This window comes from Motilimonas sp. E26, from assembly GCF_021278025.1.
Taxonomy (GTDB): Bacteria; Pseudomonadota; Gammaproteobacteria; order Enterobacterales; family CBDFNC01; genus Motilimonas.
On the sequence record NZ_JAIBHJ010000017.1, the window covers coordinates 1 to 57,671 of the forward strand.

At 43.6% G+C, this 57,671-nt stretch carries 59 protein-coding genes (1 of these 59 running past the window's edge); 15 read left to right on the forward strand and 44 right to left on the reverse strand.

The features are described from left to right. Nucleotides 1–141 precede the first annotated feature (141 nt). Both gmhB and K1M91_RS14170 read right to left on the reverse strand, forming a co-directional pair. Nucleotides 142–699, reverse strand: coding sequence for a D-glycero-beta-D-manno-heptose 1,7-bisphosphate 7-phosphatase (gene gmhB, locus K1M91_RS14165; RefSeq protein ID WP_232802696.1), 558 nt, complete (start codon nt 697–699; stop codon nt 142–144). A 42-nt stretch (nt 700–741) separates the two neighbouring features. Further along, nucleotides 742–1,749 (reverse strand): NAD-dependent epimerase, encoded by a 1,008-nt coding sequence (locus K1M91_RS14170; RefSeq protein ID WP_232802697.1) that lies wholly within the window; start codon nt 1,747–1,749, stop codon nt 742–744. Between the two features lie 155 nt (nt 1,750–1,904). On the opposite strand from K1M91_RS14170, the gene K1M91_RS14175 reads away from it, so the two are divergent. From K1M91_RS14175 to K1M91_RS14200, 6 genes are all read left to right on the forward strand, one after another. Beyond that, the gene (locus K1M91_RS14175) at nt 1,905–2,135 is read left to right on the forward strand and encodes a hypothetical protein (protein WP_232802698.1); all 231 of its coding nucleotides are present in this window, start codon (nt 1,905–1,907) and stop codon (nt 2,133–2,135) included. A gap of 49 nt (nt 2,136–2,184) precedes the next feature. After that, nucleotides 2,185–3,225, forward strand: a complete 1,041-nt coding sequence (locus K1M91_RS14180; RefSeq protein WP_232802699.1) for an NADP(H)-dependent aldo-keto reductase — start codon at nt 2,185–2,187, stop codon at nt 3,223–3,225. A gap of 123 nt (nt 3,226–3,348) precedes the next feature. Further along, the gene (gene rcsF / locus K1M91_RS14185) at nt 3,349–3,720 is read left to right on the forward strand and encodes an Rcs stress response system protein RcsF (RefSeq protein ID WP_232802700.1); all 372 of its coding nucleotides are present in this window, start codon (nt 3,349–3,351) and stop codon (nt 3,718–3,720) included. Continuing rightward, nucleotides 3,713–4,429, forward strand: coding sequence for a tRNA (N6-threonylcarbamoyladenosine(37)-N6)-methyltransferase TrmO (gene tsaA / locus K1M91_RS14190; RefSeq protein ID WP_232802701.1), 717 nt, complete (start codon nt 3,713–3,715; stop codon nt 4,427–4,429). Before rcsF ends, tsaA begins: the two co-directional genes overlap by 8 nt. Nucleotides 4,430–4,510: 81 nt before the next feature. Further along, entirely contained in the window at nt 4,511–6,226 is a 1,716-nt protein-coding gene (locus K1M91_RS14195) for a proline--tRNA ligase (protein WP_232802702.1), read from the forward strand. 177 nt (nt 6,227–6,403) lie between these two features. Then, the gene (locus tag K1M91_RS14200; RefSeq protein ID WP_232802703.1) at nt 6,404–7,525 is read left to right on the forward strand and encodes a patatin-like phospholipase family protein; all 1,122 of its coding nucleotides are present in this window, start codon (nt 6,404–6,406) and stop codon (nt 7,523–7,525) included. Nucleotides 7,526–7,558: 33 nt separating this feature from the next. Here the strand turns inward: K1M91_RS14200 and K1M91_RS14205 are convergent, their stop codons facing one another. Next, nucleotides 7,559–9,508: a cation:proton antiporter gene (locus K1M91_RS14205; protein ID WP_232802704.1), complete on the reverse strand. Its 1,950-nt coding sequence runs from the start codon at nt 9,506–9,508 to the stop codon at nt 7,559–7,561. A 141-nt stretch (nt 9,509–9,649) separates the two neighbouring features. Here K1M91_RS14205 and K1M91_RS14210 point away from each other — a divergent pair, with 141 nt between their 5' ends. After that, nucleotides 9,650–10,522: a GGDEF domain-containing protein gene (locus K1M91_RS14210; RefSeq protein ID WP_232802705.1), complete on the forward strand. Its 873-nt coding sequence runs from the start codon at nt 9,650–9,652 to the stop codon at nt 10,520–10,522. 98 nt (nt 10,523–10,620) lie between these two features. Here K1M91_RS14210 and pepB read toward each other — a convergent pair whose 3' ends face one another. From pepB to trmJ, 9 genes are all read right to left on the reverse strand, one after another. Further along, nucleotides 10,621–11,910, reverse strand: coding sequence for an aminopeptidase PepB (gene pepB / locus K1M91_RS14215; RefSeq protein WP_232802706.1), 1,290 nt, complete (start codon nt 11,908–11,910; stop codon nt 10,621–10,623). 146 nt (nt 11,911–12,056) lie between these two features. After that, entirely contained in the window at nt 12,057–12,395 is a 339-nt protein-coding gene (gene fdx, locus K1M91_RS14220; RefSeq protein ID WP_232802707.1) for an ISC system 2Fe-2S type ferredoxin, read from the reverse strand. Between the two features lies 1 nt (nt 12,396). Beyond that, nucleotides 12,397–14,244 (reverse strand): Fe-S protein assembly chaperone HscA, encoded by a 1,848-nt coding sequence (hscA, locus tag K1M91_RS14225; RefSeq protein ID WP_232802708.1) that lies wholly within the window; start codon nt 14,242–14,244, stop codon nt 12,397–12,399. 8 nt (nt 14,245–14,252) lie between these two features. Further along, nucleotides 14,253–14,768 carry a co-chaperone HscB gene (gene hscB, locus K1M91_RS14230; RefSeq protein WP_232802709.1) on the reverse strand — a complete coding sequence of 172 codons (516 nt, stop codon included), beginning with the start codon at nt 14,766–14,768 and terminating at the stop codon, nt 14,253–14,255. 9 nt (nt 14,769–14,777) lie between these two features. Next, nucleotides 14,778–15,101, reverse strand: coding sequence for an iron-sulfur cluster assembly protein IscA (gene iscA / locus K1M91_RS14235; RefSeq protein WP_232802710.1), 324 nt, complete (start codon nt 15,099–15,101; stop codon nt 14,778–14,780). An 18-nt stretch (nt 15,102–15,119) separates the two neighbouring features. After that, entirely contained in the window at nt 15,120–15,500 is a 381-nt protein-coding gene (iscU, locus tag K1M91_RS14240) for a Fe-S cluster assembly scaffold IscU (protein WP_232802711.1), read from the reverse strand. Between the two features lie 39 nt (nt 15,501–15,539). Continuing rightward, nucleotides 15,540–16,754, reverse strand: coding sequence for an IscS subfamily cysteine desulfurase (locus tag K1M91_RS14245; protein WP_232802712.1), 1,215 nt, complete (start codon nt 16,752–16,754; stop codon nt 15,540–15,542). Between the two features lie 45 nt (nt 16,755–16,799). Beyond that, complete coding sequence (iscR, locus tag K1M91_RS14250) at nt 16,800–17,306, reverse strand: Fe-S cluster assembly transcriptional regulator IscR (protein WP_232802713.1); 507 nt, start codon at nt 17,304–17,306, stop codon at nt 16,800–16,802. 79 nt (nt 17,307–17,385) lie between these two features. Next, nucleotides 17,386–18,147 carry a tRNA (cytosine(32)/uridine(32)-2'-O)-methyltransferase TrmJ gene (gene trmJ, locus K1M91_RS14255; RefSeq protein ID WP_232802714.1) on the reverse strand — a complete coding sequence of 254 codons (762 nt, stop codon included), beginning with the start codon at nt 18,145–18,147 and terminating at the stop codon, nt 17,386–17,388. Nucleotides 18,148–18,300: 153 nt separating this feature from the next. On the opposite strand from trmJ, the gene suhB reads away from it, so the two are divergent. After that, entirely contained in the window at nt 18,301–19,104 is an 804-nt protein-coding gene (gene suhB / locus K1M91_RS14260; RefSeq protein ID WP_232802715.1) for an inositol-1-monophosphatase, read from the forward strand. A gap of 68 nt (nt 19,105–19,172) precedes the next feature. Here the strand turns inward: suhB and K1M91_RS14265 are convergent, their stop codons facing one another. From K1M91_RS14265 to K1M91_RS14295, 7 genes are all read right to left on the reverse strand, one after another. Next, complete coding sequence (locus tag K1M91_RS14265; RefSeq protein WP_232802716.1) at nt 19,173–19,541, reverse strand: rhodanese-like domain-containing protein; 369 nt, start codon at nt 19,539–19,541, stop codon at nt 19,173–19,175. 182 nt (nt 19,542–19,723) lie between these two features. Continuing rightward, nucleotides 19,724–20,671: a protein translocase subunit SecF gene (gene secF / locus K1M91_RS14270; protein ID WP_232802717.1), complete on the reverse strand. Its 948-nt coding sequence runs from the start codon at nt 20,669–20,671 to the stop codon at nt 19,724–19,726. Between the two features lie 15 nt (nt 20,672–20,686). Next, nucleotides 20,687–22,546, reverse strand: coding sequence for a protein translocase subunit SecD (gene secD / locus K1M91_RS14275; protein WP_232802718.1), 1,860 nt, complete (start codon nt 22,544–22,546; stop codon nt 20,687–20,689). 19 nt (nt 22,547–22,565) lie between these two features. Beyond that, the gene (gene yajC, locus K1M91_RS14280) at nt 22,566–22,901 is read right to left on the reverse strand and encodes a preprotein translocase subunit YajC (protein WP_232802719.1); all 336 of its coding nucleotides are present in this window, start codon (nt 22,899–22,901) and stop codon (nt 22,566–22,568) included. Between the two features lie 26 nt (nt 22,902–22,927). Then, complete coding sequence (tgt, locus tag K1M91_RS14285; protein WP_232802720.1) at nt 22,928–24,055, reverse strand: tRNA guanosine(34) transglycosylase Tgt; 1,128 nt, start codon at nt 24,053–24,055, stop codon at nt 22,928–22,930. Nucleotides 24,056–24,124: 69 nt separating this feature from the next. Continuing rightward, entirely contained in the window at nt 24,125–25,174 is a 1,050-nt protein-coding gene (gene queA / locus K1M91_RS14290) for a tRNA preQ1(34) S-adenosylmethionine ribosyltransferase-isomerase QueA (protein ID WP_232802721.1), read from the reverse strand. 70 nt (nt 25,175–25,244) lie between these two features. After that, nucleotides 25,245–26,471: a serine protease gene (locus tag K1M91_RS14295; RefSeq protein ID WP_232802722.1), complete on the reverse strand. Its 1,227-nt coding sequence runs from the start codon at nt 26,469–26,471 to the stop codon at nt 25,245–25,247. Between the two features lie 229 nt (nt 26,472–26,700). Between K1M91_RS14295 and K1M91_RS14300 the strand changes: the two genes are divergently transcribed. Then, nucleotides 26,701–27,138, forward strand: a complete 438-nt coding sequence (locus K1M91_RS14300) for a CBS domain-containing protein (protein WP_232802723.1) — start codon at nt 26,701–26,703, stop codon at nt 27,136–27,138. A gap of 406 nt (nt 27,139–27,544) precedes the next feature. Here K1M91_RS14300 and K1M91_RS14305 read toward each other — a convergent pair whose 3' ends face one another. Beyond that, the gene (locus tag K1M91_RS14305; RefSeq protein ID WP_232802724.1) at nt 27,545–27,982 is read right to left on the reverse strand and encodes a DUF4124 domain-containing protein; all 438 of its coding nucleotides are present in this window, start codon (nt 27,980–27,982) and stop codon (nt 27,545–27,547) included. A 129-nt stretch (nt 27,983–28,111) separates the two neighbouring features. Between K1M91_RS14305 and ppk2 the strand changes: the two genes are divergently transcribed. Further along, entirely contained in the window at nt 28,112–28,897 is a 786-nt protein-coding gene (ppk2, locus tag K1M91_RS14310) for a polyphosphate kinase 2 (RefSeq protein ID WP_232802725.1), read from the forward strand. Between the two features lie 14 nt (nt 28,898–28,911). On the opposite strand, the gene cysQ is transcribed toward ppk2, so the two are convergent. From cysQ to cysG, 6 genes are read right to left on the reverse strand one after another with little or no spacing between them, the layout of a single operon-like run. Continuing rightward, nucleotides 28,912–29,673, reverse strand: a complete 762-nt coding sequence (gene cysQ / locus K1M91_RS14315; RefSeq protein ID WP_232802726.1) for a 3'(2'),5'-bisphosphate nucleotidase CysQ — start codon at nt 29,671–29,673, stop codon at nt 28,912–28,914. After that, entirely contained in the window at nt 29,654–30,256 is a 603-nt protein-coding gene (gene cysC / locus K1M91_RS14320; RefSeq protein WP_232802727.1) for an adenylyl-sulfate kinase, read from the reverse strand. Before cysC ends, cysQ begins: the two co-directional genes overlap by 20 nt. Before the next feature lie 27 nt (nt 30,257–30,283). After that, nucleotides 30,284–32,008, reverse strand: a complete 1,725-nt coding sequence (locus K1M91_RS14325) for an SLC13 family permease (protein ID WP_232802728.1) — start codon at nt 32,006–32,008, stop codon at nt 30,284–30,286. Nucleotides 32,009–32,014: 6 nt separating this feature from the next. Next, nucleotides 32,015–33,436, reverse strand: coding sequence for a sulfate adenylyltransferase subunit CysN (gene cysN / locus K1M91_RS14330; RefSeq protein WP_232802729.1), 1,422 nt, complete (start codon nt 33,434–33,436; stop codon nt 32,015–32,017). Nucleotides 33,437–33,447: 11 nt separating this feature from the next. After that, on the reverse strand, nt 33,448–34,356 hold the full coding sequence (gene cysD, locus K1M91_RS14335; RefSeq protein ID WP_232802730.1) for a sulfate adenylyltransferase subunit CysD: 909 nt from the start codon (nt 34,354–34,356) through the stop codon (nt 33,448–33,450). 11 nt (nt 34,357–34,367) lie between these two features. Next, complete coding sequence (gene cysG, locus K1M91_RS14340) at nt 34,368–35,777, reverse strand: siroheme synthase CysG (RefSeq protein WP_232802731.1); 1,410 nt, start codon at nt 35,775–35,777, stop codon at nt 34,368–34,370. 147 nt (nt 35,778–35,924) lie between these two features. Between cysG and K1M91_RS14345 the strand changes: the two genes are divergently transcribed. Beyond that, entirely contained in the window at nt 35,925–36,167 is a 243-nt protein-coding gene (locus tag K1M91_RS14345; protein ID WP_232802732.1) for a hypothetical protein, read from the forward strand. 63 nt (nt 36,168–36,230) lie between these two features. Here the strand turns inward: K1M91_RS14345 and K1M91_RS14350 are convergent, their stop codons facing one another. From K1M91_RS14350 to K1M91_RS14410, 13 genes are all read right to left on the reverse strand, one after another. Next, on the reverse strand, nt 36,231–36,992 hold the full coding sequence (locus K1M91_RS14350) for a phosphoadenylyl-sulfate reductase (protein WP_232802733.1): 762 nt from the start codon (nt 36,990–36,992) through the stop codon (nt 36,231–36,233). Continuing rightward, nucleotides 36,985–38,715 (reverse strand): assimilatory sulfite reductase (NADPH) hemoprotein subunit, encoded by a 1,731-nt coding sequence (gene cysI / locus K1M91_RS14355; protein WP_232802734.1) that lies wholly within the window; start codon nt 38,713–38,715, stop codon nt 36,985–36,987. Before cysI ends, K1M91_RS14350 begins: the two co-directional genes overlap by 8 nt. Continuing rightward, a complete protein-coding gene (locus K1M91_RS14360; RefSeq protein ID WP_232802735.1) occupies nt 38,715–40,535 on the reverse strand; it encodes an assimilatory sulfite reductase (NADPH) flavoprotein subunit in 1,821 nt (606 codons plus the stop codon). Before K1M91_RS14360 ends, cysI begins: the two co-directional genes overlap by 1 nt. A 174-nt stretch (nt 40,536–40,709) precedes the next feature. After that, nucleotides 40,710–41,372, reverse strand: a complete 663-nt coding sequence (locus tag K1M91_RS14365) for a TIGR04219 family outer membrane beta-barrel protein (RefSeq protein ID WP_232802736.1) — start codon at nt 41,370–41,372, stop codon at nt 40,710–40,712. A gap of 135 nt (nt 41,373–41,507) precedes the next feature. Then, complete coding sequence (locus K1M91_RS14370; RefSeq protein ID WP_232802737.1) at nt 41,508–42,506, reverse strand: DUF2333 family protein; 999 nt, start codon at nt 42,504–42,506, stop codon at nt 41,508–41,510. A 9-nt stretch (nt 42,507–42,515) separates the two neighbouring features. Next, entirely contained in the window at nt 42,516–42,971 is a 456-nt protein-coding gene (locus K1M91_RS14375; protein ID WP_232802738.1) for a copper chaperone PCu(A)C, read from the reverse strand. 68 nt (nt 42,972–43,039) lie between these two features. Beyond that, complete coding sequence (locus tag K1M91_RS14380; protein WP_232802739.1) at nt 43,040–43,249, reverse strand: envelope stress response protein PspG; 210 nt, start codon at nt 43,247–43,249, stop codon at nt 43,040–43,042. Nucleotides 43,250–43,470: 221 nt separating this feature from the next. Continuing rightward, nucleotides 43,471–43,965 carry an acetolactate synthase small subunit gene (ilvN, locus tag K1M91_RS14385; RefSeq protein WP_232802740.1) on the reverse strand — a complete coding sequence of 165 codons (495 nt, stop codon included), beginning with the start codon at nt 43,963–43,965 and terminating at the stop codon, nt 43,471–43,473. After that, nucleotides 43,965–45,683, reverse strand: a complete 1,719-nt coding sequence (locus tag K1M91_RS14390) for an acetolactate synthase 3 large subunit (protein ID WP_232802741.1) — start codon at nt 45,681–45,683, stop codon at nt 43,965–43,967. The genes ilvN and K1M91_RS14390 overlap by 1 nt, the downstream gene beginning before the upstream one ends. 286 nt (nt 45,684–45,969) lie before the next feature. Beyond that, nucleotides 45,970–46,125: a hypothetical protein gene (locus tag K1M91_RS14395; RefSeq protein ID WP_232802742.1), complete on the reverse strand. Its 156-nt coding sequence runs from the start codon at nt 46,123–46,125 to the stop codon at nt 45,970–45,972. Nucleotides 46,126–46,779: 654 nt separating this feature from the next. Continuing rightward, nucleotides 46,780–47,883, reverse strand: a complete 1,104-nt coding sequence (locus K1M91_RS14400) for an MJ1255/VC2487 family glycosyltransferase (protein ID WP_232802743.1) — start codon at nt 47,881–47,883, stop codon at nt 46,780–46,782. A gap of 82 nt (nt 47,884–47,965) precedes the next feature. After that, the gene (locus K1M91_RS14405) at nt 47,966–48,481 is read right to left on the reverse strand and encodes a phosphatase PAP2 family protein (protein WP_232802744.1); all 516 of its coding nucleotides are present in this window, start codon (nt 48,479–48,481) and stop codon (nt 47,966–47,968) included. 97 nt (nt 48,482–48,578) lie between these two features. Further along, nucleotides 48,579–49,208 (reverse strand): TetR/AcrR family transcriptional regulator, encoded by a 630-nt coding sequence (locus K1M91_RS14410; protein ID WP_232802745.1) that lies wholly within the window; start codon nt 49,206–49,208, stop codon nt 48,579–48,581. A 397-nt stretch (nt 49,209–49,605) separates the two neighbouring features. Between K1M91_RS14410 and leuA the strand changes: the two genes are divergently transcribed. Next, the gene (leuA, locus tag K1M91_RS14415) at nt 49,606–51,168 is read left to right on the forward strand and encodes a 2-isopropylmalate synthase (protein ID WP_232802746.1); all 1,563 of its coding nucleotides are present in this window, start codon (nt 49,606–49,608) and stop codon (nt 51,166–51,168) included. A 91-nt stretch (nt 51,169–51,259) separates the two neighbouring features. After that, a complete protein-coding gene (locus K1M91_RS14420) occupies nt 51,260–52,234 on the forward strand; it encodes a hypothetical protein (RefSeq protein ID WP_232802747.1) in 975 nt (324 codons plus the stop codon). 12 nt (nt 52,235–52,246) lie between these two features. On the opposite strand, the gene K1M91_RS14425 is transcribed toward K1M91_RS14420, so the two are convergent. Beyond that, on the reverse strand, nt 52,247–52,537 hold the full coding sequence (locus K1M91_RS14425) for a PilZ domain-containing protein (RefSeq protein ID WP_232802748.1): 291 nt from the start codon (nt 52,535–52,537) through the stop codon (nt 52,247–52,249). A 185-nt stretch (nt 52,538–52,722) separates the two neighbouring features. Next, nucleotides 52,723–54,105: a PhoH family protein gene (locus K1M91_RS14430; protein WP_232802749.1), complete on the reverse strand. Its 1,383-nt coding sequence runs from the start codon at nt 54,103–54,105 to the stop codon at nt 52,723–52,725. 240 nt (nt 54,106–54,345) lie between these two features. On the opposite strand from K1M91_RS14430, the gene K1M91_RS14435 reads away from it, so the two are divergent. Further along, entirely contained in the window at nt 54,346–54,975 is a 630-nt protein-coding gene (locus K1M91_RS14435) for an MBL fold metallo-hydrolase (protein ID WP_232802750.1), read from the forward strand. Between the two features lie 49 nt (nt 54,976–55,024). On the opposite strand, the gene K1M91_RS14440 is transcribed toward K1M91_RS14435, so the two are convergent. After that, nucleotides 55,025–55,687 (reverse strand): glutathione S-transferase N-terminal domain-containing protein, encoded by a 663-nt coding sequence (locus K1M91_RS14440; protein WP_232802751.1) that lies wholly within the window; start codon nt 55,685–55,687, stop codon nt 55,025–55,027. A gap of 207 nt (nt 55,688–55,894) precedes the next feature. On the opposite strand from K1M91_RS14440, the gene K1M91_RS14445 reads away from it, so the two are divergent. Further along, nucleotides 55,895–56,140, forward strand: coding sequence for a YecH family metal-binding protein (locus K1M91_RS14445; RefSeq protein WP_232802752.1), 246 nt, complete (start codon nt 55,895–55,897; stop codon nt 56,138–56,140). A gap of 71 nt (nt 56,141–56,211) precedes the next feature. On the opposite strand, the gene K1M91_RS14450 is transcribed toward K1M91_RS14445, so the two are convergent. Then, nucleotides 56,212–56,925, reverse strand: coding sequence for a sulfite exporter TauE/SafE family protein (locus K1M91_RS14450; RefSeq protein ID WP_232802753.1), 714 nt, complete (start codon nt 56,923–56,925; stop codon nt 56,212–56,214). Nucleotides 56,926–57,068: 143 nt separating this feature from the next. Next, nucleotides 57,069–57,671, reverse strand: the 3' end of a protein-coding gene (lysS, locus tag K1M91_RS14455) for a lysine--tRNA ligase (protein WP_232802754.1). It continues 933 nt past the right edge of the window; 603 of the gene's 1,536 nt are visible here — the last part of the coding sequence; the start codon falls outside the window, past its right edge; the stop codon is at nt 57,069–57,071.

The following is a 57,671-nucleotide window of genomic DNA, read 5'->3' on the forward strand; positions in this document are numbered from 1 at the left end:
TTAACCACCTGATGTTGCGTTGCGCCTTGCGCTGTGCCGTCTCAGTGGTTGCGCATTATAGGGAGATTCGATTCTGGTGCAAGACTTTATTTGAAGTTTTTCACACTTTTCTATTAATCACTCAAAAAACAAACAATGCGTTTACTTTATCTTCACTAAGGTGCTGGCAAATGCTGCTAAATCAGCATATTTGCCATTAGCGAGTGCTAAACCTTCTTCAGTTAACGCTTTACCCGTTTCAACCAATACATTAGTACCAACGCCAGCCGCAATGCCAGCCTGTATGTCTGCCGTTTTATCACCAACAAAATATGAATTGGCTAAATCGATACCTAGCTCTTTGGTTGCAGTGAGCAGCATCCCCGGAGCAGGTTTACGACATTCACACACTTGTTTGTATTCTTCAACTGTTGCTTCTGGATGATGTGGACAGTAATAGATGCCATCGAGATCTACGTCTCTGTCAGCAAGAGACCAATCCATCCACTCAGTCAAATTCATAAAGTCGTCTTCGCTATAATAGCCACGACCGATCCCTGACTGATTGGTTACCAAAACTAATAAGTAGCCTTTTTGTTTTATCTCTTGGCAAGCTTCTATTGCCCCTTCAACAAACTCAAAATCATCCACTTCATAGACATAACCGTGATCAACATTAAGCACACCATCACGATCTATAAATACAGCAGGTTTAGACACACATATTTCCTTCATTACTAAAACAGGACAGAAACCAATAATCTATTGTTGATAATAATCACGATACCAATCAACAAACTGACTGATCCCAAGTTCAATTGAAGTCGTCGGCTTATAACCTACATCTTCAATCAAGGCATCGATATCAGCAAATGTTGCTGGCACATCACCAGGTTGAATTGGCATCATATTCTTTTTCGCCTCCATATCGAGGCTTTTTTCAATTTGTTCAATAAAATAGCCTAATTGCACTGGCTGATTATTGCCGATATTGTAAACACGATATGGTGCAGAGCTTTGCGCGGGGCTGGAGTGTTCCGGTGTCCAAGCCGCATTCGCTTGTGGCACTTTATACAGTGAGCGAACCACGCCTTCAACAATATCGTCGATGTAAGTAAAATCACGCTGCATTTTGCCATAGTTAAATACATTAATGGGCTTACCTTCCATAATCGCTTTAGTGAACAAAAACAGCGCCATGTCTGGTCGTCCCCATGGACCATAAACGGTAAAAAAACGTAATCCCGTGGTCGGCAATGCAAATAAGTGACTGTAAGTATGCGCCATTAGCTCATTTGATTTTTTCGTTGCTGCATATAAAGAAACCGGATGGTCGACACTGTGCTCGACTGAAAATGGCATTTGGGTATTAAGGCCATAGACCGAACTTGATGACGCATAAACCAGATGCTTAACTTGGTGATGACGACAGCCTTCTAGAATATTAACAAAGCCAACTATATTTGAGTCTACATAAGAGTGTGGGTTTTCTAATGAATATCGAACGCCGGCTTGAGCGGCTAAATTGATAACACCGTCAAATTGCTCTTGCGCAAACAACTCCGCCATGGCTTCTCTATCTTGTAAATCAAGTTTCACAAATCTAAAGCCGTCTTTACCTTCTAGCCTTGCTAGACGGTCGTACTTTAATTGTGGGTCATAATAATCATTGAGATTATCCAACCCAACCACTTGGTGGCCATCTGCTAGCAAGCGTAAGCTCGTATAGCTACCAATAAATCCTGCTGCGCCTGTTACTAATACTTTCATTCGATCGTCCCTTGAACCCGTAATTGGGCATGAGCCTATTTCATTATTATTGAGTATGGCTCTCATTCTAGCGATAAGTTGAGTTTTTGCCTATTCCCTTACTTTCTTTGTTTCTGCTATAAATGAATGTGTGTTAATCATTAAAGGGAAATTTTATGGACATGTCTGGATTAAAACAGCTATATCAAAACAATGAACTAATTGAAGCCAATGTGATCCCTGCTACTCAAGGCAATGGCTGGATAGTCGATTGCAGAAATGCAGCGGGAGAAGGTCTGATCCTCACCAATGCCGTTGGGCGGGAGTCCTGCTTTAATAGCCAAGAAATGGCAACTTCCCAAGCAAATGCTATTGGCTTTATTGACGTCAACTGCATTGATATATAGTCAATCCACACATGTAACGAATTCATCTCACTTAAATTAGCGGTAGCCAATGAAATATCACAAAATTCCACACAGCTCCTTAGAAGTAAGTAAGATTTGTTTGGGTACCATGACTTGGGGCGAACAAAATACCGAGCAACAAGCCCATCAGCAACTTGATTACGCTCTCACCCAAGGAATCAACTTTATTGATACTGCCGAAATGTATCCCGTGCCACCAAGCGGCGAAACGCAAGGCTTAACGGAGCAATATATAGGCAACTGGCTCAATAAGACCCAGCAACGAGATCAAATAATACTCGCCACTAAGGTTGCTGCGCCATCTACTGGGCGCGGCATTTCTATCCGTAGCAACATGGCTCTTGATAGACGCAATATTCATCAAGCCTTAAATGATAGCCTAACCCGATTAAAAACAGACTACATCGATTTATACCAAATTCACTGGCCAGAACGGCGAACCAATTTTTTTGGTCAACTTAACTATCAGTATTCCGAACAAGAAACTTATACCCCCATCATCGAAACACTGGAAGCACTGCAAGAGCTAGTACAGGCAGGAAAAATTCGCTATATCGGGGTATCTAACGAAACGCCTTGGGGCGTAGCCCAATATTTACGGTTGGCAGAAAAACACAACCTACCGAAGATTGTCACCATTCAAAACCCTTATAATTTGCTCAACCGCACTTTTGAGCAAGGCTTGGCAGAGTTTTCTCAACGTGAAGGCGTAGAGTTATTAGCCTATTCTCCCCTTGCTTTCGGGGTGCTCTCTGGAAAATATCTCAACGGACAACGACCGACAGGTGCTCGGCTGTCATTATTTGAACGCTTCCAGCGTTACAGCAACCCGCAAGCGGAACAAGCAACGCAAGCGTATGTGTCATTAGCTCAAAACTTGGAAATGGACCCCAGTGTGATGGCCCTTGCCTTTGTTAACCAACAGCCGTTTGTGGCGGCGAATATCATCGGCGCAACCACTTTGGCGCAACTTGAAACCAACATTAGTAGCATAGATGTCACTTTGAGTGATGAAGTGATTAATGAAATAAACCAGATCTTCCAGCGCCAGCCAAACCCTTGTCCGTAAATAGAACGCCTTAGTTGATATATCGACTAAGGCTATTTTTTCAAATCTGTCACTATCTTACTTCCCGGCATTGAATTATCTTTGGTACACTAAATGCTACATATTTCATTGCAGTAGGCTTCCATGCGCGCTTATATTTTACTGACCCCATTACTTCTCGTAGGTTGTAGTCAATACAGCTTTAACAGTAACGTTGACAAAGAAAATTTTGACCAATACTTTAAACCTTCACAAGTAACTGTCTATGACAAAGCACAGTTAGAAACTCTCAACTATATCCACCTAACAACTGTTGAGGGGTCGGTTTGCCAACAGCAAGCTAATGAGCCCAAGCCAACCCTTGCTGATGCTCGTACTCAAGCACGCCTTGCGGCCGCTGATGCAGGAGCTAATGGTATTATTTTTACGCGGTGTATCGAAACATCCGATGATATCTGTCTTGCTGCAAGCTTATGTTATGGCCAAGCAATCAAAGTAGCCGAGCCAGATGAGTGAGTTTGTCTTCAATCAAATAGGCATTATCGAGTCGCCATACCAGCAAAAGTTCGCCATCCCTCGCCAGCCAGGCTTAGTGCCTGCAGCAAAAGGCCGTATCAAATTAAGTTCACACTGTAATAACCTTGACACTTTAAAGGGATTAGAGCGTTCATCCCACCTTTGGCTGATCTTTGTATTCCACGAGACAATGGAGCAAGGTTGGAAGCCTATGGTCCGCCCGCCTCGTCTTGGCGGCAATGAGAAAATGGGGGTATTTGCTACTCGCTCAACGTTTCGCCCCAACCCTATTGGTATGTCAGTTGTGCGAAATGAGGGGGTTTATCGGGAAGGCAAGCAAGTCTACTTACAGATTAGCGCGCTGGATTTACTCAACGGCACACCAATCCTAGATATCAAGCCATATTTACCCTACTCCGATTCATTAACAGGGGTACAAACAGGCTTTAGCCAACCAAATGAAAGCGACATGATGGCGGTTGAGTTTGCGCCCTTAGCGCAGCAGCAATTGAAGCAGCTCTCAAATCAATACCCTGAATTACCATTATTCATTGAGCAAGTTCTGCAACAAGATCCAAGGCCGGCTTACAAAAAAAATAAACCCGATGAAAAAACCTACGCCATGAGCTTATATGATCTAAATATCAGCTGGCGCGTAATAGCAAACACGAATCAAGTATTAGAAATCGCGACCACGACCTCGCCCTAAGTAGATACCCCTTTGCTGGCTCCCCTAGCACTGGTAAACTCTGGCAATATTTTTAAAACAACAAGAATCAACAGGATTAACATGCGTACCAGTAATTACTTACTTTCAACAGTGAAAGAAACCCCAAGCGATGCTGAAGTCATCAGTCATCAACTTATGCTCCGCGCCGGCATGGTTCGTAAACTGGCCTCTGGTTTATACACTTGGTTGCCCACTGGTTTACGCGTATTACGCAAAGTAGAAACAATTGTTCGTGAAGAAATGAACCGAGCTGGCGCTATCGAAATATTAATGCCAGTGGTTCAACCCGCTGATCTTTGGCACGAAACAGGCCGCTGGGAGAAGTTTGGTCCTGAATTACTGCGCATTAAAGACCGTCATCAGCGCGACTTTGTCCTCGGTCCAACCCACGAAGAAGTGATCACAGAACTGGTCCGTAAAGAAGTTTCTAGCTACAAGCAGTTACCGTTGAACTTGTACCAAGTACAAACCAAATTTCGTGACGAAGTTCGCCCACGTTTTGGTGTAATGCGTGCACGCGAATTCACCATGAAAGATGCTTACTCATTCCACACCTCACAGGAATGTTTAGAAAAAACCTATCAAGTCATGTTTGATGCTTACTGCCGCATCTTTGACCGCCTTGGTCTCGAATACCGCCCTGTTATTGCCGACACGGGCAGTATTGGCGGCAGTGCGTCACATGAATTTCACGTATTAGCTCAAAGCGGTGAAGATGACATTGTTTTCTCTGATGCCAGTGACTACGCGGCGAACATCGAAAAAGCTGAAGCGCTAGCACCAACAGAGCCTCGCGCAGCAGCCACTAAAACAATGGAATTAGTGGATACGCCAAATGCGAAAACCATTGAAGAATTAGTTACTCAATTTGAGCTGCCGATTGAAAAAACAGTTAAGACCTTAATCGTAAAAGCGGATGAAGAGTCTGAGCATAACTTAATTGCACTACTTGTGCGCGGCGATCATGAGCTCAACGAAATCAAAGCTGAAAAACTAGAGCATGTCGCATCACCATTAACGTTTGCGTCTGAAGAAGAAATTCGCGCCGCCGTGGGCGCAGGCCCAGGCTCACTCGGCCCTGTTAAATTATCTATTCCTGTTGTAGTCGATCGCAGTGTTGCCGCAATGAGTGACTTCGGTGCTGGGGCCAATGAAGACGGTAAACATTACTTTGGTATCAACTGGGGCCGCGATGCCGCTGAGCCAGAAGTGGCTGATTTACGTAATGTGGTGGTTGGCGATCCAAGCCCATGTGGCCAAGGTGTGCTATCTATCGCTCGTGGTATTGAAGTAGGTCATATCTTCCAACTTGGAGACAACTACTCTAAATCAATGAACGCCGCGGTGTTAAACGAGCAAGGTAAAAATCAAGTGATGACCATGGGTTGTTACGGTATTGGCGTTTCTCGTATTGTTGCGGCAGCGATTGAACAAAATAACGATGACGCCGGTATCATCTGGCCTGAGTCTATCGCGCCGTTTACTGTTGCGATTATTCCAATGAATATGCATAAATCTCATCGCGTAGCCGAAGTAGCAGAACAATTCTACCAAGCGCTCACTGAAGCTGGCGTTGATGTATTGTTTGATGATCGTAAAGAGCGCCCGGGCGTTATGTTTAAAGACATGGAGCTATGTGGCATTCCTCACGCGATTGTCATCGGCGACCGTAGCTTAGACAATCAACTGGTTGAATACAAAAACCGTCGCAGCGGCGAGAAAGAAGAAGTGGCGGTTGACGCTGTCGTCGATAAAATTCTTGCTGCGCTCAAATAAGCTCACTATTAAACTTTCTAAGGGTGCCTAGTGCGCCCTTTTTTAATGCCTGTTGAATAACATATTATGGCAACCTACTACTCCCCCCCATATGCCCTGCCAGCTTCAAGACACTTATCTATAAATATTAGTCGTAAAACTTTCATATACTTAGGTAAATAAAGCTAAGCTAAAGACATGAAAACAAAATCTTGCGCGTTATTATTAACCGGTGGCGGCGCGCGCGCGGCCTATCAAGTAGGGGTTTTAAAAGCCATAGCCGAGCTTTACCCAAGAAACCACCATAGCCCTTTTAATATTCTGTGTGGCACTTCCGCAGGTGGCATCAATATTGCCGCACTTGCCTGCTACGCCAGTTGTTTTAGGCTTGGAGTGAAAAAACTCGACTTCATGTGGCGAAATTTTCGCACCAATCAAGTTTACCAAACAGACATGCTACAACTCAGCGCGAAAATGCTGCGTAACTTTTGTGCCAGCTTCCAAGCCGATTATGCATACAAACCGGGCTTTTCATTACTCGACAATACACCACTGCGAGAGCTACTTAATCAATATATGGAATTTGAGAGAATTGACCGCAATATTCTTTCTGGCGCGCTTAACGCTGCCGCAATAACTGCTTCAGATTATACGACAGGGGATTCCATTAGCTTTTTTCAATCTAATGGTAATCATCAACCATGGCAGCGTGCCAAACGAAAAGGCGTCAATGCCATTTTAAATGCAGAGCACCTACTGGCAACATCCGCCATTCCGCTGCTCTTTCCGCCGTGCCAAATAGGACAGGATTATTATGGTGATGGCTCAGTACATCAACTTTCTCCACTGAGTCCTGCTATTCATCTCGGCGCTGAAAAAATTCTGGTGATCAGTTTAGAGCAACCGAGGATAAAACCTAATGCTCCCCGCCATGTGCCGAATATTTCAGAAATTTCAGGGCACTTATTAGATACTATTTTTACCGATACACTCAACTCCGATTTAGAGCGCCTTAATCGCGTTAACAGCACCTTAGCTCTGCTTGAGCAAGCACAACAACATCCAATGCAACTACAAACCATTGAAAGCTTTGTCATCAAGCCCAGTCAGGGCTTTAATCATATCGCCGATAAACATTATGATGCCTTACCATTAAGTGTGAAATTATTATTACGCAGTCTCGGCATTAAAAAAGGTAGCCAATCAACTTTGACGTCATATTTAATGTTTGAGCAAAACTATACTAGAGAGCTGATCCAACTCGGCTATCAGGACTGCCATAACCAAATGGCATCATTACAATCGTTCTTATTCGAGTAACTGTCGATCTTTAATCAATAGTAGCAGAGCCGCTTAACGCCCATTTAACAAATGATTTTCGGCAATTTCGATGTCCTTACTCTCACCTGACAATAACAAAATATCGCCTTGCTCAATCATCTCAAATGGGTCGGCCGTTTCGAAGATGTTTTTGCCATCGCGGCGCCATTCCATAATTTCAACATTAGCTAACTCCAACTGAACTAAAGCACGACCAATCGCCAATGAACCAGGTAACATTGTAACCGCATGTAAGCGTTCGCTCTGATGTTCAGCTTTATTTTCACTGGTTTCGCCATGAAAAAAACTATGTAAATGCTTATATTGATTTTCCCGCTCTTGCTGCATTTTTTTGATAATTTTGGAAATTGGCACCCCAGACATGAGCAGGACATGAGAAACTAACATTAAGCTACCTTCCAACACTTCTGGAACCACTTCAGCCGCACCATTAGCTTTTAACTCTACAATATCTTTATCGTCTTTGGTGCGTACCAAAACTTTAGCATCAGGATTTAATAACGAAATCGTATTCAACATACTCAAGGTTTTTTTATGGTTATGAAATGTGATAATCACCAGTTTTGCTTTGCAGACCCCTAGCATCAGTAAAATTTCACGGCGACAAGCATCGCCAAATGCCACTGATTCGCCACCACTGACAGATTCTTTGATCCGCATAGGATCACGATCAAGGGCCACATAGCTAATGTTTTCTGTTTTTAGAAAGCGCGCAATAGTTTGGCCAACACGACCATAACCACAAATAATCACATGATCGGTGAATTCTCCAGGCAAAGGTTTGCGCTTTTTCAGTAACGCTTCAGAGCTATGCAAAAGATCAACACTGAGCTTATGGCTATATTTAACCAAGGGCGGTGTTAAAGCCATTGATATCACCCCTACGGCAACAATAATCGAAGACTGCGTAGCACTCAGTAGATCATATTTGTTGGCGAGGGCAACCAGCACAAAACCAAACTCGCCCACTTGGCACAGCATCATGCCCGCTGCAATAGCATCTGTATTACGCTGCTTTAAAAGCTTTGCTAATAACGCCACAATGAGCATTTTCGTTACCATCAAGACTGCGACAATGCCAATCAACTCTAGCCAGAATTCGGCCAACACGGCTAAATCAATCAACATACCAATAGTGACAAAAAACAAGCCCATTAAGACATCACGAAAAGGCCGAATATCCGCTTCCAACTGGTGCTTATAATGACTCTCGCTAAGCATCATCCCCGCTAAAAATGCCCCCAAAGCCATTGATAAACCAAGCATATGGGTAAGGCCTCCAGCTAATAACGCCACAAGTAAGGTCATTAAAACAAATAGCTCATCTGACTGGTCACTGGCTATCTCTTGAAACAAGCGTGGTAAACACCATTTCCCGATAGCTAATATCGATAGCACCGCCACTAGCCCTTTCCCCATCGCGATGACGAGTGACAACGCAATTTCACCAGAACTCATCACTGGAACCGCCAAAATAGGCACCACAATAAGTAAAGGCATCACGGCAAGATCTTGAAATAACAGCACACTCACCGCCAACTGGCCTCGACGAGTATGAGTTTTTTGTTGTTCAACCAGCTGCTTAATTATAATTGCCGTTGAGGACATGGATAATGCACCAGCAATCACAACCCCTTGCTGCCAAGAAACCCCAGCGAGTAGAACCACAATAAAAAACAATATAGAGGATAAAAAAACCTGAGCGCCACCCAACCCAAACACCAAACCTCGCATGGTAATAAGCTTAGCTAAAGAGAATTCTAGGCCCAAAGAGAACATTAAGAAAGCAATGCCTAGTTCCGCAATCAGGTCCATACCGTGAAAATCAACAAAGAAAGACAGCCCGGATGGACCAATGAGCAAGCCAGTAAACAGGTAGGCAAGGATAGCAGGCAAGGCCAAACGGCGGAAAATTGCCACATTGATAACAGCGAGTAATAACAACAGAACGAACTCTAACAAGCAGGTTTTCCTCTTAACTAGTTGTTTTAATGTTAGTCAATTTCTCCTTATTTACCTTTCCGAACACAAAATAATAACTGGCACGTTTTCTGCTTATTTAAAACCAGTATTTTGCATAGTAATTTCGGCAATGAGGAAAATATGGATAATTTAAATAGAGTAGCAAGCTTGAATGAAGCAACAAGTCTATCCATAGCGTATAACAGTGACATTATTTTAAGCAGCGAGGATAAACTTGAAGTTCTTGAAGCGCTGCAACAGAGCCTAGAGCTGAAAGAGCTAATGCGCAATTTTGCTGCTCAAGCATCAAGGTTTGTTAAATTCATTGGCATTCGCTTCCAATCCGAACAGGGTTTTTTCACTGCTGACTTTCGTAAAAGCAGTGACTATATTGAAAACTTTGCAATCCACGACCGCAAACATGAACAGCTCGGTCATATGAGCTATCGCTGTGAAAAACCATTAGATGACAGGGCACTGTCGTTATTAGAAGAATTACATCGATTATTGTTATTACCCTTGCAGCACTGCCTAAGAATGTCTGAGCTTAAAGCTATTTCATTAAAAGACCATTTAACCGGTATTGGTAATCGTGCCTATTATGAAGAAAGTATTACACGATTAATTGAGCACAGTAGCCGTGCTAATCAAGGGCTAGCATTAATGCTACTCGATCTTAATGACTTTAAACTGGTGAATGATAATTTAGGCCATCAAGTAGGTGACAGTGCATTAACGGCTTTTGCTCGTGTATTGACTAAAGCCGTACGTCATTCCGATATGGCTTTTCGCTTAGGTGGCGATGAGTTTGCCATTATATTGACGCCAACAACTCAAGATTCCACCAAGCTAGTTGAACAACGTTTACGTAAAATGATAGTGGCAGATAAAATTTTAACCGAGTTAAAGCTGAGTGCCAGCATCGGTCATGTAAATTGGCATCGAACTATGTCTGCCACTGAGCTATTTAGAAAAGCCGACATTGCCTTGTATAAAGATAAAAAAAGAAAATAGAGTGACATCTAGACAGCCCTCACCTTGTTGGGTAAGGGCTTTTTCGTATTTGTGTTTCGTGCTAACAGTGCTGATTAATGATATACCTTCGCTAGCATCTATAACTCAAGAAGTAATTTGGCAATCGTGCGAACGCCATGACCTTTACCACCTGCGGCCCACAAATCATTTGGCGATTTTTGGTAAGCGCCAGATAAATCAAAATGCAGCCAATTCTTCTCTGGGTGCGTGACAAACTTAGATAAAAATGCAGCTGCTGTGCTTGCACCAGCTGTCCCCTCTGCACTTCCCGAATTAGCAATATCCGCAAAGGCTGAGCCTATTTGCTCTGTATGCCAAGGAGCCAAAGGCAATGGCCAAGCTTGTTCATTTTCTTCACGCGCACAGGTTAGAGCTTTATGTACTAAGTCATCATCCATACTTAGAATACTATTATAGTCACGTCCAACTGCCATTTTCGCCGCCCCCGTTAACGTAGCAGCATCAATGATCACCTTAGCGTTTAACTCACAAGCCACAATTAGGCCATCGGCTAACACTAAACGGCCTTCAGCATCGGTGTTCAAAATCTCAACTGAAACACCATTTTTATATTGAATAATATCGCCTAACTTAAAAGCATGGCCACTGACTAAGTTTTCAGCGCAGCACAATAATAGTTTAACGCGCTTTTTTAACCCTTGAGTGATCGCTAATGCTAAGGCGCCGGTTACGGTTGCCGCGCCGCCCATGTCACTTTTCATCACCGACATACCGTCGTTACCTTTCAAGCTGTAGCCACCAGAATCAAAGGTGATCCCTTTCCCTACAAGTGCCACGTCATAAGGTGCATCCGGATTGCCCGTTGGGTTGTAGTCAAGTTGCAGCATTGCTCCTTGACGTACACTGCCACGGCCTACGTTGTAGATACCAACATAACCTTGCTTTAACAGCTCTTCACCGTTAACAAAACGGTAAGTAATATGCTTACTGTCTAGTTCAGACAAAAACTCCGCCGCTTGTAACGCTAATTGACTCGGCCCAAGATCCTCTGGGGTCTTATTAATCATTTCACGCACCCACTCAGTGGCAAGTTTACGTGTATCTAACAGTGAAGCTTCTTGCTCTGAGACATCACCCCAGTTCACATTAGCACCGGTTTTGGGGTTATAAAAACCTTGATTGGCTGCCCAGCGCCACTCACTTTGCCACAGATCACCGGTTAAGGTTATCTCAGGGATCCCCATTGTTGCGAGCTTGCGAGCGGCTTTTTGAATTTGTCTAATAATGTCTTGCTCTTCATTTATGTGAATAGTGGCATGATCAGACTGAAAACTTAGCAGGGCAGATTCACCCCATTGCTCTGGAGCAGCGGACATTGAAATTTCAATAGCTAAAGGCACAGACATAACTTCCTCTTTAAGAATCGCATAAAGAGGCAGCATAGCAGAAGGATTAGAGTCACGAGAAGGAATAAACGAAATGTACTAAATTTAAGGCAATAAAAAAGGCGCGAAGCGCCCTTTTCGTAACTAAAAACAAAACCTAAGCTGTATTAGTGCCCTTCAGACACAATATTGACGGTATATTTAGGAATATCAACCACTAGGTCTTCATCCGCAACCTCAATCTGGCAGCTTAAACGTGACTCAGGCTCAAGACCCCAAGCTTTGTCTAGCATATCGTCTTCAAGTTCATCACTTTCTTCAAGTGAGTCAAACCCTTCACGAACAATGACATGACAAGTGGTACAAGCACACGACTTTTCACAGGCATGCTCAATGTGAATACCATTTCGCAGCGCAATTTCCAGTATATTGTCGCCCTGTTTGGCTTCAACGGCCAAGCCTTCTGGGCATAACTCTTGATGGGGTAAAAAAATAACCTTTGGCATACTAAACCTTATCGACAGATTGTCCTTTAAGCGCTTGGCGTATCGATCTATCCATACGACGAGCAGCAAACTCAGAGGTGGCTTGATCGACATGGTCGATCGCCAATTTAATTTGTTTTTCATCATCACCAGCGGCCGCTTCTTTAAGACTCGCGATCGCTTGGTTGATATCTTGTAATTCCGATTCTGAAAGCAATGTCTGAGCATCTTTCCCTAGAGCCGCATTAAGCGTTTCGATAACTCGCTCAGCATCTACTTTTTGTTCAATCAACATTCTCGCGCGAATATCTTCCTTAGCATGAGCCATTGAATCTTTGAGCATATCGGCAATTTGCGTGTCCGCCAAGCCATAAGAAGGTTTCACTTCAATATGGGCTTGGACGCCGGATGATTTTTCCATCGCGGTTACACTGAGTAAACCGTCTGCATCGACTTGAAAAGTAATGCGAATATGGGCAGCGCCTGCAGCCATCGGTGGAATATCAGTCAGTTCAAAACGAGCAAGTGAACGGCAATCAGCCACCATTTCACGCTCTCCTTGAGTAACGTGAACGGCCATTGCCGTTTGACCATCTTTAAAAGTGGTAAACTCTTGCGCCTTAGCGACTGGAATGGTGGTATTACGCGGAATGATTTTTTCCACTAATCCCCCCATGGTCTCAATACCAAGTGAAAGAGGAATAACATCTAACAGCAACATTTCTGAATCGGGCTTATTCCCCACTAGAATGTCCGCTTGGATAGCCGCACCAATCGCAACCACTTTGTCAGGATCGATACTGGTTAATGGCTCTGCTGCGAAAAATTCACCGACCTTTTCACGTACATAAGGCACGCGCGTTGAGCCACCAACCATCACCACTTGCTGTACATCTGCAATACTTTGCTCGGCATCTTTTAATGCACGCCGACAAGCCAGCAGGGTTTTCTTTACCAAGGCTGCAATTAAAGACTCAAACGTGTCACGAGTTAATGTCACTTTTAGTTCAAGAGAATCGACTGCTACGATCACTTCATCTGAGTCTGAAAGCGCCTGCTTCGCATCACAAGCGGCTTGTTTTAATTCACGCTGTAAAGAGTGTGAGAATGGCCCCTGAATTCCTGCTTGCTCGGCCAACCAATCAACAATTTGATGGTCAAAATCATCGCCACCCAAAGCAGAATCACCGCCGGTAGCAAGTACTTCAAACACACCTTTATGCAGGCGTAATATAGAAATATCAAAGGTACCGCCACCTAGGTCATAGACAGCAATGACACCCTCTTGACCCGAATCAAGCCCATAAGCAATAGCTGCCGCTGTTGGCTCATTTAACAAACGCAGTACATTTAAATTAGCGAGAATAGCAGCATCTTTAGTCGCTTGACGCTGGGCATCATCAAAATAGGCAGGCACGGTAATAACCACACCGCTAAGTTCATCTCCTAGGGTCTTAACTGCCGTGCTCGATAGACTTTTTAGAATTTCACTGCTGACCTGAACGGCGTTCACTTCCCCTTGACGTGTTTTGATTGAGATGCTGTCAAGCTCACCAAAATGATAAGGCAGTTGGCTTTGTTCTATATCGGCCAGAGATTTACCCATTAAGCGTTTCACTGAAACTAAGGTATTGGCTGCATCTTTAACTGCAAATCCCATCGCATCTCGGCCAACTAAGATACCCGATTCTGCATAATGCACCACTGAAGGAATGATATCCTGCCCTGATTCATCAACTAAGGTTTCAGCCACACCACTACGCACACTCGCAACTAATGAGTTTGTCGTACCTAAATCAATGCCTATCGCAAGCTTTCGCTGATGAGGGGCAGCGCTTTGGCCTGGCTCAGCTATTTGAAGTAACGCCATAATCTAATTTATTCCAGGAGGGATTCTTCTAAACGTTCAAGTTCATCTTGTAACTTGAACATGAATTTTAATTTTCGTACTGAGACAGCTGCGGCTTCATAGGTCTGTGCGGTGAGTTGCGCTTCAAGCTCGGTTTGTAACTGCTGTTGACTGCACTTCAAAGCCTGTTCAAATTCAGCGATATCCGCTTCTGTTTGATTACTTTGCGCAATGTCTTCAAGCTGCTCTCGCCATTCCATTTGCTGCATTAAAAAGCCAGGGTCGCGTAGCGTTTGCTGCTCCGCTTTTAATTCGATCCCGGCAAGACTTAATAAATACTCAGCACGACGCAGAGGGGATTTTAATGTTTGATAAGCATCATTGATTTCAGACGCTTTTTGCAGCGCAACTAAGCGCTCTCCTTTAGCCGCAGTTGCAAACCTATCGGGATGGAATTGCTTCTGCAATTCCCGATAAGTTACTGCGAGGGAGTGAGTATCAACAGCATAGTCTGGGGCTAAACCAAATAACTCAAAATAATTCACATGCAGCCCTTATACACTGAAACTCTCGCCACAACCACACTCACCGTCTACATTAGGGTTGTTAAATTCAAAGCCTTCATTTAAGCCTTCTTTAACAAAATCCAATTGAGTGCCGTCTAAAAAAGCCAAGCTTTTAGCATCAACGATGACATTCACCCCATTTTGCTCAAAAACTTCATCATCGGGATTAAGTTCATCAACAAACTCCAATACATAGGCAAGTCCAGAACATCCAGAGGTTTTCACCCCTAGGCGAAGTCCTAATCCTTTACCTCGATTGGCCAAAAAGTCACGAACGCGTGCTTCTGCCGGTGGTGTCATCGTTACTGCCATGTTACTGCCTCGCTTTAATTACGCTTTTTTGCTTTTATAATCTTCAATTGCTGCTTTAATTGCATCTTCTGCAAGAATTGAGCAGTGGATTTTAACAGGTGGCAGCGCAAGTTCAGCTGAAATATCGGTATTTTTTATTGCTGCAGCTTCTTCAAGTGATTTACCTTTCACCCACTCTGTAATCAGTGAGCTTGAGGCAATCGCGCTACCACAGCCATACGTTTTAAATTTTGCATCTTCAATAATACCGGTATCACTAATTTTCAACTGTAGCTTCATTACATCGCCACACGCTGGCGCGCCAACTAAACCAGTTGCAACCGTTGGGTCGTCTTTTGCAAAAGAACCAACGTTACGTGGGTTCTCGTAGTGATCAATTACTTTTTCGCTGTAAGCCATAATATATTACTCCAGTGCTTTAATGGTGTTAACGTGAAATTAATGATGAGCCCATTCAACTTTGCTCAAATCAATACCTTCTTTGAACATGTCCCAAAGTGGTGACATTTCACGTAGACGGCCTATATTTTTATTTATAATTTCAATTGCGTAGTCAATTTCTTCAGCAGTTGTGAAACGGCCTAAACTGAAGCGGATTGAGCTATGGGCTAATTCATCATCACGACCAAGGGCGCGCAGCACATAAGAAGGCTCAAGGCTTGCAGAAGTACAAGCACTGCCTGATGAAACGGCCAAATCTTTCAATGCCATTACCAGTGATTCGCCTTCAACGTAGTTAAAGCTCACATTTAGGTTACCGGCAATACGATGCTCCATAGACCCGTTAAGATACACTTCTTCCATATCTTTAACGCCGTTCCATAGCCGTTCTCGCAAAGCCAGAATACGAGCAGACTCTTCAGCCATTTCTAATTTTGCGATACGAAAAGCTTCACCCATACCCACAATCTGGTGAGTAGGCAATGTACCACTGCGCATACCACGCTCATGACCACCACCGTGCATTTGTGCTTCTAAGCGTATACGTGGTTTACGACGTACATACAAAGCACCAATGCCTTTAGGGCCATAAATTTTATGTGCAGAAAATGACATTAAATCGACTTTTAATTCTTGTAAATCAATCGGTAACTTTCCAACACTTTGCACGGCATCAACGTGGAAATAAATTTTGTTGGCACGACATAACTCACCGATTGCAGCAATATCTTGGATCACGCCAATTTCGTTATTAACATGCATGATGCTCACTAAAATCGTGTCATCTCGCAGCGCTGCTTTCACTTGTTCAACGCTAATAATACCGTCGCTATCTGGCTCTAAATAAGTCACTTCAAAACCGTCACGTTCTAACTGACGACAAGGGTCTAACACCGCTTTATGCTCAGTTTTGGAGGTGATGATATGCTTGCCTTTTTTGCCGTAGAATTCAGCAATACCTTTAATAGCAAGGTTGTTTGCTTCGGTTGCGCCAGAGGTAAACACTATTTCACGAGGATCAGCATTCACAAGATCGGCAATATCATTACGGGCGATATCTACCGCTTCTTCAGCCTGCCAACCAAAACGGTGAGAGCGCGAGGCAGGATTACCAAAATTGCCATCTAAGGTTAGGTATTGCATCATCTTTTCAGCGACCCGAGGATCTACTGGGGTTGTCGCAGAATAATCAAGATAAATTGGCAACTTCATTTTGTTCTCCATATAAGCACGTCTGTCATTTAGTGCTGCACATTGCTATAAGCGAAAATTCACTTCCAACTGTTCTAATTTGTTAACCAGCTTACTTTCAGTGCTGGCTGATTTCATTTTATTGTCTTGCGCAACGGCAATCTGTCTTACTTCTGCATTATTGACAAGTTCAGCCAAACTAATGCCGTTAAGAAAATCACTGATCCGATTACTGAGCTGATTCCAAAGGGAATGGGTAAGACACTGAACACCATCTTGGCAAGTTCCTGTGCCCATGCATTTTCTGGCATCAACTGACTCATTTACGGCATCGATAATCATACCGATAGAAATTTTGTCACCCTCTTTGCCGAGCAAATAACCGCCACCTGGGCCTCTCACACTCGAAACAAGGCCTTCTTTTCTTAACTTAGAAAACAACTGCTCTAAATAAGACAAAGAGATACCTTGTCGCTCAGAAATTTCAGCTAATGGCACTGGGCCTTTTCCTGTGTGTAGCGCTACATCTAGCATTGCGGTTACGGCGTAGCGGCCTTTAGAAGTCAGTCTCATTGCGCATCTCTGTTGTAAACTTAAGATGCATTATCAAATAACCGACTAAATTAGTCAAGTATAAAACCGACTAAAATACTCAGGTATTCTTTGGTTCGCCTTTTACCCGTTTTTCTGGTCTTCTGATGCCCTGGACTGCTTTATCAATCGAGGTCAACATACCGCGTAAAATATTCAACTCTTGTACTTCTGGGCGAGCACGATTAAAGAAACGTCGTAACTTGTTCATCACTTGACCGGGATGCGATGGCACAATAAATTCAACCTTGGCTAAGGTGCTTTCTAAGTGCTGATAAAACCGTTCAAGATCCGCGCTAAGGGGGTACTCTTGCTCTTGCTTTGGCCAGCTTTCTTGGGCTAAAAATGTCATACGCACTTCATAACATAAGGTTTGCACTGCCATCGCTAAATTTAGGGATGAATAGTCAGGATTAGCGGGGATATTTACGTGAAAATGACAACGTTGCAGTTCATCATTGGTTAAGCCCGTGCGCTCACGGCCAAACACCATCGCTACTTTTTTGTCCTTGCCTTCTTGTACCACTTTTTCAGCCATCTCACGTGGCCCAAACATCGGCCAATTTAACGTGCGAGACCGAGCGCTCGCGCCAACCACAAGTTGACAGTCAGCGATTGCCTCTTCTAAATTACCATAGGTCGTAATATTTTTGACCACATCTGATGCACCAGCAGAAAGTGCGATAGCATGGCTATCTACTTCACAATCCGGCGTCACTAATACTAAGTCGTGGATCCCCATGGTTTTCATTGCACGCGCCGCACTGCCAATATTACCAGGGTGAGATGTGCCTATCAGCACGATCCGTACATTTTCCAACATGAGACCACTCTACTACTATTTAAAAATGCGGATTCTACCACAGCAAAGCGCGTAAAAAACGCCTTTTATTACTTTACTATCCACGATGGTATTGATAAGATCCGCCGCCGTAATTTTATACAACGTTCTTTAACATCTAGTGGTGAATCCGATATGCATCCTATGCTAAATATCGCGGTACGTGCAGCACGTAACGCAGGTAATGTAATTGCTAAAGCTTATGAACAACTTGAAAAAGTTGAAGTAGAACAAAAAGGTTCAAACGATTTTGTAACCAATGTTGATAAAGAGGCTGAGTTAGCAATTATCAATACCATTCGCAAATCGTATCCTGACCACTGCATTGTGGCAGAAGAAAGCGGCGAGCTAGCTGGTAGCGAAACTGACTACCAATGGGTTATCGATCCACTAGATGGCACTTCTAATTTTGTTCGTGGTATCCCACACTTTGCCGTGTCTATTGCCCTTCGTGTAAAAGGTAAAACTGAGCAAGGTGTTGTTTTCGACCCTATCAATAACGAGTTATTCGCAGCCACTCGAGGCTCAGGCGCACAATTAAATGGTTATCGTATCCGTACGACTAACGCAAAAGACCTTAAGGGCACTTTGCTCGCGACAGGCTTCCCATTTAAGCAAAAACATCACAGTGAGTCGTACATGGCTATTTTTGCTGATTTATTCACTGAAGTCGCGGATATGCGTCGTGCTGGCTCTGCAGCGCTAGATCTCGCTTATGTGGCCGCTGGCCGTTATGACGGTTTCTGGGAGCTTGGCCTTAAGCCTTGGGATTTCGCAGCAGGTGAACTGATTGCTAAAGAGGCTGGTGCGATTGTGACTGACTTTGCTGGTAACCATGAATATCTTAAATCAGGTAACCTAGTAGCAGGTAGCCCTAAGGTAGTAAAACAAATGTTAGGTAAAATTCGCCCACATTTGACAGAATCAATCAGCCGTTAATTATTTATATTGCAGATGATAACAAAAAGGCGCAATAGCGCCTTTTTTTATGCCTGTCGCTATTACACTTACTCAGCTATCTCATGGCCCGCTTCTTTCCAACCACGAAAACCACCATCCATACTAATCACCTTGGTATAGCCCATTTTCTGCAAGTTTTCGACCGACAAAGCAGAACGATAGCCGCCGCCGCAATAAACAACTATCTCTGTTGCTAAATCAGGACAACGTTGCTCAATATCGCGCTCTAATATCCCGCGTCCTAAATAAATTGCGCCGGGAATATGCCCTTTGGCCCATTCACTTTCTTCTCGATTATCAATCAGCACAAATTCCTTACCGGCATCTAGCCAAGCCTTAACGGTCGGGATGTCTGTTTCTTGAATTTGCGCGCGAGCTTGATCCACTAACGTTAAAAATCGTGTGCTGTGCTGCATAAAAGTCCTTATTAAAATGTTCCAAACAACGGTAATGTGTTGCGTATGGGTGGCTAACTTAAGTTAGCAGTTAAGCAAAATAACGATAATGAGCATCGTATGTCTATCCAAATATTACCCCGAATAGTCATAATAAAAAAACCCGCCGCAGCGGGTTTTGTCAGAAACTGATACTTATTGACCTAAACCACTGGCTCTTGATCAGCACCTTCTTTTTCAATTTCAACGGGGATCATATGCTCACGGGAAATCCCCAAAGCAATGGCTAGAGCACTAGCAACGTAAACCGATGAATAAGTACCGACAAAGATACCCACTAGTAATGCCGTAGCAAAACCATGGATCATCGCGCCACCTTTTAAGAACAAGGCAATCAATACGAATAATGTAGTGCCCGATGTAATTAAGGTACGACTAAGGGTTTGTGTCAGCGAAATATCCACAATCTCTTTTGGCCCACCCTTACGCACACGGCGAAAGTTCTCACGAATACGGTCAAATACAACAATGGTATCGTTGAGTGAGTAACCCACTACCGCTAACACCGCAGCTAACACTGTTAAATCAAACTCTAATTGAAACAGTGAAAAAACACCAAGTGTTAAAATAACGTCATGGCCTAGAGCTGCTACCGAGCCCAGTGCTAAACGCCACTCAAAGCGCATGCTCACATAAAGCAAGATACACGCTAACGCGACAATAATCGCAAGACCACCATTTTCCGCTAGCTCAGCTCCGACATTTGGGCCAACAAACTCAATACGACGCATTTCTACGCCTTGATCTATGTTGGTCTTCAGTGCAGCCAGAATTTGCTGACCGATTACTTCACCTTTTACACCTTCAAGTGGAGCAACCCTCGCCATCACCTCTTTGGTACTACCAAAATGCTGCACAATGGCGCCTGGGAAGCCATTATCAGTTAGCACATCACGTACTTGATCTAAATCCGCGGGCTGTTCAAAACCCACTTCAATCAACGTACCGCCAGTAAAGTCCAAGCCCCAGTTAAATCCTTTAACTGAGATAATGCCGATTGCAAGCATGACTAAAAACAACGACAGAAATGACGCTGGTTTAGCATATCGCATGAAGCGGATCGTATCGCCTGGTTTTAATATTTGAAACATAATTGATACTTCCTGTTAAATCGATAGCTTCTTCAGACGTTTACCGCCCCAAAGCAGGTTAACGATAGCGCGAGTACCGACAATAGAGGTAAACATTGAAGTCGCAATACCGATCATCAAGGTAACAGCAAAGCCTTTAACTGGACCGGTACCAACCGCAAATAAGATAAATGCTGTAATCAAGGTCGTAATATTGGCATCTGCAATGGTTGAAAACGCATTACCATAACCTTCGTTAATGGCTTTCTGCACACTCTTACCATCCAGCAATTCTTCCCGAATACGCTCGAATATCAGTACGTTCGCGTCCACTGCCATACCAACAGTCAATACAATACCTGCAATACCTGGTAAGGTTAATGTTGCGCCCGGCACCATCGACATGATGCCGACAATCATCACTATGTTGACCAACAGCGCCACATTCGCCACTAAGCCAAATGCGCGGTAGTAAATTGCCATAAAAATAACCACAGCAGCCATACCGTACATCATCGCCGCCATACCGTTATCGATATTTTGCTGACCCATACTTGGCCCAATAGTACGCTCTTCAACAATTTGAATTGGCGCAATCAAGGCACCCGCACGCAATAGTAATGCTAAGTTATGTGCTTCAGCAGGGTTATCAATACCAGTAATACGAAAGCTTCGGCCTAGTTGCGCTTGAATGGTTGCGACGTTGATAATCTCTTCGTGTTTAACCAGCTTACGCTTGCCGTTTTCGTCCTCTTTACCCGTTGGTAACCATTCAATAAACAAAGTTGCCATTGGCTTGTTGATATTATTTTTGGTCACACGCGACATTTTTGAGCCGCCTTGTGAGTCCAAATCAATATTAACTTGAGGACGGCTGTATTCATCCATGCTCGAGCGAGCACCAACAATATGATCACCGGTCAGCATAATTTGCTTTTGTAATACATAAGGTTGACCATCACGGTTCTTATAAACCTGAGATGTTGATGGTAAACGACCCGCAACGGCATCACGAACATCGGTTTTATCATCAACTAAACGAAACTCGAGCATCGCAGTTGCGCCAAGAATTTCTTTCGCTTGTGCCGTGTCTTGCACCCCTGGTAACTCAACAACGATACGATCAGAGCCTTGACGCTGTACTTGCGGCTCAGCAACGCCCAGTTGGTTGACACGGTTACGTATGATGGTAATGTTTTGCTCAAGGGCGTAATTCTTGGTTTCTTTAAGCTTATCTTCACTCATTGAAACTTTTAATAAGTAAACGCCTTCACTTTCATCATCTTCAAACACAAAACCTGGGTATTTAGGCTTTAAGAAAGTCTCCGCCTCACCACGTGTTGCTTCATCGGCAAAACGCAAGATCACCCCATTATTTTGTGCATCTTCACGCACACCGCGATAGCGGATTTTCTCTTCACGTAACTCAGAGCGAAAATCACTGACCATTTGTTCTTTAGCTTTAGCAATAGCGGCATCCATGTCCACTTCCATTAAGAAGTGAACGCCACCACGTAAATCTAAACCTAATTTAAGCGGGCCAGCGCCAAGCGCTTCTAGCCAAGCTGGCGTGGCTGGCGCTAAGTTTAATGCAGTAGTGAATTGAGCACCTAATAGCTCAGAGATAAGCTCTTTTGCTTTTAACTGGTCATCACGATTGACTAAGCGAACTAAAAATTTGCCTTCTTCAAGAGCAGCGCTTTTTACCGCGATATTAGCTTGAGAGAGTGCATCGTTAATTTGGCCCACGGTGCTCAGTTCAACTTCTGCGCCACGTTTGCCCGATACTTGTACGGCAGGATCCTCACCGTAAAGGTTGGGAGTTGCATAAAGTAAACCTATGGTGATCACACAGATCACCATAATGTACTTCCACAACGGATATTTGTTTAACACTATAAACGTCCTTGTAGACTTATAGAGATTTCAGCGTACCTTTAGGCAAGATAGCACTAACAAAGTCTCTTTTAATAACAACTTGATTGTTCTCGTTTAACTCAATTGTGATGTAATCATTTTCATCTGATACTTTCACAATACGACCAACCAAACCACCTTGCGTCAACACTTCATCTCCTTTTGACAGTGACGACATCAAGTTTTTATGCTCTTTTACACGTTTGTTTTGCGGGCGAAAGATCATGAAGTAGAAAATGGCAGCAAATACCACCAACATAAAAATCATCGACATGCCACCACCCTCGGCACCGGCGGCTGGAGCTGCATAGGCATTTGAAATCAAAAAGCTCATTTTTATTCCTCGTTCTTATTTAAAAATTATTTTTCTTCTAAAGGGGGGACCGGCTTACCAATCTTCCCGTAAAATTCAATCACAAACTCGTCTAATTTACCTTGCTCAATGGCGTTGCGCAAACCTTCCATTAAACGTTGGTAATAACGCAGGTTATGAATAGTATTTAACCGTGCACCAAGGATCTCATTACACTTATCTAAATGATATAAATATGCACGAGAATAGTTTTTACAAGTGTAACAGTCACATTCTTTATCTAATGTGTTGATATCTTCGCGATGCTTAGCGTTGCGGATTTTTACCACACCCTCACTGGTAAACAAATGTCCGTTACGCGCATTTCTCGTTGGCATCACGCAATCAAACATATCAACGCCGCGGCGAACCCCTTCTACCAAGTCTTCAGGTTTGCCTACACCCATTAAGTAACGTGGTTTGTCAGCAGGAATCTTCGGCGCAATGTGCTCAAGAATGCGGTGCATGTCTTCTTTTGGCTCACCTACCGCAAGACCACCAATCGCATAGCCATCAAAGCCAATGTTAGTTAGGCCATCTAGAGAAACGTCACGTAAATGCTCATACACGCCACCTTGAATAATGCCAAATAACGCATTGGGGTTTTGTTTCACGTCAAATTGCTCGCGGCTACGTTTAGCCCAGCGCAATGACAGCTGCATCGACTTTTCCGCTTCTGCTTCCGTGGCCGGATACGGCGTGCATTCATCAAATATCATCACGATGTCTGAGCCGAGATCGTATTGAATATCCATTGAGCCTTCAGGGCTTAGGAAGATTTTTTCACCATTAACTGGATTGCGAAAATGCACCCCCTCTTCAGTGATTTTACGAATGTCGCCTAAGCTAAATACTTGGAAACCGCCTGAATCCGTCAATATAGGCCCCTGCCAATTCATAAAGTCGTGCAGATCGCCATGTTTACGCATTACCGCTTGGCCTGGACGTAACCATAAATGAAAGGTGTTACCTAATAAAATTTGTGCGCCTGTTGCCGCCACTTCTTCTGGGGTCATCCCTTTTACAGTGCCATAAGTACCAACAGGCATAAATGCGGGGGTTTCTACCGTGCCTCGTTCAAAAACCAGACGACCTCGACGAGCGCGGCCGTCAGTGTTTAATAGTTCGTATTTCATTATTACCTCTTCAAATCAGAAAAACAGTCCGATTGAAATTTGGTTAGTTAAGAGAGAGTGAGCTCTCGATTATTTTAGGGTTTTACGGGTTAAAAACATGGCATCACCATAGCTAAAGAAGCGATACTTCTGTTCAATTGCCGTGGCGTAAGCAGGCATGATGTTATCAAACCCAGCAAATGCAGACACCAACATGATCAAAGTAGACTCAGGTAGATGAAAATTAGTGATCATGGCGTCCACTAATTGAAATTCATAACCGGGGTAAATAAAAATTTGCGTGTCGTCGAAAAATGGCGCAAGAGGTTTCCCTTGAGCAAGAGTGGCTTGTGCAGCACTTTCAAGAGAGCGAACCGATGTAGTGCCCACAGCAATCACACGGCCACCACGTGCTTTAGTGGCGATGATTTTTTCCACCACTTCGGCTGGCACTTCCGCATATTCCGAATGCATTTTGTGCTCAAGCACATTGTCAACCTTCACTGGCTGAAACGTACCTGCGCCAACATGTAAGGTAACAAAAGCTTGATCAACACCTTTGTCTTTCAAGGTTTGCAGTAACTTATCATCAAAGTGCAAACCTGCAGTGGGCGCGGCGACAGCGCCTGGTTTTTTGTTATAAACCGTTTGGTAACGCTCTTTATCGGAGTCTTCGTCAGGACGGTCGATATAGGGTGGTAGCGGCATATGGCCGATACTTTCCAATACTTCCAGTACATTACGCTCGTCATTAATTTCAATCTCAAACAGCGCATCATGACGTTGCAGCATCGTTGCATTGACGGTGCCTTCAAGCAGTAGTTTGTTACCGGGCTTTGGCGACTTTGAACAGCGAACATGGGCAAGAAAGCGTTTGTCGTCAAGCACACGTTCAACCAATACTTCCAATTTTCCACCAGACTCTTTTTGGCCAAACATCCGCGCGGGGATCACGCGGGTATCGTTAAACACTAATAGATCGCCAGCAGACAGTAAATCCACAATATCGGTGAAGTTTTTATGCGCTACGACACCTGTATTCCCGTCTAAAGCTAATAATCTGCTAGAACTGCGCTCTGGATTAGGATATCGCGCTATTAACTCAGGAGGGAGTTCAAAAGAAAAATCGGCTACTTTCATTACTGCATACCATCACAAAAGAAGGCCGCTAGTCTAGGCTGCAGCCCGCTTAATATCAAGTATTCTCAGCTCAGTTAAGCCGAGTTGATAGCACAGTTCGACGATAAAGAGTCAGTAAAGCAAGCCAACTAAGCCATAAAAAGCCTATAGAGCCCCCGCCGCCCGACAGCCCTTGCTGTTCAGCGATAGTGTTATCCGCATTAACTGCAATGCTAAAAGCTAATCGCGCCAGCGAACCGTCTGAAGCGTATGCGGAAATACTAACCAAATAAATATCATCTGGGCTACCAGCTAGGGTTAGTAGCAAGTCACAACTTTGCGCCGGTGCCAACACTTGACCGAGACAAGCTTCGTTATTCAATGCCAACGCGGTCGAGCCTTCTTGCACGATTTGAGTAACAGTGAGCGCCTCATTTGTCGGGTTAAATATTGATACCTTATGCACTAACTGTTCGTCAGTAAAAATAGGGGCATTACTGAATAACAGACCTTGACGCTGAGCATTAATCCACTCCAAATAATCTGGTACAAAAGTAAACGCCGCTGGCAGCCCGGCTAGCCCACACGCGTCGGCTGCGCCAAAACTAACAATGCCAAATTGTTGTCGTCCTGTATCAGTTTCTGCTAATACAGGACCTCCTGAATCACCAAAGCAAGTATCTTGTAATACCTCACCGCCCGCACAGAATACAGAATCCGAAACATAGCCATAAGGACAAGGTTGATAGGGTAAAAAAACCGATTTGAGCTGATTCGGATAATGATTTCCCGCTTGGTTATCGGCTCCCCAACCTTGCGCTTCAAACAAGGTATTACCAATACTAAACTGGGACAAATTACCTGTTCCAAGGGCAGTAATAAAGCTATTGATAGGCTCAGCCACATAAAGTAAGGCAATATCATCATTCAAGCGGCTGGCATTAAAGTTCGGGTGAATCAGTACCCGATCAATGTTAGCGCGTCGACTGTAATCACCTGAGTCACTTAACTTAACACCGCTGTAAAATATTTCGAGGGGATAGTCTTCAATGCCATCACGATTAGCATCCTGAGATTCTGCGTTGACGCAGTGTGCCGCTGTTAATAACCAATGAGGAGAAATTAAGGTAGCGCCGCAAAAGTGATACAAAACACCGTCTCGCCATACCTGCAAACTGACGATCCCAGTGTTAGGCTGTGTGACGGTTTGGCCACCGACGATTCTTGGTGCTATTGCGCCAGCACCAACCAAACAAAAGCTAATAGTTAACGCTGCCGTTATTCGGATCAACACGCCATGTCTTAAACATTTAAGCATTAGCCTATCTCCTTTGCCTGCTTATGTTTAAGCTTAGGCGTAAAGTGCAATAGCGGTATCTCACTAGCATAATTTAAAGGTCAATATTCAATTGCCCATAGCACCAAGCAATCCATAGACTGAAAGGAGTAATGATTTAAAAACAAATAATTATGCAAACATGATAAAGATCAACAGCAAAATATCTGCCATTGACTAGATTTAAAGTAATGTAATAGGAGGGTTCACTATGATTACTGTAGCCGATATCATGAGCACGAGCTTACACACCCTTAGCCCTCAAGATACCCTTGGCGACGCGGCCAAGTTTATGGCTGATAAGCGCATACGACATATCCCCATAGTCAACGAAGCAGAGCAACTGGTGGGTTTAATTTCGGAACGAGATCTACTCGCAGCGAAGCAATCAAGCGTGATTAAGGACACAGGCGACAATGCGCCTTGGACTAAGATAACCATTGCTCAAATTATGACGAGAAATTTAACCACAGTTGATCCAAAAGCCAGTGTTAAAAGCGCTGCCATTTATATCCAGCAGCACAGATTTGGTTGTCTACCGGTAGTCAGGAAGGAAAAACTTTTAGGTATCATCACCGATACCGATTTTGTTGCAGTGGCCATAAACTTATTAGAAATCGAAGAACTGCACGCCCCTAATGAAGTTTAACTTGTAATATAGTTTCATTATAAAGCATGATTTTTGGCTAACTTAGCTCATCCGACCTTATTAATTGCATAAAATGGCCAGCTAATAAGTGATTAAATTACATTTTTGGCTTGCATTGTGAGATTCATCACATTAACATGCGCCCATATCATTTATCGATGTATTGCTTAGCAAGCCAATACAGGCACTCATGAAGTGAATTGCAGTGCAGGTAAGATGAGTTTTCCATTAAGTGGCATAGGATGTGAGCGCTTAATGCTAATGAGTAGACGATACTTGTTAAACTATTCCTTGTTTTTTTAACCCTGCTTAACCAAGCAGGGTTTTTTTTACCTTAAAAATAATCACTTAAGCCGTTTCATCTAGTTTCTAACGACTCCGCTATTACAAATGCACTACCACCCTGTTATTTAAACGCTGAAAAACAGCTCTGCTCAAGCCAATCTTGTTGGCGTTTTGAAACCTCAACCTTAAGGATCTTGTCATATTCACTCGCCTGCTGTTCCATCAATGCTTCAAGTAAAGCGATGCGCTTGGCGATCCAGCGACAGCTAGGGGATAAATCTTGATGCAATGAAAACACATCATCTAACTCGCCAACGGGCTGATAGACCTGTTGTGACTGTCTCGTTGAATTTGCAGTAACGGGCTGTGTTTCTAAGCTGATCTCAAATTCCATAAAACGTTTATTTAACCGTACCTCTGGCGCAGGTGGCTTATCGGTATAGTGGATCACGCCCTTTTCATCAATCCATGAAAACAATGTTTGAGCAGAGCCTATTTCACTCGATAACAAGGCTAACAAACAAGCACAACACCAAAAACGATGCAATAGAACCCTCATAATCACCTATCTTACTTAGCCTAACAACTGGATGCCATTACCTATACTAGTATAAATATAGGCACAAAAATATTTACAGTATAGTTAATATCAGACTAAACAGTCAGTTATAAAGCGCTAGGGTGAGAGATGAAAAAACCATCAAAGAAAAAATATGAACGAACGCTGCTCAAGCTACAAACTGAGTTAGTGATGCTGCAACAATGGGTAGTCGAACATCAGCTTAAGGTAGTAGTGCTATTTGAAGGCCGTGATGCTGCAGGTAAAGGAGGAGTAATCAAGCGCATTACAGAAAAGCTTAACCCTAGGGTATGCCGCATTGCCGCCCTGCCCGCGCCAAATGACCGAGAAAAAAGTCAGTGGTATTTTCAACGCTATGTGGCACATCTGCCAGCAGGTGGAGAGATCGTACTATTTGACCGTAGCTGGTATAACCGAGCCGGCGTAGAAAGAGTCATGGGGTTTTGCGACGAGGAACAATATCGCGATTTTCTGCACTCTTGCCCTAAATTTGAACGCATGTTGACACAATCTGGCATTATTTTAATTAAGTACTGGTTTTCAGTTTCCGATGAGGAGCAAGAAAGGCGTTTTCTGGATCGTATTAATGACCCCTTAAAACGTTGGAAATTTAGCCCCATGGATCTTGAATCGCGTAGCCGCTGGGCTGCTTATTCAGAAGCTAAAGATGAAATGTTTGCATATACCGACACCACTTCTAATCCATGGTGGGTAGTCAATTCAGATAACAAAAAAAGCGCGCGACTCAATTGCATTAGCCACTTGCTTAGTCAAATTGATTATCAAGCTTTACCCGCCAAAGAAATTGTTTTACCGCCATTAAACAAAAAGGCGCAAGAGAAATATCTCCGCGCGCCTCTAGACAGTCAGAATTTTGTGCCTGAATTATTTTAAATTCGGACTAACCCTTATTTTACTTCAAAATAAGGGTTTAACAGGGATTCCTGATGATTATAAAGCAATGCACTGCCATCAAGTTGACACACCGTTGCCCCTGCTTGCTCTGCCACACAATGCCCTGCACCTGTATCCCAATTCATGGTAGGCCCTAAACGAGGATAAATGTGAGCGACACCTTCTGCTACCATGCAAAACTTTAACGAGCTGCCTACAGGTACCATCTCGTAGTGTTCAAAGCGAGTTAAATATTCCGCTAAGTCTGGACTGGGATGCGAGCGGCTACCGACAATTTTAACCGTTTCACCCACTGCTGGTGCTACAACTTTCAGGCGACGTGTCGCGCCATTTTCCGTTAAGAACGAACCATTTTCATCAGCAAAGTACAGTTTATCTAATACTGGCGCATATACCACACCTAGCACTGGCTTATTGTTATGGATCAGCGCAATATTGACCGTGAACTCACCATTTTTTTTGATGAACTCTTTGGTGCCATCAAGGGGATCAACTAACCAAAAAGTCTGCCACGTTTGGCGCTCTTGCCAGCTAATATCGGCCGCCTCTTCAGATAATATTGGGATATCAGGTGTCGTCGCCTGAAGCCCTTTAACAATTACATTATGTGCGGCCAAGTCGGCTTCTGTTAATGGTGACTCATCAGACTTAGTTTGCACTTCAAAATCACGCTGATAAATCTCAAGGATCGCCTCACCTGCTAAACGTGCAATATTGCAAATATCAGCAATGGGTTTATCGATTAATGTAGCCATGTTGCTCCAAATATTGAATGATTTGATCGACTGCTTCAGACAATGGACGCTCGCCATTCTCTACTTGAATTTCTGGACTCTGCGGCGCTTCATACACAGAATCGATACCGGTAAAATTCGTAATCTCTCCGGCACGAGCCTTCTTATACAATCCCTTCGGATCACGCTGCTCACAAATATCCAGTGGCACATCGACATAAACTTCAGCAAACTCGCCTTCAGGTAATAATCCTCGCACCATTTGACGCTCAGCGCGGTGCGGTGAAATAAATGCAGTCAACACAATCAGGCCCGCATCCACCATCAGTTTAGCCACTTCACCCACGCGGCGGATATTTTCTTTGCGATCATCATCAGAAAAACCCAAGTCGCCACATAGGCCATGGCGCACATTGTCACCATCAAGTAAGTAAGTATGCACGCCCAATTGATGTAAACGTTGTTCAACTGCGCCAGCCACCGTCGACTTACCAGCACCACTTAGGCCAGTAAACCACAATACACAAGCCTTCTGATTCTTTTGCTGGCTTCGTGTATTTTTATCAATGGCATGTTCATGCCACACTACGTTTTCATCAGCCATGGGCGTCCTTGTTAATAAATAAAAGTGTTAAAAGGGGAATAACCAAATGATCATCGACAAAACCGTGATTGAATACCCTAGTGAAATAGGGATCCCAATTCTTAGGTAATCTTTTAAACGGTAGTTACCTGCGCTATAGACCATTAAGTTGGTTTGATAGCCATAAGGAGAAATAAAGCTACAGCTAGCGGCAAAAATAACCACCATAATAAATGCGGTGGGGTCAACCCCATAACCAACGGGAATACTGTATGCGATAGGGAAAGCCAAGGCTGCTGCGGCATTGTTAGTAATCACTTCAGTTAACAACCAAGTGAAAACATACACCGCAATCAAGGCGCCAATAAGCCCCCAGTTGGCAAAATAGGTATGCATGAAGTTCCCCATCATGTCTGCCAAACCACTGCTGGTCATTAACTGGGCTAAGGTTAATGCTGAGCCTACAACAACCCATATTTCAAATGGAAAGCGACGTTTAACTTCGTTCCAAGTGATCGTGCCTGTCAATAAACAGGCTATCAATAATACTAATAATCCCTTGAGCAAAGGAACGGCATCGAACACAGCCAAAGCAATCACAGCTGCAAAGCCAAACATCACACCGCCACTGCGCAGCTTGTCTAAACGAGTACTGGCATCCACACCACTGACGACAACAAATTCACGGTTCAATCGTTTCGTCTTATAAAAGTCGCGTCCAGGCGCTAATACTAAGGTATCGCCTTCGCGTAAAATAATATTACCAAGGCCGCCTTGTAGTGGTGTGTGACCACGGCGAATGGCCACCACTACGGCGTCAAATTCTTCACGGAAGTGGCACTCTTTAATGCTTTTACCTTTTATATCGGCGCTGTGGCTAACAATCACCTCAACTAAATTTTGGCCTTTGAGCTGATTTTCTGCAAACAGGTCTAAACCAGGAATATCTTGCAATATTCCAACACTATGTACCGCGCCGCAAAATAATAAAATGTCACTTTCTTGCAGGGCTTCATCAGGCGAAACTGGGCAAATACGCTGACCCTTACGAATGATTTCCGCTAAATAAAGTTGCTGTAAATTTCTTAAATTGTTTTCGGTTATGGTTTTACCAATTAAGGGCGAACCAGGATTCACCTTCGCTTCAAGAAAATAATCCGCTTCTTCTACTACTTCTGCTTTGGTATCTGGCAGTGATGGGCTTAATAGCATGATCATTACTAGCCCTACAGTAAAGGCCACTAAGCCAACGATAGTAAAGTCAAAAAAACCGATGCTTGGTAAGCCAGCGTCAACCACAAAACTATTTACAATCAAGTTTGTCGATGTACCGATAAGGGTTAATGTGCCACCAAAAATAGCAAAATAAGAAAGGGGAATGAGCAAGCGTGAAGGAGCATGATTACCGTTGCGTTTGATGGCACCGATTAAGGATGCCACCACCGCAGTATTATTGGTAAACGACGACAGAAATGCCGTCGATATACCGAGCTTGAATAGCACCTGTAGCAAACTTCCAGAGGAAATTTGCTGGCTGATCCAAGAAATTAAGCGTGTCTTTTCAATGGCTGCTGAAATAATCATCAGCAATACCAACACCAACAAGGAGCTGTTAGAGAAGTTAGCCATCATGCTCGATAACTCGAGCATGCCGGCCAAATAACACAAAACAATGGCTGCGCCAAACAACAGAGCAGGCTTTAACCTAGACGTTATCAGTAACGTTATTAGTACAGCTAAAACACCTAATATCCCTATCTGGTTTAGCGCCATTATCCATTACTCCGCTAACTTACTGATATCTAACGCTTGCCAATGTGGGAAGTGTTTACGCACCAATGAGTTAAACTCAAGCTCAAATTCACTGAACTCGTGATTTTGCTCTTTCGCTGTCGCTGATTTAGTGATCATACCAGCACCAACGGTAACATTGGTTAAACGGTCAATGACAATAAAACCACCGGTGTCCCTTACGTCTTGATACAAATCAAATGCCACTTGCTCTTCAAGGTGAACAGTACAAGAAGCTATCTCGTTTAGCTCAAGTTGGCTCGCATCCGACTTCTCTAAGGTATTAACATCAACTTTGTAAGCAATACTTTCGATGTAACCAGGGGTTTTCTTACTGGCCAGTTTAAAGTCATATTGACGACCGGGAACCATGGCATCATCCGCCATCCAAACCAAGTTCGCTTCAAACGCATTACTTAATTCAGCTTCAGCGCCAGTTTTAACAATCACATCACCACGACTAATATCGATTTCGTCATTTAAAGTGATAGTGACTGCTTGACCGGCAAATGCCGAATCTAGCTCACCATCAAACGTTACAATCGACTTAACTGTTGATTTTTTACCTGAAGGCAGAGCGGTAACCGCATCACCTTTAGCTATCGTGCCACTTGAAACCGTACCCGCAAAGCCACGGAAGTTAAGGTTTGGACGATTCACATACTGCACCGGGAAACGGAAGTCTTGTGCAACCAACTCACCTTGTACTTGTACATCTTCTAAAATGCTCAATAATGGCGCATCTTGGTACCAAGGCATCGCTGGGCTTTGACTTACTACATTGTCACCTTTAAGCGCAGACAGCGGTACAAATTTAATGTCACGCTCACCTAAACCTTCTGCAAACGCTAAATAGCTTGCTTTAATTTCTTCATAACGCGCTTCTGAGAAATCAACTAAGTCCATCTTGTTGATCGCTACCACAAAGTGCTTAATACCAAGTAAAGAAGCAATAAAGCTGTGACGTTTAGTCTGTGTTAACACGCCGTAACGTGCATCCACTAAGATAACGGCCAGTTCACAGGTTGATGCACCCGTTGCCATGTTACGCGTGTACTGCTCATGTCCAGGGGTGTCAGCAATAATGAACTTACGCTTAGCCGTTGAAAAGTAACGGTAGGCAACATCAATGGTGATACCTTGTTCACGCTCAGCCGCGAGACCATCAACCAGTAGCGCTAAGTCTAGCTCTTCACCTGTGGTGCCCATTTTTTGGCTATCAGTGTGTAGCGATGCTAACTGATCTTCATAAATTTGCGCACTGTCGTGTAGCAGACGGCCAATTAAGGTGCTTTTACCGTCATCCACGCTGCCACAAGTTAATAAACGTAATAAACTTTTGTTTTGTTGTTGGTTTAAATATTCTTCAATACCAACACTGCCGATTTCTTCTGCAATTACCGTATTCATATTCTGATCCCTTAGAAATAACCTTCGCGCTTTTTCAGCTCCATCGATGCCGATTGGTCACTGTCGATAAGTCGACCTTGACGCTCACTGGTTTTCGCCAGTAGCATTTCTTCGATGATTTCAGTTAACGAGCCCGCTTCTGACTCAATGGCGCCCGTTAGTGGGTAACAGCCAAGGGTACGAAAGCGTACTTTCTTCATTTCAGGCACTTCACCAGGCTCTAATGGCATGCGCTCATCGTCAACCATAATTAAAGTACCGTCACGTTCAACCACTGGGCGCTCTTCAGCCAAGTAAAGTGGTACGATTTCGATGTTTTCTAAGTAGATGTATTGCCAGATGTCCAGCTCGGTCCAATTCGACAATGGGAAAACACGAATACTTTCACCTTTGTTTACTTGGCCATTATAAGTACGCCACAATTCAGGACGTTGGTTTTTTGGATCCCAACGATGGTTCTTATCACGGAATGAGTACACTCGCTCCTTGGCGCGTGATTTTTCTTCATCACGGCGAGCGCCACCAAATGCGGCATCAAACTTATAGTGATTTAAAGCTTGCTTTAAGCCTTGGGTTTTCATGATATCGGTATGCTTGGAGCTACCGTGCACGAAAGGGTTTATGTTCATTGCTAACCCTTCAGGGTTTTTATGAACTAACAGGTCAAAGCCGTACTTCTCTGCGGTGCGATCGCGAAACTCAATCATTTCTTTGAATTTCCACGTAGTATCCACGTGCAACAGCGGGAACGGGATCTTACCTGGATAAAAGGCTTTACGGGCAAGATGCAGCATCACTGATGAATCTTTACCGATTGAGTACATCATCACAGGGTTGTCAAACTCGGCAGCCACTTCACGAATAATGTGGATACTCTCAGCTTCCAACTGCTTAAGGTGTGTTAACCTTTGTTGGTCCATTTTCTACTCCGTTAGGCAAGATTAACTAAAGATTGGGCATATGGTGTTGGTGCTTGTTCACCAAACCAAGTCAGCTTGTCAGCCAAACTCACCACTTCACCAACGATGATCAAAGCAGGCGGTTTCACCCCTTGAGCCATGTCAGCCAACTGTGCAAGTTGCCCCGTAATTACATGCTGATCCGTACGTGTGCCTTTAGACACAATCGCGACAGGTGTTTCACCACTACGTCCGTTCAACATTAAGTTTTGTTTAATTTTTTCCGATTGCATCAAGCCCATATAAAACACAGTGGTTTGATGCGGTCGCGCTAAAGAAGACCAATCAATCGGCTGGCCTTGCTCTTTACAATGCCCTGTCACAAAAACCACTGACTGAGCATGATCTCGATGCGTTAGGGGGATGCCAGCATAACTGGCACAGCCCGATGCGGCGGTAACCCCAGGTACGACTTGAAAGTCAATGCCGTGTTCAACCAGTACTTCTAACTCTTCACCACCTCGACCAAAGATAAACGGGTCCCCCCCTTTTAAGCGAACGACTTTATTACCTTGCTGCGCGTATTTCACTAGTAATTCATTAGTGGTTTCTTGGATCACACTATGTCGGCCAGCTTCTTTACCAACATTCACTAACTTTGCATCGCGTCGCACTAATGATAGCGTTTCCTCAGATACAAGCTGATCATATAAAACAACATCAGCTTGTTGCATCAATTGTAAGGCTTTCAATGTGATTAAAGATGGATCACCAGGCCCAGCACCGACCAATGCCACTTCCCCTTTCGGGTTAAAATCTGATAACTGCTCTGTCATCACCTCACGAGCTTGATCTTGTTTACCTTTATCCAACAAGCTGGCCACTTCACCCGCATTGAATATTTGTTCCCAATAACGTCGGCGACTTTCTACTGTGGGCAACAATTTTTGCACTTTATGACGAAACTCGCCGGCCAAACGCGCTAGTGGGCCTAAATAGTTTGGTAATACCGCTTCTAATTTAGCGCGAACAAGTCTGGCTAATACAGGCGTATTTCCACCACTTGAAACCGCCACGATAATCGGCGAACGATCCACAATTGAGGGCATAATGAACGAGCCTAACTCAGGTGCATCCACCACATTAGCAAAGATCCCCAACTGTTCGGCATCTTGTGCCACTTGTTGGTTCACTGCGCGATTATCTGTCGCAGCAATCACTAGCCAAACGCCCTGCAATGATGCGGCAGTATAAGCTTGTGTTACTAAGGATAGGTTGCCATTCTCTAAGCCTAATAGCTCATCGCAAAATACTGGAGAATGTACCGTGACTTTTGCCCCCGCCTTTAATAAAAAGCGCACTTTTCTAACAGCCACTTCACCGCCACCTATAACAAGGCATTGGCGTTGCTCAAGCTTAGTGAAAATAGGCAAATAATCCATATAGACGTCCTTACTGCTTTAATTCGTGCAACTATAAATTGAGATCTATATCCCGTAAAATAATATAAAGGTCTTCTTTATTCCATAAAGGAATAAAAATACTTCTTTTTATAATCAGGTGCCGTTTTATGATAGAGGATATTACCTGTGCAAGACTTGTTATACCATGTAAATCAATGGCATTGGCTCGCTTTTTCGCTGTTTATGCTACTCATGGAACTGTGTCGTTTGAAAGGCTGGTCGTTTGCCGTCGGCGGCTCGGCTTTCATTGTTGGCTTGCTCATGCACTTTGAGCCCATTACTTGGCCATTTCAGTGGGCGTTGATGTTGATCGCGCTGCTAATTTTAGCTTTTATCCGAGCCATTGTACTGCAAATAAAATCACAATAACCGGGTCGTCATTTACTGCGCAATAAAAAAGCGCCCTAAGGCGCTTTTTAGTCAATTAGTTGATTAAATACCGCTACCATCAACTTCAATGTCTGCTTCATGTAGACCACATTCACGTTTTAAGCCAAAGAAGCGAGTATCTTCTTCACTCATCCCCACTTCTAGTGGACGTGATGTTTGTACATCGCCAACCGACACATAACCTTGATCCCATAGTGGATGATATGGCAAATCAAAGTCTTTTAGGTAGTAATGAACGTCTTTGTTGGTCCAGTCAATAATTGGTAAAAACTTAAAGCAACCGTTTTGTACACTCAGCACAGGTAGCCCTTCTCGGCTTGACGATTGCGAACGGCGTAAACCAGAGAACCAAGTTTTTACTTTAAGTTCGCTAATCGCACGCTTCATGGGCTCTACTTTATTGATCTGGTTATAACGCGTTAAGCCTTCAACACCTTGCTCCCAAAGTTTACCGTAACGCGCTTCTTGCCAAGCGGCACTTTGCGCTGCGCGATACACTTTAAGGTTGAGGCCCAAACGCTCAGTTAGCTCATCAATAAATTGGTACGTTTCAGGGAACAAGTAGCCAGTGTCCGTTAAGATCACTGGCACATCCGCACGTTGTGAACTGACCATGTGCAATGACACTGCCGCTTGAATACCAAAACTAGAAGATAAGGCAAACTCACCGTCTAAGTTTTCAAACGCCCATTGAATGCGTTCAACAGCAGTCATCGTCTCAAGCTCAGCATTCACCTCGGCCAACGCTAAAACACGCTCTGCAGCATTAAGCTTAAGTAACTCTGCTAAATTCAAATTAGGCATAAAAATCCCGTGAAGCTACTACTACTTCTTCAACAATGCCGGAGCGAACAGTAAAATCACCAAATCCTTCATTTGGATTGCGTTCAGTTGCCCAGCGACCTATCAAACTATCAAGCTCATCTAGAATTTGTGTTTCGTCCGCATTTTCCAAGTAGGTTTTTGGAATACGTGTCCCTTCGCGATTACCGCCCAATAAAATATTGTAGCGACCAGGGCCTTTTCCTACTAAACCAAATTCTGCCAGCGCGGCGCGGCCACAACCATTTGGACAACCGGTAATACGAAGCACTAAATGCTCATCTGCAACCCCGTATTTATCAAGCATGCCTTCAACTTGAGTCACTAGCCCCGGTAGATAACGCTCTGCTTCTGCCATTGCTAAAGGACACGTTGGAAACGATACACACGCCATTGAGTTTTCGCGCTGTTTGCTTAAATCTTCGGTTTTCAAACCATGCTCAACGGCTAACTGCTCTATTTGCGCTTTATCTTTTTCAGCGACACCAGCAATAATTAAATTTTGGTTAGCGGTTAAACGGAAGTCACCTTTGTGTACTTTTGCTATTTCACGCATACCGGTTTTTAACGGCTTGCCAGGGAAGTCCAGTATACGGCCGTTTTCGATAAACAGAGTCAGATGCCATTTGTTATCGATACCTTTGATCCAACCAATGCGATCGCCGCGGTATTCAAACTTGTAGTCTTCACTTGGCGCAAACTTGATGCCACTGCGGCCTTCAACTTCAGCTTTAAACGCTTCTACGCCCACACGCTCGATGGTGTATTTGGTTTTTGACAAATGACGATCGCAACGGTTACCCCAGTCACGCTGTACTGTCACAATCGCCTCAGCAATCGCAATCACATCATTTTTGGCAATAAAACCAAAGTCATCAGCTTTACGCGGGTGCGTTCGCTTATCGCCGTGAGTATGGCCAAGACCCGCGCCCACTAACACGTTGTAACCCACTAACTCGCCATCACGTACGATAGCAACGAAGCTAATATCGTTTGCATGTACGTCGATGTCGTTTTGCGGCGGCATAACAAAAGCAATTTTAAACTTACGTGGTAAGTAAACATTTGAGTAAAGTGGCTCACTTTCAGCTTCGTTACTCGCTACTTTTTCACCGTTTAACCAAAGGTCAGCAAAGCCCTTGGTATTTGGTAGAAAGTGCTCACTGGTTTGTTTTGCCAGCTCGTACATCTCGGCATGGAATTCAGATTCCACTGGGTTAGACGTACATAAGGTATTACGGTTTACGTCACCAGCAGTAAAGATAGAGTCAATACCAACTTCGTCTAGGCCTTGGAAAATCGGCCGTAAGTTACGCTTTAAAATGCCGTGGTATTGAAAGGTTTGACGCGTTGTTAAACGAATACTGCCTACCATGGTGCGCTCTTGCGCGTACTTATCAATTTGTAGCCATTGCTCTGGCGTACAAATACCACCCGGCATACGGGCGCGTAATAAGAAACTATGACGTGGGTCTAATTTCTGCTTTTTACGCTCGCCACGTAAGTCACGGTCATCTTGCTGGTATAGACCATGGAACTTGATTAGCTGAATATCGTCTGGACTAAAACCACCATACACTTGGTCATCTAGTGCTTCGGCAATGGTGCCGCGTAAAAAATCACTTTCGGTTTTAATGCGTTCGTTGTCTGATAACGCGCGTCCATCAAGGCTATTGTCTGGACTGGGTTTTGGCTGATAGCTCATTAGTAAACATCCCTCTGATAACGCTTGGCACGACGTAACTCACTTACGTATTCTTCAGCTTCTTCGAAGCTCTTCTTACCTTGCTCTTGTACTATTTTAACTAATGCATCGTTGACATCTTTAGCCATGCGATTGGCATCACCACAAATATAGAAATGGGCGCCGTCTTCAAGCCATTGGTAAACTTGCGCAGCGTTTTCTAATAAACGGTGCTGAACATAAACCTTTTCTTCTTGGTCACGAGAGAAAGCCACATCCATCTTAGTCAACAGGCCTGAATCTAGGTAACCACGCCATTCCACTTGGTATAGGAAATCTTCTGTGAAGGTTTGGTCGCCAAAGAACATCCAGTTTTTACCACCCGCGCTTTGAGCATCACGCTCTTGCATAAAGGCTCTAAATGGTGCCACGCCTGTACCAGGCCCCACCATGATCACTGGGGTTTCAGGGTTAGCTGGTAAACGGAAGTTATCATTGTGCTCGACAAACACTTTCACTTCGCCGCCTTCTTCAAGACGTTTCAAAAAGCCTGTTGCACCGCCGCTGCGAGGCTCGCCCTGCTCGTTCTCAAACTCAACCATGCCAACAGTTAAGTGAACTTCTTCATCCACTTCCGCTTGGCTGGAAGCAATTGAATATAAGCGCGGCGTAATACGGCGTAACATTGCGATAAGTTGCTCCGCTGTTAGCGAAACATTTTTCTTCACCGCTAAAATATCAAGAATTTGGTGGCTATTAGCGTATTCACGCGCTTGTGCTTTATCGGCTGCGATTTTCGCTAGCTTTTTACTACCTGAAATTTCGGCGTATTTCTCCACAAATCCAGGGTATGACTGGGTTAACTCATAATGGCTAATCAAGGCTTGGCGTAGTGATACCTTCTCGCCATCAACCTCAACTTGTTCATCACCGCTAAGGCCGACTTGTTTAACCACTTGGTCAACTAATTCGCTGTCATTTTCAAACCAAACACCCAACGCATCACCGGCACGATATTGAATGCCTGAATCTTCAAGAGAAATCTCAAAGTGGCGAACATCTTTTTGCGAATTACGCCCCGTGATTTTTTGATTGGTTGCTAAGGTTGCTGTATACGGGTTTTTCTTATCGTATTGGCTCGCGGTAAGCGGCGCTGGCGCAGCGAATACCTGTGCAGCCGGAGCTGTTTGAGCGCTAGTCACTAACGTTTCAGAGACTAACTTAAGTGCTTTATCACCCCACTCTTTAGCTGGCGCTTCGTAATCAACGTCGCAGTCAAGACGCTCAAGGAAACTCTGCGCACCAGTTGCTGCTAAACGTTCATCAAAATCTTTACCGGTTTGACAGAAAAACTCGTAACTAGAGTCACCTAATGCCAGCACCGCGTAATTAAGTTCAGGTAACTTCGGTGCTTTTTTAGAGCCTAGTAGTTCATGAAGCTCTATCGCATCATCAGGCGCTTCACCTTCACCATTGGTACTGACCACGATGATGAGGTGGGTTTCCGTTTTTAAATCTTTTGCCTTGTAGTTGGCCATTGATTTAACTTGAACTGGTAGCCCTTGCGCCTTGGCCGCTGCGGCCAGCTCTTCGGCAACGCCTTTAGAATTGCCTGTTTGCGAGCCAAATAGCACAGTCAACTGGCCAGCAGGTGCGGCGCTAACGGCTGCAGCACTCACGGCACCCGTTGCAACAACAGCACCACCTTGACTAATACCCGAAAGATATCCACTCACCCAAGCGAGTTGATTTGGATTTAACTCAGCGATTGCCTGTTGCAGCTGATTAAGCTGTAAGTCAGACAAAGGGCTGGTTAATGAAGAGAGTTCCTTTAACAGCATGCCTAAGATTTCCACTATCCCAAAATGAATTGCAGACAGTTTACTGGGTGGAAAGAATAACAACAAAGAATAAATAGGGATTTTTTATAAGAAAAAGGAATAAGGAGAGAGCAGCTAATAATTGAATTTAAGGGGAGAAAGCCCCCCTTGACAAGCAGTTAACAAAAAACGCGTTTAGAAGTTAACTTCAACACCAACAAAGATACCGTCGTACTCAGTGTTCAGTTTAACGTCATCTTTTAGTTTAACTTCTTGGTAACGATAGCCACCACGTAAGTTAACTTTAGTTAAACCTTCAGGGTTAAACGCATAACTCACGCCAATCAAAGCATCCACCACTTCATCATCGGTTACAGAGCCCGCAGTCACATCAGTGAACACACTTAGGCCAGTATTTGGTATGTGAAACTTTGCGGCACCGTAAGCTTGTGGGATCGTACTGTTAAAATGATTGTTAGATAAAGTATGCAAATCGCCGCTGATGTATTTTACATTTAAACCAAGATCTGCCTCGAATAAGCCATTATCAAATAACTGGTAATATAAAATGGTATCAAAACTACTCATGTCTAGCGTTACATCACTGGTACTTGAAGAGCCTTTACTGTCTAAATTCGTGTAGGCGAATTTCACATTAGGTAATAAAATAATACCGTGTTCAATGGCCACATAACCACTTCCACGCCAATCATTTTTCAAACTAAGAGAATCGCTATCAAGCTTACCATCGGTAACGGGTTTAGCGATATCCACTCCCGCAAAAATGCCCCAATCATCTGCTGATGCGGAATGACTGATCGCTAAAGTAAATAGAGTTGCTGCAAGATATTTTTTCATTTTAAGACACCTTTATAGTTAGGCGAGTATTGTAGCCGCTAAAAAAACAATGGCAATCAAGGTATTCCTTGATTGCCATTGTTTTTGAGAATGATTAAGCCAAGGTTCAGCTTACTAACAATTTGTTTCGTCTAACTAGCCCTTATTAAGTAGCTCAGATAAATCGATCACCGCAGCATTAGCGCGTGAAATATAATTCGCCATCACTAAAGAGTGATTCGCCATTAGACCAAAGCCACTGCCATTTAATATCATTGGACTCCATACGGTTTCTTGCGTTTCTTCCAACTCTCTAATGATTTGGCGTACGCTCACACTGGCATTTTTCTTCTCAAGTACACCTTTAAAATCAACCTCAATGGCTTTCATAAAGTGCAATAGCGCCCAACTTGCTCCGCGAGCCTCATAAAATACATCATCTGTTAAGAACCAAGACGTCTTAATCAACTCTTCTTCTGGGGTATAAGTTGACTGCTGTGCGGCAGAATCACCAGCTAGGCCATCATTAATCGCATGGCGACCAACACTTGAACTCAGTTTCTGCGATAAGCTACCCAAGCGACTTTGCACCTCTTTTAACCAAGCGGCCAAATTATCTGCCCGAGCATAAAATTGTGCATCAGGTTGATTAGGATCTGCTAAACGAGTCCGATAGCTATAAATTGCTTTAATCGCTTCACGGTACTCGGCTTCTGCACTGGGTAAATGCCAACTTTTACTATCAATATTAAACTTTGGCTGAGCGACTTTTAGATCTTTATCTTCCATCGATTGACTTTGTGAGCGACTAAAGTCCTTGCGCATAATCAATGATAAATCGCGCACTTGCTCTAACACCCCAAGCTCCCACGCAGGCATGTTATCCATTAAGAGACTCGGCGGTATAACATCATTACTCAAATAGCCACCGGGTTTATCAAGCAAGGTTTCTGCAACGGTGATCAGTGTTGTTGTGGTGGTGTAACCCACGACAAGCTTTTTACCCTCCTTAGCAGCCTCATCTTTTGACTTAACCACCAATTCCGATATATCCATCACATCGGGCTCAAGTCCCCAGTACACAGATGTACCATAACCCAAAAAAAAGAGAACGAGAAAAATACCCAGCACACGTTTTGCGGTAAAATTTTCCATAGATAGGCCTTAATGGTTATGTTTCATTTTAGGTTTATCACCCTTAACTGATTTCACTGGCGCAACAAAAGAGACTTGCTCACCCGACGAAAAACCTAAGGTAAAGCTAACCTCTTGTCCTTCGGTCAAAGGCTGTTTTAAGCCCATTAACATAATATGGTACCCACCTGGCTGCAGTGATACAGTTTCCATCGCGTTGATTTCTATACCATCTACTTGACGCATCTTCATCATGCCATCAGCCATAATATGGTTGTGTAACTCAACCTTTTCTGCAATGTCACTCTTAGCCGAAACCAGTGTAGCGAGCTCGTTTGAGTGATTCATTAATTGTAAAAAAGCCGCACTGTTTTGCACGTTCGGCGGTGTCGCTCGCACATATGCACCATCGACCATGATCTCAGCTTGCGATGCACCGCTTAATAAGGCTAGCCCTAAACCAGCCAATACAAAAAACTTTTTCAAATTTAAATCCTTAATGTAACCACTTAGATAGCATCAATTTAATCTAAAGCCAGTTGAACTGCAACGTACTAGCTTTGATTACAACGTTTATCACTCACTAACCAATAGATAATAGCCGCAGCCAAAATCCATGGCGCCCATTGGATTAATATGCCAATTGCGCCAAAAACCAGCAATAACACCGCGGCAATACAAACCACCACAATACAACCCACTAAGGTAAAACCTGTCAACGCCATCGCTCCTAACATGAGCAACACAAATATTAATTCAAACATAACATCACCTTTAAATAATCCAAAAATGCTAGTTTGAGTTAATCAAGGTTTATGCCAGTTTTACAACACACTAACCTCATGTATTTAAAGAATAAAAACCATAAACCCAATCCACAACATTAAACAGTGATAGATTTCACCACAATAGTTCGTCATTTTAGCCACAAAAAAACCAGAACAAGTCTGGTTTTAAACGAAGTGCAAATTGAATAACCTGGTCGCTAAGGACGCAACGAACGCTCCCCGCGTGCGATGCCACACACTCCAGAGCGAACGACTTCAATAATTTCAGTTGCTTCACCCAATGCAGCAATAAATGCGTCTAGCTTGTCTGTGGTACCACTTAGCTGAACCGTATACTGGCTCTGCGTGACATCCACTATCTGACCACGGAAAATATCTGCATTGCGTTTCACTTCATCACGCTTAGTGCCGCTGGCTTTCACTTTCACCAACATTAATTCACGCTCAACATGTGGACCATCTGTTAATTCCGATACTTTGAGTACATCCACCAGCTTGTGTAACTGTTTTAAAATTTGCTCAATTTTTCGCTCATCAGCATGGGTTGTAATCGTCATTCGCGATAGAGTGGGATCATCCGTTACCGCTACCGTTAACGATTCAATATTATAGCCACGTTGCGAAAACAGGCCAACGACTCGAGATAATGCGCCGGCTTCGTTTTCAATTAAGATAGAAAGGATACTGCGCATTAGGTTCTCTCCGTTTTACTTAAAAACATATCTTGCATGCTGCCAAATTTCACTTGCATCGGATACACGTGCTCTTCCGGATCCACCGCTATATCCAAAAATACCAAGCGGTCTTTCATGGCAAAGGCTTTCTCAAGTGCTGGCTCTAAATCTTCTGGTTTGTCGACCCGAATACCAACATGATGGTAAGCCTCTGCCAGCTTGACAAAATCTGGCACTGAATCCATGTAGGAGTGAGACTGGCGACCTTCGTAAAACATTTTTTGCCATTGCTTAACCATGCCTAAGGAACGGTTGTTTAGTGACACAATTTTCACCGGAATATTGTATTGCATACAAGTGGATAGCTCTTGGATATTCATTTGAATTGAGCCATCACCAGTAATACACACCACTTCTTCATCAGGTAAAGCGACCTTGCATCCCATTGCAGCCGGAAAGCCAAAGCCCATGGTGCCTAGGCCACCAGAATTGATCCACTGACGAGGCTTCTTAAATGGGTAATAAAGTGCGCCAAACATTTGATGCTGACCTACGTCAGAAGTGACAATCGCATCTCCTTTAGTTACTTTATAAAGAGCTTCAATGACTTGCTGTGGCTTGATCACTGTATCTGATTTCTCATAAACCAAGCACTCTCGTTCACGCCAAGTATTAATTAGTTGCCACCAAGCCGACAAATCTTCTTGCTCTTTTAATGCATCCATTTCAGCAATCATGGTTTGCATTTGGCCCAGCACCACTTCAATTGAACCAACAATAGGAATATCGGCATTAATGATTTTTGAAATCGAGGTCGGGTCTATGTCGATGTGCATGATAGTCGCATTAGGACAGAATTTATCTACTGCATTAGTGACACGATCATCAAAGCGTGCGCCTACTGCAAAGATTAAGTCCGCATTATGCATCGACATATTGGCTTCATAAGTACCATGCATTCCCAACATACCAATAGATTGCTTGTGCGTACCAGGGAAGGCACCAAGTCCCATCAGCGTTGTGGCTACAGGTAGATTACATTGCTCTGCTAAATGAATAACATCAGCCGACGCATTGGCATTTATCGCACCGCCACCGACATACAGTACAGGGCGTTTCGCCGCCATTAAGGCTTTAACCGCACGCTTAATTTGCCCTTTATGACCACTTAGCGTTGGGTTGTACGAACGCATATGCACCGCTTCAGGGTATTGATAAGGAAACTTTAACTTCGGGTTTTGCACATCTTTTGGTAAATCTACCACCACCGGGCCGGGGCGACCGCTGGCAGCTAAATAAAATGCTTTTTTTATCGCAATCGGAATATCTTCGGCTTTTTTACATAAAAAACTGTGTTTAACCACAGGGCGCGAAACACCAATCATGTCTGTTTCTTGAAACGCATCATCACCAATAAAATTGGTCGGAACCTGACCCGATAGCACCACCATAGGAATCGAATCCATATAAGCTGTCGCGATACCTGTAATACAGTTAGTAGCACCTGGACCAGATGTAACTAATACACACCCGACTTTTCCTGTGGCGCGTGTGTAGCCATCAGCCATATGCACTGCGGCTTGCTCATGACGTACTAAAAAGTGTTCAATGTCACTGCATTGGAATAATGCATCATAAATATCCAATACTGATCCACCAGGGTAGCCAAAGATGTGCTTCACACCTTCGTCTTGCAGTGATCTGATCACCATTTCGGCGCCCGATAACATTTCCATAAGCTCTCCCAGCTGAGTTCCGGTTGTTTTTTATTAATAACAGCTTCCCTGCAAACACAAGGGCGCAATAAGATTGTGTGTCAGTTTAATAATTTTTTACTTTACACGTCTACGCTTTTTACCAAATTCCCTTTAAAAACCAAGATTAAGTTATCAACCACAAATTCCAATCAAGATGCGTGTTCGGTGAAAGTAGCTTAGATATGGCAAGGGCTACAAGAAAGTAGCCCTAGGAAAGTATAGATAATCAGCAAAACAAGCCAGATTAACTTTTCATTCTTGCGTTTTACTGATCTGGAACTTCAGGCTCTGACAGCCATATTGAATGATTTGGGTCTAATTCTTCAGAAATAGAAATGCTCACCCCCATATCTTGCAACTCTTGCAATGTAAGGTTATCAGCTAAGCTCATCGTCTCGCCATTTTCATTACTAAATTGCATCTGCTACCCCCTGTTTACTAGTGCCTGCGTATATAATGATGGCACAGCGTGCTGATATTTCCATCGTACTCAGTAAAAGGCTTATAACCATTTAATCTGATGCATATACCCAATCAACCTGGAGAGGCTTGATTTCAGCAAGATTTTACACGCGTTTAGGCAAGGCATTGATTGCAGGTAATGGCTTCCCCTTATCAAAATCAATAACACAGCATAAACGCGTGTAAAACTTGCCCTTTGGGAGCGCCGTCGTGTTCCCACTACGTTGTTACGCTAATTTGAAAGGTGCCTAGGGTCTGTTGATCTTTCGTGATTATTTTTGCAGCGAATTGTTGGGTATTTATACAAGGCAGCGCTTTTGTGGTGTAGCTAGCTACACGAAAAGGCGATAACGCAGTAGAAATACCCAACAAACGCTGTCCTACGGATTCGGCTAAAAGCGTTTTGCCCATCGTTGAGCAGTATTTACTTAGAATGCTAAGCTATACACTGCTCGCCTTGCTCAAAACGCTTTTATCTCGAACAAAAATTAACCAGCAAAGATCAACAGACCCTAGTATTGAAAACACCGTGGTGCTCTGAAACATGCATCTTCAAGTTGATTGGGTATACACTATTAAACTGCATTTACGCTGCGTTGATACTTCGTCTGTTTTAATCACGCAGTGCGATATCCCATGCCAAAGACGCTGATTTATTCAAGCTTTGCTCAGGCAATTGATCTAATACGTTTTCCGGGAACACGGTCGCCTGCCAGAGCCGATCGACAAGGTGTTGAAAGTTATCTTGTCTATCATTTTTGAGCCACAACGCCAATGCTTTAGCAACATCAGGAAACCTTACCTTGCCGGCGCTTTCTGTTGGTAACCAAGCAGCGATCTCAGACTGCTCTAATCCATTCATTTTTGTCGCTATCCCCATCATTTCTAGGGTTGCCACATTACTCTGCTGTTCAAACTGACCAGTTAATGGCTTGAGTAACATTTTCTTGCCCATCTGCATGGCCTCTGAAGGCAACTCAAAGCCACCGTTGGCAATCACCCCTGAGCAGTTTTCAAGGTCGGCTTGAAATCCCACTCGACATAACTTACGTAGTCGAACGTTTTCAACATCCATGTCTTTGCCATCTGGGTGATAACAATAAAATTCATGGGTAGAAAAGCGACGTAACAGATCAACCACCTTACTTAGCGACTCAAAAGGCAAATAGACCAAAATTTTATTTTCTATCTGCACATCTGTTGTCAATATTTCAACAATAGGCGGCAAAATAGGGAAACCAAAGTGATACCAATGAACACCAATTGGTAACTGCGTCGGCGCGTAGTATTTCATTAGTAACGCATTACCAAAATGATAACCTTGTTTCGGAACCTGGTAGCGAAAAGCATTCTGATGAGACAAGCCGATGGAAGGCACATTATGCTTTTTTGCCGCCCAAGCAGAGACTGGCTCAAAGTCATTAAGTACTAAATCATAATCCTTGATATTTAAGTCTTTAATATCACGCCATAACTGCCTTGGTTGACTATTAAACAAGGTTCTAACGGGATTAACCTCTCCATTTGAAGAGTTAAACGTTAGTCCCGATTTAGTCCTATACTCGCCAAACGGCAACATATCAAAATAAGCATCAGATTGACGGCCAGTAAATAGGTAATCAACTTCTAACCCAACATCAGCCAAAGCCCGTGACATTTTTCTGGCGCGGGTAATATGCCCGTTGCCTGTCCCTTGAACGCCGTAAAGAATGCGCATTAATAAATTGCCCTTGCTAAAGCATCAGTTGAGAAAATAAAAGTCACGCCTAAGCATTCCTTCATGGAAGAGTTTGTGATCACTAAAAAGCTCCCGTCAAAACAAACGATAAATACGCAAATATCATACCCAGACCAGCTCCAGCGATAATATCACTGACAAAATGCACCCCTAACAATACTCGCGACAAAGCAATGCAACTTGCCCAAATAAAGACCAATGACAGCACTAGTGGATAAAACCAAGCTAACTGGCTTGCCATCATAAACGCAGCAGCACTGTGTCCAGACGGCAAACTGTATTGGTCTGAAGGACGAATAAAACACGGTAAATTAGTAGGCCGACTGCGCTTAAACGTGCGTTTTAGTAAAACATACACAGGGAGCTGCATGGCAAAGCCCAATAAACAGCTTTTAAAGAAGGAGGGACCGAATTCAGCTTCAAAACACAGCAGCAATAGACCAAGAACAACATAAAAATGGCCATCACCAGTATGGGAGATACCTTTGCTACAAAACGCCACTTGGCGGTTAAATTTATGTGCTAGGCAATAGTTTGATAACGCATAGTCAAGATCTGCAATCTGTTGTAGCTTCATCAACTTTCCCTCTTTATTGACTAAATAAAGAATAAAAGCAACTCGTGACACTTACATGACGAAATCTCGACAGAACAATGACAATGTGATGGCTTTGTTATGACTTTTGTTGTACCGCGCGAACAGCAAACTCAGCAACAAATTCACCAAGAGAAATATAATCTTGTGATTTCGGTTGACCACCAAAGTGATCATTAAAATATCCCGTCATCGCAAAGGGGTGAACCATTAAACTAAGCAATACAATTTGTAATTTATCTATGTCCACATTTTCGGCAACTTCTCCATTATGCTGCAAGGCATGCAGCATGCGGTTAAATCGCGGTAATATTCCCTCACCGAGAATACTTTTTAAGTAATCTTGGCCAACTTCCGACTCATTTTGCATGATCCTCATTAACAATGGGGGAAACTCAGGAAAGCGGGCCATGGTTTTGTAAAAAGCACGTATCAGGCCCGCTAAACTATTATTAGTTGGATCCGCCAATCGACGTTTTAAATCATCATCAAACGGCTTCAACGTTTCCGACAACATAGTCAAATAGAGGTTCTCTTTGTTGCCAAAGTAATAATGGATCATCGCGAGATTGGTGCCAGCATACTCTGCAATAGACCGAGTAGTGACCTTACGGTATTCCTCATTAACAAAGCAATGACGTGCACTTTGCAATAACATATCTCTGGTGTCTGATGCACCTTCTGGGCGTCCCGGCTTACGTTTTGCCACGTACTGTTCCTTTAGTGCTGCCATATAAGGGTCATCTCCGAATAAGTGATGCGTCATGTATTAAAAATAGAACAAAATCATCAAAACGTGACTCCATCAAATATAAATCAACACAAACATACCGATATGCCACTATCTCAACAACTTGACTAATCCTAGAAAAAAAAGTAATCATCATTCCACCAGTACTCAAGTTATACTTACGCAATGCATATCTTGTTGATATATAGCGACGTCAGATTCAAAGCAACCCAGCTCAAGTACATTAGACACTCAAATAGCTTGGGTTGGAACAGCATATAATTTTTTATAAAACAATTAAAAGTCCTATTAAAGGGTATTTCTCTTGGTCGAATCATAATGATGGCGGCCAAAGAAAGGACACGAGGAAAGATAAATGACAGATCAGGTGATCATATTCGATACAACCTTACGCGATGGTGAGCAAGCCCTTGCAGCAAGCTTAACTGTAAAAGAAAAACTGCAAATAGCATTAGCACTGCAGCGTTTGGGTGTTGATGTGATGGAACTGGGTTTTCCAATCTCCTCTCCTGGCGATTTCAAGTCTGTTCAAACTATCGCCTCGCAGCTAACCACCAGTATTCCTTGCGCGTTAGCTCGCGCCTTAAGCAAAGATATCGACGCCGCAGGCGAAGCGCTGCGCGTTGCCGAGCGCTTTCGTATTCACACCTTTATCTCAACCTCGACCATCCACGTAGAAAACAAACTACGTCGCGGCTTTGATGATGTATTAGAAATGGCCGTTAAAGCCGTCACTCATGCTAAGAAATACACGCCTGATGTCGAGTTTTCATGTGAAGATGCTGGCCGGACGCCCATAGACAATTTATGTCGCATGGTAGAAGCCGCAATTAAAGCTGGCGCCACCACAGTGAATATACCCGATACCGTAGGCTACACAGTGCCGAGTGAATTTGGTGGGATTATCCAAACGTTATTTAATCGCGTCCCCAATATCGATCAAGCCGTTATTTCTGTGCACTGTCACGATGATTTAGGCCTATCTGTGGCTAACTCTATTGCCGCTGTACAACATGGCGCAAGACAAATTGAATGTACTATCAACGGTATCGGCGAACGAGCCGGCAACTGTTCATTGGAAGAAATCGCGATGATCTTAAATACGCGTAAAGATCATTTAGGGTTACATACCAACATCAAGCCAATTGAAATTCACCGTACCAGCCAATTGGTTAGCCAATTGTGTAATATGCCAATTCAACCGAACAAAGCGATAGTTGGCGGCAATGCATTTTCACATTCATCAGGTATTCACCAAGATGGTGTACTTAAATCAAAAAATACCTATGAAATAATCACCCCAGAAAGCATCGGCCTGACCCAAAATAACCTTAATCTCACGTCTCGCTCTGGCCGCCACGTGATCAAGCACCGTATGGAGCAGCTTGGTTATGGCGAAGCTGACTATAACCTTGATGAGCTTTATGCTGATTTCTTAAAGTTGGCCGACAAAAAAGGCCAAGTATTTGATTACGACCTTGAAGCGCTGATGTTCTTTAATAACATTCACGAAGAGCCTGAGCACTACAGCTTAGACTACTTAAGTGTTCAATCTGGATCTGGTGTACTGGCAACAGCAACGGTTAAACTCAAAACGGGTGAGCATGGTCATACTGTCGAAGCCGCTACCGGAAATGGTCCAATCGACGCGGTTTATCAATGCTTAAACCGTATTGCTGGCTATGAAGTAACAATTGATGATTATAAAATTTCATCAAAAGGCGAAGGCAAAGATGCACTAGGTAAAGTGGATATCGTCGCCCGCTATCAAGGCCGAAAATTTCATGGTATTGGCCTAGCAACGGATATCGTCGAATCATCAGCCCTAGCCATGGTGCATGTTTTCAACCATATTTATAGGGCGCAAGCCGTTGAAGAAAAGAAGCAAGCTCGCTTAGAGATTAACGATCAAGTCTAATATTTACTTTTCAATTCAACACTTAAATTTACTCAATGAGGGCGCAAAGCGCCCTTTTTTATTAGCGGCATAATAAATTTAAGGAGCGAAAATGACTAAAAGGAAGTTAACAAGGCTATTATTGAATCAGCTGACTGCCTCTGCTTGTTTACTGTGCTTTTTTGGTTTTCCAGCTTTAGCCGCACAACTGAGCTTTAACCAACAAAACCAAAAGTTACACTATGTTTGGAACGATGCCGAGCAAACTCGACATCAAGTTACAGTAGACATAAGCCAAACGCAGTTTACGTTAACTACATTTCAACGATATTCGCCAAAATTGATGCAACAAGCATTGCAGCAACAAGCCATGCAATGGTTTCAACAACAGAAAAAAACTGATGTATTGCTCAAACGTGAACGCATTGGCCTCAACTACGAATTACAAATCACCGGCTCAGACCCCAAACAAGTACGAGAAATAACTAACGCACTACGACAACAACAAAATCAGGCTTACCAAGATTACCTGACGCAACATCATTTTCAGATATTTAAGAATTTTTCCAACCAGTGGGCCGTAAAACCCAATCACACCGCAATAGCATTACTCAGCCAAGCTGATGTCGCCCCCTTCGTCAACGCATTTAAGCCTCTTGTAGCCGATAAAACCGAAGCTGAGGGCATCGAGCTATTGCTCAGCTTTATTCAATCGATCCCTTACTCAGCTTTAGGCGCAGACAAAACTCAAAGAGGCACAGGTTTTTCACCTCCCGCACAGTTACTTATCAATAACCAAGGAGATTGTGATAGTAAGGTAACCCTAATGGCAAGTGCGATGATGCAACTCTACCCGAACAGAGAAACCATTATGGTGATCGTACCCGGTCATGCCTTAATCGGCATCGATTTACCGCAACAAGGAAACCAAAAAATACTGACAGTACAAGGAAGAGATTATGTGCTAGCCGAGCCGACGGGCCCAGCTAACCTGTTGTTAGGAAAGGTAGATAATGGGAGTGCTGTAGCGATTGCACAACAACAAATGCGAGTTGAAAAATTCATAAAACCAGCATCTGCTCAGTAAACTCGTATCAAGCTACTTAATCACCGTCAACTCAACGGCAAGCACGTATTTATTACCCTGAGCACTCACTCGGATAATTTTAGCCTCTCCACTTAAAGGTGGCGCAGTAGCTGTGCCATTACCTAAATGAACTTCTATCATATCGCCAACTTGAAACTCACTTTCGGACACTTCAATAGACATCCCTGTAGCACTCAAGTCTAAACAAATACCTTGTCGAGTCTGGCCTTTAAACACTATCTGTAAAGGTGACTCTATCGCCATACGTCGAAAACCACGGCGATCATTAATGGGAGTAATCACATTAGCTCCTTACACTGCTCACAATTAATACGTTATTAACTAAAAATGATGCACAGCCCAGCTTGGGTCAAGGTTTATTTAAACCTAGGCGATAACTTTGAGAGAAGGGTAAAAGAAAAGTCCAACGAAAGGGGCTCAGTCAACCTATCACTGAGCCCGCACTAGAATAAACAGTAAGCTGTAAGTTATAAATTTTCTTCGGCAAAAGAAGCCAAGCGACTCCTTACCACCCCATTTAAATACACATTCGCACTGCCTTCAAAGTGCTTAAATCGCTCAACGATATAGGTTAAACCAGACGTCACAGGGGTTAAATAATTACTGTCAATTTGCGCCAAGTTGCCAGAGCAAACCAATTTAGTACCTTCACCACAACGGGTAATAATGGTTTTAAGTTGTGACGCAGTTAAATTCTGACACTCATCTAGTAATACAAATGAGTTTTGGATGCTGCGGCCACGCATGAAATTCACCGACTTAAACTGAATATTTGCTTTTTCCATAATGTATTCTAGTGAGCCATTGGGACACTCGTCATTTTTATGCAGCACTTCTAAGGTGTCCGTAACGGCAGCTAACCAAGGCATCATTTTTTCTTCTTCAGTGCCCGGCAAGAAACCAATATTTTCTGCTATGTCTGGCGTATTGCGGGTCACAATCACCTTATCGTAGATCCCCTTTTCAATCACCAACTCAAGAGCCGCGGCCATCGCGAGTAAGGTTTTACCACATCCAGCTGGGCCGGTCAGAATAACCAAATCGACACTAGGATCAAGCAGCGCATTTAACGCCATACTTTGGTAGACATTCTTTGGGTGTATTCCCCAAGCATGGCGCGCCAACATACGATCTCGGCCAATATCTAATAGCTTTACCTTGCCATTTTCATGTCCCACCACTTTTGCGGCAAATAATTTTGTTTCATCAATCAAATATTCATTGATGTACGTGTTTTCTATTAAATGCTCATCTAATTCATGCCAGGTATCACGGCCATCAGTGGTGGTTTCACAATCCTCAACACTATCCCAAAAACTCCCCGGTAATTGCCTAAAGCCTTTCGACAATAAATTAATATCATCAATCAGCTGATCGGTCCGGTAATCTTCAACTTGTTTAAGCCCTGCACCTTTCGCTTTAAGGCGCATATTAATGTCTTTGGTAACTAAAATAACTTGCGCTGGCGCCTTGCTGCGCTGTAAAAATAACGCCACATTAATAATACGGTTATCAGGCTCATCTTCAGTAAATAACTCTTTTGCTTGCGTCATATTATGATCAGCAAAAATACTAATGTGCCCCACCGCTGAATCTTCTAGTTTAGATAGGGGTACCCCTTCCACGATATCTTCGGGTGTTGCGTCTTTAAAAATGTCTTCAAGTGAACGGATTGCGACGCGGGCATCACGGCTAACGTCTTTCTGCCTGTCTTTGATACGGTCTAACTCTTCAAGGACCGTCATGGGAATAACTACGTTGTGCTCTTGGAAGGAATAAATTGCTAAGGGTTCATGTAACAACACGTTAGTGTCTAAAATAAAATACTTACTCAGGTCACGGTTAGCCATAGGCATTCTCCTTAAACTCCGAATTTAGACCGTTATACTTAACACGATCCAATGGAGCCCTAATGTCAGCTTAGTTGATGAATCCTTACTCTAGCGAGAAATTGATGGCAATTTTATGACAAGCTAGGAAGATTTGTAATTTGTGCCAACTAAGACGCTTATTTCATATCAGTGCTGGCCGCATGTTTCTATTTGCCTAATATTGGGTAGAATAGCCATAGACTTATGAGGATTTAGTGTATGCGCATTCGTATTATTCCAGTGACCCCATTCCAACAGAACTGCACCTTGCTAATTTGTGACAAGACCAAAAAGGCCGCCGTCGTCGATCCCGGTGGTGACGTAGCAAAAATTCTAGCTGCCATTACCGAAGAGCAAGTAGCAGTCGAAAAAATATTCATTACTCATGCTCATTTAGACCATGCCGGCGGCACCCAAGAGCTAGCCCAGACACTTAAAGTACCCATTGAAGGCCCCCATCAAGATGATATTTTTTGGCTGGAAGGTTTTCCAATGCAAAGCCAAATGTTTGGCTTTCCACCCGTTGAACAATTCACCCCAGATCGCTGGCTCAAGCAAGACGACAAAGTCAATTTTGGCGAGGTTGAGCTAGAAGTGTTACATTGCCCTGGCCACACTCCGGGTCATGTCGTGTTTATTGACCACCAAAGTAACCAAGCCCTAGTAGGAGATGTATTATTTCGCGGCTCCATCGGCCGAACAGACTTTCCGATGGGTAACCACGACCAACTGATCACCGCGATCAAAACCAAGCTCTGGCCTTTGCCTGATGATATGGAATTTGTCAGTGGTCATGGGCCTAAATCAACCTTTGGTAAAGAGAAGAAAACCAATCCGTTTATTTTCTAATCCGATGACTAAATGCCGCCGCCAATGCCGCGGCATTTACTGATAATCACTACACTTCAAGTAGCTGCTGCAACTGCTGTTCCGTCAAACTTCCTTGCCAATCAAACTCGGCTTCTTTTTGTAAGGCCGCTTGCACATCTGCACGCGCATCCATGGTCGCTAAATATCGCATAATATTCGGAAACAGGGTGATGTCTTGCTTTTGCTTGTCGTGTAATCGCACCCAAGGGTAAATAGCCATATCAGCAATAGAATAATCGCCCGCTACATAATCTTGCTCACTCAGCTGCCTATCCAACACACCATATAAACGCGTGGTTTCGTCTGTATAGCGCTTAATACCATAAGGCACTTGGTCTGGCGCATAATGATTAAAGTGGTGATTTTGCCCTGCCATTGGCCCTAACCCACCTATTTGCCAATTAAGCCATTGCAATACCTCATAACGCTCAGGGCCCGCTTCAGGAAGAAAAGCTAAATGCTTTTCCGCTAAATAAGTCAATATAGCGCCCGATTCAAACACACTTTGACCATTTTCATGATCAATTAACGCAGGCATACGATTGTTCGGCGCAACTTCTAAAAACGAAGGAAGGAACTGATCATTCAATTGAATGTTAATAGGCACAATACGATAAGGCACCTCAAGAGCTTCTAGCATCAAGGTAATTTTGTGACCATTAGGAGTTGGAGCATAAAACAAAGTGTACATAAACATTCCTTCCGATAATGATGAAAGTTAACAGTAACAACAGATTTAGATTACCACCTAATGACAAGTTAAAGTGATACGAAAAACACCTCAAAAGTAATAATTGCAGAGCAAAATTTGATTTACATCATCACAAACCCAAACATCTGTTGCGAGTCGGTCGCGGTTGTGGGATTTTGCGGCTATTGATATTTAGGAGCTAACGCTATGAGCAATAACGTCCACGTTCACGATATTTTAAATCTAATGGAAGCTTCTCAAGCAACCTACAGTAATGAATCTTTAACGGCAGCTTTGAATCAGGTATTTGGCGAACAAGCACAATACCGCAGCTGTAAAGTGCAAGGGATGAATGTTGTGGAAGCCATTGAATTTTTAAAGAACAAAGGCAAATTTGAAGGCACAGAAACAGCATTCAAAAAAGCGGCAGGCCACTGCTGTTCACATCACTAATAAAACTTATAACCAAGCTATCTTCGTTGAGTTGCAGGGCTTTGAACAAAGCATTCAAAGCCCACTCACCACTAATACAAATAACTCACCACTGCCGACACCCCAGAAATACTGCATAAAGTCAGTGACATCATTCTTATCTGCTGCTTCGAAAGTAAATGATTGGTTTTTTTAGCGACATAATAGCCAACTAAACAAGCAGGGATCAGCGGTAAAGTTAAGCTGAAATGATGCCAGCTTAAATAACCTGCGCCACCTTGCACCAGTAACGATAAAACGGAGCTAACCACAAAAAACGCGGACAAATTGGCGCGAATAACATTCGCTTCACCGTGTTGCATAAGTAGCGCCATCGGCGGTCCACCGATGCCTGCACTGGTGCCAAATAAACCAGAGAAAAATCCAGCAATGGCTAAACGCTTTGGCGTTGGCTCAATTTTTATTGGCAGTAAACTCACCAGCACTGCCGCAATCACCGATAGCCCAATCAACAAGGTTAACTGCGCTGCATTGACCCACATCAGCACTGCCCCACCGGCTAACGAGCCCGGCACACGGCCTACCAAGGCGTGCAATAACCCTTGTAATGAAAAGTTACTGCGATATTGCCAAGCGTTAAACAAAGACAAGATCAAGCCAATAATAGTGATTGGCGCGGGTACATAATCTATCGAAATAAAGATAAGAATCGGCGCGGTGGCAATCGCCAAACCAAAACCTGTGGCGGACTGAATAAATGACCCCATCGCAATCACGACCACAGCAAGTATGATACTCGGCTCCACGGTCACTCTCCTTTTTCAAATAAAATCAGACACCACCAATTTAAACTTAGGGAGCCTAGGGGCTCAGGTCTCATCAGTGAGTAGAAACGAAAAAGCCCCAAGCGATCGTCACCGCTTGGGGCCTCCATGCACACCCGCTAAAATTAAGCGAGCGGACGCATATGAGGGAACAAGAGTACGTCTTTAATCGATGGGCTGTCAGTGAAAATCATCACTAAGCGATCGATACCAATACCTTGCCCTGCTGTTGGTGGTAAACCAAACTCAAGTGCAGTGATGTAGTCTTCATCAAAGTGCATTGCTTCATCATCACCGGCATCTTTTTCTTCTACTTGTTTACGGAAACGCTCCGCTTGATCTTGTGCATCGTTAAGCTCTGAGAAACCGTTCGCGAGTTCACGACCACCGATGAAGAACTCAAAACGGTCAGTAATAAATTCATTTTCATCGTTACGACGCGCTAATGGCGATACTTCCCACGGATATTCAGTAATAAAAGTAGGTTGGATCAGTAAGTGCTCAGCGGTTTCTTCAAAAATTTCACACAATACGCGGCCTGGGCCCCATACATCAGCACTTTCAGGGAACTTCACGCCGACTTGCTTGGCGTACGCTTTGAGTTGCTCAAAGTTACCTTGTGGGTCACGGATAACCGCTTCATCAAAGTCAGGGTTATGCTGAATAACCGCGTCAATCATCGAAATACGTGCAAATGGCTGACCAAAGTCGTAGAACACTTCTTCAAT

Bases quoted from the DNA above. Each gene is read 5' to 3' on its own strand.
- K1M91_RS14325 (WP_232802728.1), bottom strand. From the start codon at position 32,008: ATGGCGCTAAACCAGATAGGGATATTAGGTGTTTTAGCTGTACTAATA.
- K1M91_RS14430 (WP_232802749.1), bottom strand. From the start codon at position 54,105: ATGGCTAACCGTGACCTGAGTAAGTATTTTATTTTAGACACTAACGTG.
- tgt (WP_232802720.1), bottom strand. From the start codon at position 24,055: ATGAAATACGAACTATTAAACACTGACGGCCGCGCTCGTCGAGGTCGT.
- K1M91_RS14265 (WP_232802716.1), bottom strand. From the start codon at position 19,541: ATGCAGCACAGCACACGATTTTTAACGTTAGTGGATCAAGCTCGCGCG.
- K1M91_RS14360 (WP_232802735.1), bottom strand. From the start codon at position 40,535: ATGCTGTTAAAGGAACTCTCTTCATTAACCAGCCCTTTGTCTGACTTA.
- K1M91_RS14210 (WP_232802705.1), top strand. From the start codon at position 9,650: ATGGATAATTTAAATAGAGTAGCAAGCTTGAATGAAGCAACAAGTCTA.
- K1M91_RS14420 (WP_232802747.1), top strand. From the start codon at position 51,260: ATGACTAAAAGGAAGTTAACAAGGCTATTATTGAATCAGCTGACTGCC.
- K1M91_RS14305 (WP_232802724.1), bottom strand. From the start codon at position 27,982: ATGAGGGTTCTATTGCATCGTTTTTGGTGTTGTGCTTGTTTGTTAGCC.
- K1M91_RS14440 (WP_232802751.1), bottom strand. From the start codon at position 55,687: ATGTACACTTTGTTTTATGCTCCAACTCCTAATGGTCACAAAATTACC.
- K1M91_RS14245 (WP_232802712.1), bottom strand. From the start codon at position 16,754: ATGAAGTTGCCAATTTATCTTGATTATTCTGCGACAACCCCAGTAGAT.
- fdx (WP_232802707.1), bottom strand. From the start codon at position 12,395: ATGCCAAAGGTTATTTTTTTACCCCATCAAGAGTTATGCCCAGAAGGC.
- leuA (WP_232802746.1), top strand. From the start codon at position 49,606: ATGACAGATCAGGTGATCATATTCGATACAACCTTACGCGATGGTGAG.
- K1M91_RS14300 (WP_232802723.1), top strand. From the start codon at position 26,701: ATGATTACTGTAGCCGATATCATGAGCACGAGCTTACACACCCTTAGC.
- K1M91_RS14405 (WP_232802744.1), bottom strand. From the start codon at position 48,481: ATGAAGCTACAACAGATTGCAGATCTTGACTATGCGTTATCAAACTAT.
- cysI (WP_232802734.1), bottom strand. From the start codon at position 38,715: ATGAGCTATCAGCCAAAACCCAGTCCAGACAATAGCCTTGATGGACGC.
- tsaA (WP_232802701.1), top strand. From the start codon at position 3,713: ATGAGTGAGTTTGTCTTCAATCAAATAGGCATTATCGAGTCGCCATAC.
- K1M91_RS14175 (WP_232802698.1), top strand. From the start codon at position 1,905: ATGGACATGTCTGGATTAAAACAGCTATATCAAAACAATGAACTAATT.
- K1M91_RS14170 (WP_232802697.1), bottom strand. From the start codon at position 1,749: ATGAAAGTATTAGTAACAGGCGCAGCAGGATTTATTGGTAGCTATACG.
- secF (WP_232802717.1), bottom strand. From the start codon at position 20,671: ATGTTTCAAATATTAAAACCAGGCGATACGATCCGCTTCATGCGATAT.
- K1M91_RS14350 (WP_232802733.1), bottom strand. From the start codon at position 36,992: ATGCCTAATTTGAATTTAGCAGAGTTACTTAAGCTTAATGCTGCAGAG.
- trmJ (WP_232802714.1), bottom strand. From the start codon at position 18,147: ATGTTGGAAAATGTACGGATCGTGCTGATAGGCACATCTCACCCTGGT.
- K1M91_RS14395 (WP_232802742.1), bottom strand. From the start codon at position 46,125: ATGCAATTTAGTAATGAAAATGGCGAGACGATGAGCTTAGCTGATAAC.
- K1M91_RS14195 (WP_232802702.1), top strand. From the start codon at position 4,511: ATGCGTACCAGTAATTACTTACTTTCAACAGTGAAAGAAACCCCAAGC.
- queA (WP_232802721.1), bottom strand. From the start codon at position 25,174: ATGAAAGTAGCCGATTTTTCTTTTGAACTCCCTCCTGAGTTAATAGCG.
- K1M91_RS14295 (WP_232802722.1), bottom strand. From the start codon at position 26,471: ATGCTTAAATGTTTAAGACATGGCGTGTTGATCCGAATAACGGCAGCG.
- cysC (WP_232802727.1), bottom strand. From the start codon at position 30,256: ATGGCTGATGAAAACGTAGTGTGGCATGAACATGCCATTGATAAAAAT.
- suhB (WP_232802715.1), top strand. From the start codon at position 18,301: ATGCATCCTATGCTAAATATCGCGGTACGTGCAGCACGTAACGCAGGT.
- hscA (WP_232802708.1), bottom strand. From the start codon at position 14,244: ATGGCGTTACTTCAAATAGCTGAGCCAGGCCAAAGCGCTGCCCCTCAT.
- cysN (WP_232802729.1), bottom strand. From the start codon at position 33,436: ATGAATACGGTAATTGCAGAAGAAATCGGCAGTGTTGGTATTGAAGAA.
- K1M91_RS14445 (WP_232802752.1), top strand. From the start codon at position 55,895: ATGAGCAATAACGTCCACGTTCACGATATTTTAAATCTAATGGAAGCT.
- cysQ (WP_232802726.1), bottom strand. From the start codon at position 29,673: ATGGCTACATTAATCGATAAACCCATTGCTGATATTTGCAATATTGCA.
- K1M91_RS14370 (WP_232802737.1), bottom strand. From the start codon at position 42,506: ATGGAAAATTTTACCGCAAAACGTGTGCTGGGTATTTTTCTCGTTCTC.
- iscA (WP_232802710.1), bottom strand. From the start codon at position 15,101: ATGGCAGTAACGATGACACCACCGGCAGAAGCACGCGTTCGTGACTTT.
- K1M91_RS14365 (WP_232802736.1), bottom strand. From the start codon at position 41,372: ATGAAAAAATATCTTGCAGCAACTCTATTTACTTTAGCGATCAGTCAT.
- ppk2 (WP_232802725.1), top strand. From the start codon at position 28,112: ATGAAAAAACCATCAAAGAAAAAATATGAACGAACGCTGCTCAAGCTA.
- cysG (WP_232802731.1), bottom strand. From the start codon at position 35,777: ATGGATTATTTGCCTATTTTCACTAAGCTTGAGCAACGCCAATGCCTT.
- K1M91_RS14200 (WP_232802703.1), top strand. From the start codon at position 6,404: ATGAAAACAAAATCTTGCGCGTTATTATTAACCGGTGGCGGCGCGCGC.
- K1M91_RS14390 (WP_232802741.1), bottom strand. From the start codon at position 45,683: ATGGAAATGTTATCGGGCGCCGAAATGGTGATCAGATCACTGCAAGAC.
- yajC (WP_232802719.1), bottom strand. From the start codon at position 22,901: ATGAGCTTTTTGATTTCAAATGCCTATGCAGCTCCAGCCGCCGGTGCC.
- K1M91_RS14435 (WP_232802750.1), top strand. From the start codon at position 54,346: ATGCGCATTCGTATTATTCCAGTGACCCCATTCCAACAGAACTGCACC.
- K1M91_RS14380 (WP_232802739.1), bottom strand. From the start codon at position 43,249: ATGTTTGAATTAATATTTGTGTTGCTCATGTTAGGAGCGATGGCGTTG.
- rcsF (WP_232802700.1), top strand. From the start codon at position 3,349: ATGCGCGCTTATATTTTACTGACCCCATTACTTCTCGTAGGTTGTAGT.
- iscR (WP_232802713.1), bottom strand. From the start codon at position 17,306: ATGAGACTGACTTCTAAAGGCCGCTACGCCGTAACCGCAATGCTAGAT.
- iscU (WP_232802711.1), bottom strand. From the start codon at position 15,500: ATGGCTTACAGCGAAAAAGTAATTGATCACTACGAGAACCCACGTAAC.
- K1M91_RS14400 (WP_232802743.1), bottom strand. From the start codon at position 47,883: ATGCGCATTCTTTACGGCGTTCAAGGGACAGGCAACGGGCATATTACC.
- ilvN (WP_232802740.1), bottom strand. From the start codon at position 43,965: ATGCGCAGTATCCTTTCTATCTTAATTGAAAACGAAGCCGGCGCATTA.
- pepB (WP_232802706.1), bottom strand. From the start codon at position 11,910: ATGTCTGTGCCTTTAGCTATTGAAATTTCAATGTCCGCTGCTCCAGAG.
- cysD (WP_232802730.1), bottom strand. From the start codon at position 34,356: ATGGACCAACAAAGGTTAACACACCTTAAGCAGTTGGAAGCTGAGAGT.
- K1M91_RS14180 (WP_232802699.1), top strand. From the start codon at position 2,185: ATGAAATATCACAAAATTCCACACAGCTCCTTAGAAGTAAGTAAGATT.